The organism is uncultured Sphingobacterium sp., assembly GCF_964277905.1.
Lineage (GTDB): Bacteria > Bacteroidota > Bacteroidia > Sphingobacteriales > Sphingobacteriaceae > Sphingobacterium > Sphingobacterium siyangense.
Genome location: NZ_CAXYKD010000037.1, coordinates 1 through 57,671 on the forward strand (window position 1 = coordinate 1; position 57,671 = coordinate 57,671).

General features: G+C 38.2%; 58 protein-coding genes and 2 tRNA genes (1 of these 60 running past the window's edge). 26 read left to right on the top strand and 34 right to left on the bottom strand.

Annotated elements, in window-relative coordinates; translation table 11 throughout:
• Positions 1-26: 26 nt before the first annotated feature.
• Positions 27-608: a C40 family peptidase gene (locus tag ACHWSC_RS16530; protein ID WP_046671999.1), complete on the top strand. Its 582-nt coding sequence runs from the start codon at positions 27-29 to the stop codon at positions 606-608.
• Between the two features lie 105 nt (positions 609-713).
• A complete protein-coding gene (locus ACHWSC_RS16535; RefSeq protein ID WP_394677487.1) occupies positions 714-1,226 on the top strand; it encodes a phosphoribosyltransferase family protein in 513 nt (170 codons plus the stop codon).
• Positions 1,227-1,235: 9 nt separating this feature from the next.
• Here the strand turns inward: ACHWSC_RS16535 and ACHWSC_RS16540 are convergent, their stop codons facing one another.
• From ACHWSC_RS16540 to ACHWSC_RS16560, 5 genes are all read right to left on the bottom strand, one after another.
• Positions 1,236-2,702: a LysM peptidoglycan-binding domain-containing protein gene (locus ACHWSC_RS16540; RefSeq protein WP_394677488.1), complete on the bottom strand. Its 1,467-nt coding sequence runs from the start codon at positions 2,700-2,702 to the stop codon at positions 1,236-1,238.
• A gap of 184 nt (positions 2,703-2,886) precedes the next feature.
• Complete coding sequence (gene tatA / locus ACHWSC_RS16545) at positions 2,887-3,084, bottom strand: twin-arginine translocase TatA/TatE family subunit (RefSeq protein ID WP_088162917.1); 198 nt, start codon at positions 3,082-3,084, stop codon at positions 2,887-2,889.
• 93 nt (positions 3,085-3,177) lie between these two features.
• Positions 3,178-4,491 carry a murein hydrolase activator EnvC gene (locus ACHWSC_RS16550; protein ID WP_205400475.1) on the bottom strand — a complete coding sequence of 438 codons (1,314 nt, stop codon included), beginning with the start codon at positions 4,489-4,491 and terminating at the stop codon, positions 3,178-3,180.
• A 108-nt stretch (positions 4,492-4,599) separates the two neighbouring features.
• A complete protein-coding gene (locus ACHWSC_RS16555; protein ID WP_394677489.1) occupies positions 4,600-5,403 on the bottom strand; it encodes a DUF4292 domain-containing protein in 804 nt (267 codons plus the stop codon).
• Positions 5,393-7,114: a tetratricopeptide repeat protein gene (locus ACHWSC_RS16560; RefSeq protein WP_120333239.1), complete on the bottom strand. Its 1,722-nt coding sequence runs from the start codon at positions 7,112-7,114 to the stop codon at positions 5,393-5,395. Before ACHWSC_RS16560 ends, ACHWSC_RS16555 begins: the two co-directional genes overlap by 11 nt.
• A 235-nt stretch (positions 7,115-7,349) precedes the next feature.
• Here ACHWSC_RS16560 and rplM point away from each other — a divergent pair, with 235 nt between their 5' ends.
• The 6 genes from rplM to ACHWSC_RS16590 all read left to right on the top strand — a co-directional run bounded on the left by rplM (position 7,350) and on the right by ACHWSC_RS16590 (position 12,054).
• Positions 7,350-7,793: a 50S ribosomal protein L13 gene (gene rplM / locus ACHWSC_RS16565; protein WP_046671993.1), complete on the top strand. Its 444-nt coding sequence runs from the start codon at positions 7,350-7,352 to the stop codon at positions 7,791-7,793.
• An 11-nt stretch (positions 7,794-7,804) separates the two neighbouring features.
• Positions 7,805-8,191 carry a 30S ribosomal protein S9 gene (gene rpsI, locus ACHWSC_RS16570; RefSeq protein WP_070563091.1) on the top strand — a complete coding sequence of 129 codons (387 nt, stop codon included), beginning with the start codon at positions 7,805-7,807 and terminating at the stop codon, positions 8,189-8,191.
• Between the two features lie 18 nt (positions 8,192-8,209).
• Entirely contained in the window at positions 8,210-9,007 is a 798-nt protein-coding gene (gene rpsB / locus ACHWSC_RS16575) for a 30S ribosomal protein S2 (RefSeq protein ID WP_075994149.1), read from the top strand.
• Positions 9,008-9,202: 195 nt separating this feature from the next.
• Positions 9,203-10,039: a translation elongation factor Ts gene (tsf, locus tag ACHWSC_RS16580; protein WP_075994150.1), complete on the top strand. Its 837-nt coding sequence runs from the start codon at positions 9,203-9,205 to the stop codon at positions 10,037-10,039.
• A 186-nt stretch (positions 10,040-10,225) separates the two neighbouring features.
• A complete protein-coding gene (locus ACHWSC_RS16585; RefSeq protein ID WP_394677521.1) occupies positions 10,226-11,089 on the top strand; it encodes an SDR family oxidoreductase in 864 nt (287 codons plus the stop codon).
• Positions 11,090-11,232: 143 nt separating this feature from the next.
• A complete protein-coding gene (locus tag ACHWSC_RS16590; protein ID WP_394677490.1) occupies positions 11,233-12,054 on the top strand; it encodes a helix-turn-helix domain-containing protein in 822 nt (273 codons plus the stop codon).
• Here ACHWSC_RS16590 and ACHWSC_RS16595 read toward each other — a convergent pair.
• Positions 12,051-12,311, bottom strand: a complete 261-nt coding sequence (locus ACHWSC_RS16595; RefSeq protein ID WP_394677491.1) for a hypothetical protein — start codon at positions 12,309-12,311, stop codon at positions 12,051-12,053. The two genes, ACHWSC_RS16590 and ACHWSC_RS16595, sit on opposite strands and share 4 nt — an antisense overlap.
• A 181-nt stretch (positions 12,312-12,492) precedes the next feature.
• On the opposite strand from ACHWSC_RS16595, the gene ACHWSC_RS16600 reads away from it, so the two are divergent.
• The 3 genes from ACHWSC_RS16600 to ACHWSC_RS16610 all read left to right on the top strand — a co-directional run bounded on the left by ACHWSC_RS16600 (position 12,493) and on the right by ACHWSC_RS16610 (position 15,503).
• On the top strand, positions 12,493-12,888 hold the full coding sequence (locus ACHWSC_RS16600; RefSeq protein ID WP_394677492.1) for a hypothetical protein: 396 nt from the start codon (positions 12,493-12,495) through the stop codon (positions 12,886-12,888).
• Positions 12,889-13,045: 157 nt separating this feature from the next.
• Positions 13,046-13,822: an ABC transporter ATP-binding protein gene (locus ACHWSC_RS16605; protein ID WP_394677493.1), complete on the top strand. Its 777-nt coding sequence runs from the start codon at positions 13,046-13,048 to the stop codon at positions 13,820-13,822.
• Position 13,823: 1 nt separating this feature from the next.
• The gene (locus ACHWSC_RS16610) at positions 13,824-15,503 is read left to right on the top strand and encodes a hypothetical protein (RefSeq protein WP_394677494.1); all 1,680 of its coding nucleotides are present in this window, start codon (positions 13,824-13,826) and stop codon (positions 15,501-15,503) included.
• Positions 15,504-15,598: 95 nt separating this feature from the next.
• On the opposite strand, the gene ACHWSC_RS16615 is transcribed toward ACHWSC_RS16610, so the two are convergent.
• From ACHWSC_RS16615 to ACHWSC_RS16625, 3 genes are all read right to left on the bottom strand, one after another.
• Positions 15,599-17,515: a peptide-N-glycosidase F-related protein gene (locus tag ACHWSC_RS16615; protein ID WP_394677495.1), complete on the bottom strand. Its 1,917-nt coding sequence runs from the start codon at positions 17,513-17,515 to the stop codon at positions 15,599-15,601.
• A 131-nt stretch (positions 17,516-17,646) separates the two neighbouring features.
• Positions 17,647-17,723 (bottom strand) — tRNA-Met (locus tag ACHWSC_RS16620).
• A gap of 293 nt (positions 17,724-18,016) precedes the next feature.
• Positions 18,017-18,090 (bottom strand) — tRNA-Met (locus ACHWSC_RS16625).
• 65 nt (positions 18,091-18,155) lie between these two features.
• Here ACHWSC_RS16625 and ACHWSC_RS16630 point away from each other — a divergent pair.
• From ACHWSC_RS16630 to ACHWSC_RS16650, 5 genes are all read left to right on the top strand, one after another.
• Positions 18,156-18,533: an START-like domain-containing protein gene (locus tag ACHWSC_RS16630; protein ID WP_046671984.1), complete on the top strand. Its 378-nt coding sequence runs from the start codon at positions 18,156-18,158 to the stop codon at positions 18,531-18,533.
• 101 nt (positions 18,534-18,634) lie between these two features.
• Positions 18,635-20,119 carry an LptF/LptG family permease gene (locus ACHWSC_RS16635; RefSeq protein ID WP_120333235.1) on the top strand — a complete coding sequence of 495 codons (1,485 nt, stop codon included), beginning with the start codon at positions 18,635-18,637 and terminating at the stop codon, positions 20,117-20,119.
• 71 nt (positions 20,120-20,190) lie between these two features.
• Entirely contained in the window at positions 20,191-21,405 is a 1,215-nt protein-coding gene (locus tag ACHWSC_RS16640; protein WP_075994158.1) for a bifunctional 3,4-dihydroxy-2-butanone-4-phosphate synthase/GTP cyclohydrolase II, read from the top strand.
• Positions 21,406-21,547: 142 nt separating this feature from the next.
• Positions 21,548-21,943, top strand: a complete 396-nt coding sequence (locus ACHWSC_RS16645) for a thiol-disulfide oxidoreductase DCC family protein (RefSeq protein ID WP_394677496.1) — start codon at positions 21,548-21,550, stop codon at positions 21,941-21,943.
• 77 nt (positions 21,944-22,020) lie between these two features.
• Positions 22,021-23,454, top strand: coding sequence for an NAD-dependent succinate-semialdehyde dehydrogenase (locus ACHWSC_RS16650; RefSeq protein WP_394677497.1), 1,434 nt, complete (start codon positions 22,021-22,023; stop codon positions 23,452-23,454).
• 21 nt (positions 23,455-23,475) lie between these two features.
• Here ACHWSC_RS16650 and ACHWSC_RS16655 read toward each other — a convergent pair whose 3' ends face one another.
• The 6 genes from ACHWSC_RS16655 to ACHWSC_RS16680 form a co-directional block, all read right to left on the bottom strand.
• Positions 23,476-24,357, bottom strand: coding sequence for a DUF4476 domain-containing protein (locus ACHWSC_RS16655; RefSeq protein ID WP_394677498.1), 882 nt, complete (start codon positions 24,355-24,357; stop codon positions 23,476-23,478).
• A gap of 75 nt (positions 24,358-24,432) precedes the next feature.
• A complete protein-coding gene (locus tag ACHWSC_RS16660) occupies positions 24,433-25,002 on the bottom strand; it encodes a CopD family protein (RefSeq protein ID WP_312352403.1) in 570 nt (189 codons plus the stop codon).
• Positions 25,003-25,143: 141 nt separating this feature from the next.
• The gene (gene hemE, locus ACHWSC_RS16665; protein ID WP_394677499.1) at positions 25,144-26,181 is read right to left on the bottom strand and encodes a uroporphyrinogen decarboxylase; all 1,038 of its coding nucleotides are present in this window, start codon (positions 26,179-26,181) and stop codon (positions 25,144-25,146) included.
• A complete protein-coding gene (locus tag ACHWSC_RS16670) occupies positions 26,181-26,699 on the bottom strand; it encodes a hypothetical protein (RefSeq protein WP_394677500.1) in 519 nt (172 codons plus the stop codon). The genes hemE and ACHWSC_RS16670 overlap by 1 nt, the downstream gene beginning before the upstream one ends.
• 10 nt (positions 26,700-26,709) lie before the next feature.
• A complete protein-coding gene (locus tag ACHWSC_RS16675; RefSeq protein WP_070563139.1) occupies positions 26,710-27,417 on the bottom strand; it encodes a response regulator transcription factor in 708 nt (235 codons plus the stop codon).
• On the bottom strand, positions 27,407-28,282 hold the full coding sequence (locus tag ACHWSC_RS16680; RefSeq protein ID WP_088162930.1) for a sensor histidine kinase KdpD: 876 nt from the start codon (positions 28,280-28,282) through the stop codon (positions 27,407-27,409). Before ACHWSC_RS16680 ends, ACHWSC_RS16675 begins: the two co-directional genes overlap by 11 nt.
• Before the next feature lie 211 nt (positions 28,283-28,493).
• Here ACHWSC_RS16680 and ACHWSC_RS16685 point away from each other — a divergent pair, with 211 nt between their 5' ends.
• Positions 28,494-29,198 (top strand): YjjG family noncanonical pyrimidine nucleotidase, encoded by a 705-nt coding sequence (locus ACHWSC_RS16685; RefSeq protein WP_394677501.1) that lies wholly within the window; start codon positions 28,494-28,496, stop codon positions 29,196-29,198.
• A gap of 32 nt (positions 29,199-29,230) precedes the next feature.
• Here ACHWSC_RS16685 and ACHWSC_RS16690 read toward each other — a convergent pair whose 3' ends face one another.
• From ACHWSC_RS16690 to ACHWSC_RS16700, 3 genes are all read right to left on the bottom strand, one after another.
• On the bottom strand, positions 29,231-30,040 hold the full coding sequence (locus ACHWSC_RS16690; protein ID WP_083663849.1) for a DUF1080 domain-containing protein: 810 nt from the start codon (positions 30,038-30,040) through the stop codon (positions 29,231-29,233).
• A gap of 67 nt (positions 30,041-30,107) precedes the next feature.
• Positions 30,108-32,549 (bottom strand): TonB-dependent receptor domain-containing protein, encoded by a 2,442-nt coding sequence (locus ACHWSC_RS16695; RefSeq protein ID WP_394677502.1) that lies wholly within the window; start codon positions 32,547-32,549, stop codon positions 30,108-30,110.
• Between the two features lie 99 nt (positions 32,550-32,648).
• Positions 32,649-32,930, bottom strand: coding sequence for an ATP-dependent Clp protease adaptor ClpS (locus ACHWSC_RS16700; RefSeq protein ID WP_046671971.1), 282 nt, complete (start codon positions 32,928-32,930; stop codon positions 32,649-32,651).
• Between the two features lie 78 nt (positions 32,931-33,008).
• Between ACHWSC_RS16700 and ACHWSC_RS16705 the strand changes: the two genes are divergently transcribed.
• Positions 33,009-34,055 carry a 3-oxoacyl-ACP synthase III family protein gene (locus tag ACHWSC_RS16705; RefSeq protein WP_394677503.1) on the top strand — a complete coding sequence of 349 codons (1,047 nt, stop codon included), beginning with the start codon at positions 33,009-33,011 and terminating at the stop codon, positions 34,053-34,055.
• A gap of 5 nt (positions 34,056-34,060) precedes the next feature.
• Here the strand turns inward: ACHWSC_RS16705 and ACHWSC_RS16710 are convergent, their stop codons facing one another.
• The 11 genes from ACHWSC_RS16710 to ACHWSC_RS16760 form a co-directional block, all read right to left on the bottom strand.
• Positions 34,061-34,306: a hypothetical protein gene (locus ACHWSC_RS16710; RefSeq protein WP_394677504.1), complete on the bottom strand. Its 246-nt coding sequence runs from the start codon at positions 34,304-34,306 to the stop codon at positions 34,061-34,063.
• Between the two features lie 118 nt (positions 34,307-34,424).
• On the bottom strand, positions 34,425-35,102 hold the full coding sequence (locus ACHWSC_RS16715) for a DUF4919 domain-containing protein (protein ID WP_394677505.1): 678 nt from the start codon (positions 35,100-35,102) through the stop codon (positions 34,425-34,427).
• 226 nt (positions 35,103-35,328) lie between these two features.
• The gene (atpG, locus tag ACHWSC_RS16720) at positions 35,329-36,228 is read right to left on the bottom strand and encodes an ATP synthase F1 subunit gamma (protein ID WP_120333225.1); all 900 of its coding nucleotides are present in this window, start codon (positions 36,226-36,228) and stop codon (positions 35,329-35,331) included.
• A gap of 77 nt (positions 36,229-36,305) precedes the next feature.
• Complete coding sequence (gene atpA, locus ACHWSC_RS16725) at positions 36,306-37,880, bottom strand: F0F1 ATP synthase subunit alpha (RefSeq protein WP_075994168.1); 1,575 nt, start codon at positions 37,878-37,880, stop codon at positions 36,306-36,308.
• A 54-nt stretch (positions 37,881-37,934) separates the two neighbouring features.
• Positions 37,935-38,477, bottom strand: a complete 543-nt coding sequence (gene atpH / locus ACHWSC_RS16730; RefSeq protein ID WP_075994169.1) for an ATP synthase F1 subunit delta — start codon at positions 38,475-38,477, stop codon at positions 37,935-37,937.
• A 29-nt stretch (positions 38,478-38,506) separates the two neighbouring features.
• Entirely contained in the window at positions 38,507-39,007 is a 501-nt protein-coding gene (locus ACHWSC_RS16735; RefSeq protein ID WP_046671966.1) for a F0F1 ATP synthase subunit B, read from the bottom strand.
• A gap of 96 nt (positions 39,008-39,103) precedes the next feature.
• The gene (gene atpE / locus ACHWSC_RS16740; RefSeq protein ID WP_021188666.1) at positions 39,104-39,292 is read right to left on the bottom strand and encodes an ATP synthase F0 subunit C; all 189 of its coding nucleotides are present in this window, start codon (positions 39,290-39,292) and stop codon (positions 39,104-39,106) included.
• Between the two features lie 34 nt (positions 39,293-39,326).
• On the bottom strand, positions 39,327-40,523 hold the full coding sequence (gene atpB, locus ACHWSC_RS16745) for a F0F1 ATP synthase subunit A (protein WP_394677506.1): 1,197 nt from the start codon (positions 40,521-40,523) through the stop codon (positions 39,327-39,329).
• A gap of 105 nt (positions 40,524-40,628) precedes the next feature.
• Entirely contained in the window at positions 40,629-41,015 is a 387-nt protein-coding gene (locus tag ACHWSC_RS16750; RefSeq protein ID WP_075994171.1) for a hypothetical protein, read from the bottom strand.
• On the bottom strand, positions 41,012-41,227 hold the full coding sequence (locus tag ACHWSC_RS16755) for an AtpZ/AtpI family protein (protein WP_120333224.1): 216 nt from the start codon (positions 41,225-41,227) through the stop codon (positions 41,012-41,014). Before ACHWSC_RS16755 ends, ACHWSC_RS16750 begins: the two co-directional genes overlap by 4 nt.
• A gap of 83 nt (positions 41,228-41,310) precedes the next feature.
• Entirely contained in the window at positions 41,311-43,536 is a 2,226-nt protein-coding gene (locus tag ACHWSC_RS16760; RefSeq protein ID WP_120333223.1) for a helix-turn-helix domain-containing protein, read from the bottom strand.
• Between the two features lie 196 nt (positions 43,537-43,732).
• On the opposite strand from ACHWSC_RS16760, the gene ACHWSC_RS16765 reads away from it, so the two are divergent.
• The 4 genes from ACHWSC_RS16765 to ACHWSC_RS16780 all read left to right on the top strand — a co-directional run bounded on the left by ACHWSC_RS16765 (position 43,733) and on the right by ACHWSC_RS16780 (position 47,362).
• Positions 43,733-44,230, top strand: coding sequence for a cupin domain-containing protein (locus ACHWSC_RS16765; RefSeq protein ID WP_046671961.1), 498 nt, complete (start codon positions 43,733-43,735; stop codon positions 44,228-44,230).
• 235 nt (positions 44,231-44,465) lie between these two features.
• Positions 44,466-45,212 carry a hypothetical protein gene (locus tag ACHWSC_RS16770; RefSeq protein WP_120333222.1) on the top strand — a complete coding sequence of 249 codons (747 nt, stop codon included), beginning with the start codon at positions 44,466-44,468 and terminating at the stop codon, positions 45,210-45,212.
• 10 nt (positions 45,213-45,222) lie between these two features.
• The gene (locus tag ACHWSC_RS16775; RefSeq protein ID WP_088162938.1) at positions 45,223-46,332 is read left to right on the top strand and encodes a hypothetical protein; all 1,110 of its coding nucleotides are present in this window, start codon (positions 45,223-45,225) and stop codon (positions 46,330-46,332) included.
• 34 nt (positions 46,333-46,366) lie between these two features.
• Entirely contained in the window at positions 46,367-47,362 is a 996-nt protein-coding gene (locus ACHWSC_RS16780; protein WP_394677507.1) for a hypothetical protein, read from the top strand.
• 72 nt (positions 47,363-47,434) lie between these two features.
• Here the strand turns inward: ACHWSC_RS16780 and ACHWSC_RS16785 are convergent, their stop codons facing one another.
• Positions 47,435-48,544, bottom strand: a complete 1,110-nt coding sequence (locus ACHWSC_RS16785) for a hypothetical protein (RefSeq protein WP_394677508.1) — start codon at positions 48,542-48,544, stop codon at positions 47,435-47,437.
• Positions 48,545-48,567: 23 nt separating this feature from the next.
• Complete coding sequence (locus tag ACHWSC_RS16790; RefSeq protein ID WP_394677509.1) at positions 48,568-49,719, bottom strand: SPFH domain-containing protein; 1,152 nt, start codon at positions 49,717-49,719, stop codon at positions 48,568-48,570.
• 167 nt (positions 49,720-49,886) lie between these two features.
• Between ACHWSC_RS16790 and ACHWSC_RS16795 the strand changes: the two genes are divergently transcribed.
• The 3 genes from ACHWSC_RS16795 (at position 49,887) to ACHWSC_RS16805 (ending at position 54,482) form a co-directional block, all read left to right on the top strand.
• Complete coding sequence (locus ACHWSC_RS16795; protein WP_394677510.1) at positions 49,887-51,740, top strand: DNA topoisomerase IV subunit B; 1,854 nt, start codon at positions 49,887-49,889, stop codon at positions 51,738-51,740.
• A gap of 37 nt (positions 51,741-51,777) precedes the next feature.
• On the top strand, positions 51,778-52,620 hold the full coding sequence (purU, locus tag ACHWSC_RS16800; protein WP_120333217.1) for a formyltetrahydrofolate deformylase: 843 nt from the start codon (positions 51,778-51,780) through the stop codon (positions 52,618-52,620).
• 83 nt (positions 52,621-52,703) lie between these two features.
• Complete coding sequence (locus ACHWSC_RS16805; RefSeq protein WP_394677511.1) at positions 52,704-54,482, top strand: hypothetical protein; 1,779 nt, start codon at positions 52,704-52,706, stop codon at positions 54,480-54,482.
• Between the two features lie 78 nt (positions 54,483-54,560).
• Here ACHWSC_RS16805 and ACHWSC_RS16810 read toward each other — a convergent pair whose 3' ends face one another.
• The 3 genes from ACHWSC_RS16810 to ACHWSC_RS16820 all read right to left on the bottom strand — a co-directional run bounded on the left by ACHWSC_RS16810 (position 54,561) and on the right by ACHWSC_RS16820 (position 57,076).
• Positions 54,561-55,466, bottom strand: a complete 906-nt coding sequence (locus tag ACHWSC_RS16810; protein ID WP_394677512.1) for a class I SAM-dependent methyltransferase — start codon at positions 55,464-55,466, stop codon at positions 54,561-54,563.
• 107 nt (positions 55,467-55,573) lie between these two features.
• A complete protein-coding gene (locus tag ACHWSC_RS16815) occupies positions 55,574-56,332 on the bottom strand; it encodes an ABC transporter ATP-binding protein (RefSeq protein WP_088162946.1) in 759 nt (252 codons plus the stop codon).
• A 9-nt stretch (positions 56,333-56,341) separates the two neighbouring features.
• Positions 56,342-57,076, bottom strand: coding sequence for an ABC transporter permease (locus ACHWSC_RS16820; RefSeq protein WP_046671950.1), 735 nt, complete (start codon positions 57,074-57,076; stop codon positions 56,342-56,344).
• Positions 57,077-57,322: 246 nt separating this feature from the next.
• Here ACHWSC_RS16820 and ACHWSC_RS16825 point away from each other — a divergent pair, with 246 nt between their 5' ends.
• Positions 57,323-57,671: the start of a LiaI-LiaF-like domain-containing protein gene (locus tag ACHWSC_RS16825; RefSeq protein WP_394677513.1), read on the top strand. 599 nt of this gene lie beyond the right edge of the window; the window shows 349 of its 948 coding nt (coding positions 1-349); its start codon is at positions 57,323-57,325; the stop codon falls past the right edge of the window.

Genomic DNA, 57,671 nt, shown 5'->3' on the forward strand with positions numbered 1-57,671 from the left:
TAAATGTTGTACAAAAAAGCGATTTAATGAAAACAAAGAAATTTATAGCGTCAATGCTATTTATCGGCTTATGTCTAGTGTCGCAGGCACAAACCAACAGAAACTCCAAACCAGAATCAGATCCTGATAACCTAGCGAAAGAATACTTTTCACAAATTATGGGAGTTGCAGTCTCAGCAACAACAAATACCAAACTTTATCAATTTGTTTACGAATGGTTGGGTACTCCATACCGTCTAGGAGGAGATTCAAAAAGAGGCATTGATTGTTCTAAATTTTCTTATGAATTATACGACAAAGTATTTAATACTTCGTTAGGATATAATAGCAGAAATCAATATTCTCAAGTCAAAACTGTCGAAAAAAATGAGCTAAAAGCAGGTGATTTGGTATTCTTCAAAATTAGAAGTAAAAGTATCACCCATGTCGGTGTTTATATTGGCGACAATAAATTTGCACATGCCTCATCTAGCAAAGGAGTTATGATCAGCAATTTAGATGAACCATACTGGAGACGTTATTATTACAATGGCGGTCGCTTACCAGAAGATAATAGATCGCTTACTGCAGAAATATTAAAAGCAGAAAAAGATAATAAATTGAATTAATAAGATCAGTTCGATCTAGGAAAGTCCAAAGCGTTTAACTCGTTTTGGACTTTTTTTATACAATATAATATCCTATTTTTACCCTATAATCATTGGAATACTATTATGTCTTCAAAGAAAACGCTCATCTTAAATAAAGAACAAATAAAACAAAAATCTATTCGGATTGCCTATCAAATTTTGGAAGACAATTTTGAAGATGAAACACTTGTATTAGTAGGAATTGCCGACCGGGGTTATGTATTTGCGCAACGCCTTCAAGCAATTTTACAGGAGATTTCAACGAAAGAAATTCTGCTGATTAAAGTTACCATGAAGAAAACGAGTAGATCACTGAGTGCAAGCACAGACATACCTGTTAATATTGCAAAAGACAAAACCATCATCTTGGTTGATGATGTATTGAATAGTGGTAGAGCCTTAGCTTATGGACTGGGTGTATTTTTGAACGTTCCACTGAAGAAAATGAGAACGGCTGTATTAATTGATAGAAGCCACCATAAGTTCCCTATATTTAGTGACTACTATGGCACGAAGCTTTCAACGATATTAAGAGAACATGTTACCGTTACTCTTGAAGAATTTGATAAAGAAGAAGATGCAGCATGGTTAATTTAAACCATGCTGTTATTTCTTTGAGACTTTCAATTTCATCCCCGGTTTTATCCGGCTTCCGTTTAAATCATTTTCACTTTTAAGTCGACCGACTGATGTACCATTTTTATCTGCGATCTCAGATAAAGTATCGCCTTTCTTCACGACATAGTAAGCTGTACGTGTAGCGCTAGCGGCATGCTGTTGACTCTTCTTTGAAGATCTTTCTGTATTACGAGCTAATTTCGCGTTTACGAAATCATCCTCCTTTTTTATCAGTAAGTTTTGCCCAGGGACAATTTGATTTCCGCGCAGGTTATTCCACGATTTTATATCCTGTACTGTTACTTCAAACTTGTCAGCAATGGAAGCGAATGTCTCACCAACTTTCACTTTATATTTGCCATTTTGTAGAGATTCACTCAAATTTTCCGTCTGACTAAGAGTTGCAGAAGACATTGGCGTGTTGAGAGCTGCATACAATTCTTCTGAGGCAATCTTTTTATCCAAGACAGGTAACACCAATCGCAATGGAGACTCTTCAGTACCATTTAATACATTTCTTTTAAAACTAGGATTCAATGCACGTAATGTCTCTTTTGAGACATGTAAAGCATCCGCTATTTGGTTCAATGAAATCCGTTTATTGATATCTAATGCTTGAGTTCTTAATGAAAGTTCAGTATCCGCAGCATTGATATCATTTTCGTCCGCGTATTTCATCGCATATGTCATTGCGATGAACTTAGGGATATAGTTTTGGGTCTGTTGCGTTAGATATGGTGCGATATCCCAAAAAGTAGCATTCTCTTTTCCTGAACGTTGGATCGCACGGCTAACCGCTCCTTTACCGCCATTATAGGATGCTATTGCTAATAGCCAATCGCCATATTCATCGTAAGCTTCTTTTAAGATTTTTGCGATAGCATAACTTGAAGCAATCGGATCCATACGTTGGTCAGTATAACTGTCCACTGTAAGATGATAAGTTTTGGCTTCATAATACATCAATTGCCATAAGCCTGTTGCTCCGGCACTGGAGATATCGCGTGGATTTAATGATGATTCGACTACACTTAGATATTTGAGTTCCCGCGGCACTCCAACTTCATCCATGATTTTATCAAACAATGGGAAATAGTATTGCCCTAGTCCCATCATCCTACACATATAAGGGTTATAATTATCCGAGGTATATTTAGCAACCAGATCTTTCACTCGCGGTGAGTAGTCCAATGGAACCTCACGTTCTATTGCTTTCAGTTTCCGCACGAGCTGTATATCTTCATCTGTAATTTCAGCATCATGCTGCCTGTTATTTCCGGAAGATTTTATACTGTCAAGGTATTGGTAAATCTCTTGTTTTTCTTTTTCGATACTTTTTTGAAAGAAGGTTTGGGTGGCTTCTTTCATGCCTTCTACAGCGCTTTCTTGGGCCATGAGTGGTAGTACATAGCATACCCCTCCTAGTATTGAAATTAACGTCTGTTTTCCGATCATAAATTTACTGTTAAATCCGAGTTTGATTCATCTGCTGAAAAATCAACAATAATCTAAACGTTTAGAAATGGATTTTAGTATAAAAATGGTTTTCGCCCTATTTAGCTGTAGGTCGAGTATAAAACAAAATACGATTTTGTTCCTCACAAAATCGTATCCATGCTATATGGGATCAAAACCTCCCTTATTTGTTATCTTCTATTTCAGATTTTTTTTCAGGTGAAGACTCATCTTTTTGGCCTTCTTTAAATTCCTTAACTCCTTTACCCAATCCGCGCATCAATTCAGGAATCTTCTTGCCACCAAATAATAGTAACAATATTACTACAATGACAATTAACTCTTGCCCCCCGATTCCCATGATTAATAATGATGTTGACATAACTATAATTTCTTGTTTTTCAATTCTTTTAAACTAAAATTTTTCTCTCTCTTTACAAATGTAATGATAATTATTAAATATAGTAATTATTTCTTATCTCGCCAACCATGACATCGGATTCAGCGGTGTTGTTCCTTGTAGCACAGAAAATTCTACCATCGGAACTCCCGTATCCGAGTCCACATCAGCCGTTCCTATAGTTTGGCCCGTGCTTACTTTTTGCCCTTTTGAAACACTTACACCAGCCAAATTCATATACACAGTAAAGTATTCACCGTGTTTAATCATTACAATACGCTGCCCCATCATCGATACTATACTCAAAACTTCTCCATTAAATACTGCTTTCACAGCCGAACCGCTTGATGTTTGTATTTTAACAGTTTCGTGATCCCAATTGACATTTCTACCGACACTTTCCGAACCAAATTCTTGCATAATCTTCGCATTAGAAACAGGCCAAGGTAAACTACCGCGATTAGATCTGAAGTCATTTGAAAGTTTGACTGCTTCCGGTGTGCTACGTAAGACTTCAGAATCTGATTTTCGAGCAGTATTACTGCCTTTCGAACTTGTATTGTTCTTACCTTTTGTAGTTGATGTAGACTCATTCGCTTTGCGGTTACGCTCAGCCGCCGCTTCTGCCGCACGACGTGCCGCCTCAGCCCGTCGACGTTCAGCCTCAATTTCTCTTCTAATGATCTCCTTAATGGCCGCATTAATACGACGTTCTTCTTTTTGTTTTTGGGTAATATCTTTCTTCACACCGCGCTCTGTAACAATTAATTCACTCAATTGTCCAGAATAAACAGATCGCTGTTGAGATATGGTTCTTTTCTCATTTTCCTGCTCTTTCATCAAGACAACCTGTTTGTTTCGGTCCGCCTGCAATTGAGCAATTTTTTGTTCAATCTGTTTCTTGGTATTTTCGATATCAGCAGCTTTCAGCTTTCTAGAATCATTAAACTGTTGTAAGTACTTAACCCGTCGGAACCCCTGATTAAAATCCTTTGATGCAAAAATAAACATCAATTTATTATAGGCATTTCGGTTTCTGAACGCAAACATCACCATCTTTTCATAGTCACGTTTCATCTTCTCCAATTCAGCCTTCAACTTATTTACGGCAGCGGTATTGGCATTGATATGTTTGTTGATTACAGCGACTTCCGAAGTAATGGTATTTATCTTCTGCTCGCGCAAATTAATCTGCTTACTCAATGCTGTCACTTGTTGTTGGGTCAGTGACTTTTCCTTTGCAATCTCTTTGACCGTATTTTGTAATTCAGCAATTTCGCGGTTGAGTTTCTCACGCTGTTTTTCAAGTTCAGCCCTAGTCTGCGCCGATGAAATCCCAATCATGAATAGGAAAGCAGCTATACCAAGTATTGTCTTTTTAAAGTTCATTTACAGTACTATTTTTTTGTGTTTGCCATCTTTCTATCCTATCAATTCACCCTATACTTTAGCAAACTAATTGCGAAAGTAATAAATCTAAAGGAAATAGACAGCTTCTCATCGGATTACTTTATAACGTGACGATACTGAAAAAGGCATTTCGACTGGTTCATTGAAAGTCACTTTGTTAAAATTTATCTCTGTTTTTATCTCTTGACGACCATCAGAAATGATCATTTTTAAAAGCATCGGAAATTCCTGCCCAGAAGCCATGGCATATTCGCCGTAATTGGCTTCCAACAACTGTTTCTTTGAAAGTTGCGCTAATCTAAATTGATAAGGCCTATTGTTATTATTTAATTTATATAAAAAATCTAGTTCATTCAGTTTGCCATCTAACTGGACAGACATCGAATCCTGCTTAAAATTAACCTGATCAATATCGGACAATAGATTCACCGAAAGATTTGCAAGCAACAAATCTTGTAGGTTCCCGAAAGTTAAATCCGGGCTGGCAAAACGATATAGATAGTCAAATGGCTTAACCATATATTCGCTCTGAAATTTATTTAAGATTTGTACACTGTCTGGAGTTATCAATACCCTGGCAACCTCTATACCCAGTGTGGCAGAAATGGAAATCCAAATCCTTTTATCTTTCTCTATTCTAATAGTGGAAGTAACATCATAATTATCTTTCCCAAGATCGAGACGCATTTTTGCTTTTCCAGAAAAAGTAGAATAATTCAAATTAGTCAAAAAAAGATTACGTAAGCTATTTTTCTTTGCTTCCCTTGTATTGTCTTTTATGGTCAACTCATTTTCAGCCTTAAGGTCAGCACCATTTAGTATCTTCTTCTTAGAACCGCAAGAAGAAAGCAGCAACACAACAGCACTAACCCAAACAATTTTATTCCACATAGCTTTTAGTCTCAATCTTCTTTTTCAATTTCAGCTTGCTCTCCTCCGTATCAGCCCCCTTTTCTAAAGCCAAGTTCCACTGCTTAACAGCATCTGTTGTTTTCCCTAACTTACTAAGAATGTCGCCGTAATGTTCCAGCAATACAGAAGTTTGCGGATTTGTATTTTTTAACGCTTTTTGAATCCACACCAGCGCATCATCATATTTTCCATTTGCGAAAAGTACCCAAGCATAGGTATCTTCAAAAGTCCCATTATTGGGCTGCAATTTCGTCGCCATTGCGGCATACTTTGTAGCATCATCAAGTCGTTCTTTTCTTAACGACAAATAGTATGCTAAATTGTTCATGGCTGTCACATTTGTACTATCCAATCGAATAGCTTCGATGTAAGCCGCATCAGAGGCTTTATACATCTTAAGTGAATTATAAATATCACCTAATCCACCATAAATATTTGCTTGTAGAAAAGGCGATTCATCCTGCGCATTATTAAGTGCGGCTTCCATAAACTTCCGGCTATTTTCCATGTCTTTCTTCATCAAATAGGCCATGCTTGTAAAATAGAGTATGGTTGCATTATTGGCCACATAGTGTAGCGCTTCCCCACCATGTGCAATGGCTTGATCAAATTCGCCTTTGTCCATATCCAAACTCATCAACATCCGCCAAGCATCAATTTGATAAGGGTTCATACTCACTGCAACTGCTAGCGAACTTTGAGCAGCTGACTTATCGTCTCTCAACCATAACACTTGTCCCTTTGCCATATGGCTTTCGGCAATACGTGGATGAACTTCAACCAAGATATTGACCAATTCCAAAAGTTGGTCTTTTGAATAGGGGCCTTTCGGATTCAACAAGGTCATTATAATCCGATTCTTATCTGCAAAGTCAACTTTCTTAGATTGAAATCCTTGTTTAAGTGCATCGAAAGATAATTTCATCTTTTTATCAAATCGATAGAGATCAGCCAAATCGAAATAAAGAAAATCCTCTTTTGTTGTCTGAATTCCTTTATTAATATAGTCCAATGCAAGCTTCGAGTTTTTGGAAAGATTATAAGCTTGCGCTAATTGACCATATACTTGAGCCAGCGAAGTTCCTTTGTCTGCCCAGGGTTTCAAAAGATCAATGACCGCTTTATAATTACCGGCATCATTTAACAAGACACTACCAACCATGTCCAATGTATCAGAAGCGACTGCGATCTCTTTGGTTTTATAGAAATACTCCAAAGCCACATCCTTGTATCCGCCATTGAAAAGGAGCATGATACGCTCCCGTTTTAGTGATGCTGTATTATTGTCATCTTGATCTATCAACTTATCGAGATAGATTAAAGCACTATCCGCATCGTTTTTACTTTTAAACGCATCTACAGCAAAACTTAGATATTCAGGCTTAGACTGAATATTCAACGCTTCTTTTATGGCTTCGATTGCTCCATCTTGATTTCTCATCTGTGCAAGAAGGATTGCCTTTGTAAAATAGATATCATCAGCTTGTGGGTAATCCGCGAGTATGGCGTCCAAAGAATCCATCCCTGGACCAATTTTCCCTTGCTTCAATATTTCTTGTACGTTTTTGAATCGTGCATCGTAAGGTTTAGGCTTTTTATCCGAAGATTGTGCCTTTAATGAGCCCAGTGCTACTAGGAATAAACCAATAAAACTTAAAAAAAATCGTTTATCTAAAAAATTCAATCTCATCTACTTCCGCTATAATAATTTAAAAATTCTTCCTGCAATATACTAACTAATGTAACAATATTCATTCGAGGAAGTTGTAAAAATATTGAGATTAGTGGGGCTCGTTTGAAATTCAACTCGTTTTCAACAAAATAAGCAAAATAGATTTTAAAATATAGAATAATAGATGTACCTTTGCAGACCCTTGAGATAAGGGAAGGAAAAATATTTTAATAAATTATTTAAACAAAAGCAAGTGAATACGTTAAGTTACAAAACTGTCTCTGCCAACAAGAACACCGTTAACAAAGAGTGGATCGTTGTTGACGCTGAAGGAGAGATTTTGGGGCGCTTGGCGAGCAACATCGCGAAAGTAATTCGTGGTAAGCATAAGCCTACATTCACCCCTCACGTAGACTGCGGAGATAACGTGATCGTTATCAATGCGGACAAAATCAAATTGACAGGAAACAAATTAGGCGACAAAGTTTACGTTCGCTACACTGGATACCCAGGTGGTCAACGCTTTGTTTCTCCAAAAGAGTTAATGGCTAAATTCCCTGAACGCATCATTGAAAAAGCTGTTCGTGGTATGCTTCCTAAAAACCGTTTAGGTCGTCAATTGTTTAAAAACCTTTACGTTTATGCTGGTACTGAGCACAAGCATGAAGCACAAAATCCAAAACCAGTTAAATTTTAAGGAGAATCGTCATGTCAACAACTAACACTTCAGGAAGAAGAAAAACTGCTGTTGCCCGCATTTACTTAACTGCTGGTAGCGGAAACATTATCATAAACGGTAAAGACTACAAAGAGTATTTCCCAACATTACCTTTGCAATACATCGCTACACAGTCATTGAACGTAGCTGGTGAATTAGCAAACTTTGATGTAAAAGTAAACGTTAACGGAGGTGGTGTTAAAGGTCAAGCAGAAGCTGTTCGCTTAGCGATCGCAAAAGCTTTGGTTGAACTTAACCCAGAAGTTAAACCTGCATTACGCGCTAAAGGTTTAGTAACACGTGATGACCGTATGGTTGAACGTAAGAAACCAGGACGTCGTAAAGCTCGTAGAAGATTCCAATTCAGTAAACGTTAATCAAAGGAGGATCAAAAAATGGCAAGAACTACTTATCAAGATTTATTGGATGCAGGTGTGCACTTTGGTCACCTTACACGTAAATGGGATCCGAAAATGGCTAAGTACATTTTCATGGAACGTAACGGTATCCACATCATTGACTTGAACAAAACTCTTACGAAATTAGAAGAAGCTGCTTCAGCTATCAAACAAATCGTAAAATCAGGTCGCAAAGTTTTATTCGTTGCAACGAAAAAACAAGCAAAAGAGATCATCGCACAACAAGCAAAAGAGGTTAATATGCCTTTTGTAACTGAGCGTTGGTTAGGTGGTATGCTTACAAACTTCGCTACAGTTCGTAAGTCTATCAAAAAAATGTCTAACATTGACAAAATGCAAAAAGATGGTACATACGATGTATTGTCTAAAAAAGAGAAGTTGATGATTCAACGTGAGCGTATCAAATTGGAAAACCTTTTAGGAGGTATCGCTGATTTGAACCGTTTGCCAGCTGCTTTATTCATCATCGATGTGAAAAAAGAACACATCGCTGTTTCTGAAGCAATGAAATTGAACATCCCTACTTTTGCAATGGTAGATACAAACTCTGATCCTTCAAACATTGATTTCCCAATCCCAGCAAATGATGACGCTAGTAAATCTATTAGCTTAATCGCCGGTATCATTGGTCAAGCAATCCAAGAAGGTTTGGACGAGCGCAAACGCGACAAAGAAGAAGAAGCTGAAAAAGATGCTGCTGCTGCTAAAGCAAAAGCTGATAATGGTGAAGCTTCAGAAGCTAAACGTCCTCGCAAAGCGAAAGACGGAGAATAATATTTTTATTCCAAACCGGATGGCGTAGCGTTAGTTTCTGGAAAAGTTTACTTTTCTTGAGCTAGCCTCTCTGTCCGGTTTTTTGGTTTAACAACACTTGTTTATCAAGGAATGTTAAACTTCATATTAGCTTAACATGTTTTAAGTTAATATTGTACAAATTTCAGTCGTAAATAATAATAAAAAGAAATAAACATGTCAGTACAAATTTCTGCATCAGATGTAAACAAATTGCGTCAACAAACTGGCGCTGGTATGATGGATTGTAAAAAAGCTTTGGTTGAGTCTAATGGTGACTTTGAAGCTGCTGTAGATTACTTGCGTAAAAAAGGCGCTAAAGTAGCTGCTAGCCGTCAAGATCGCGACTCTAACGAAGGTGTTATCATCGCTAAAGCGACTGCTGATGGTAAATCAGGTATCGTAGTTGAAGTTAACTGTGAAACTGACTTCGTAGCTAAAAACGCAGACTTCGTAGCTTTCGCTGAAAAAATTGCAGATCTTGCATTAAACAATAAACCTGCTTCTTTGGAAGAATTAAAAGGTTTGGAACTTGATGGCAAAAACATCGCTGATTCTTTAATCGAGCAAACTGGTGTAATTGGTGAGAAAATTGACGTTTCTAAATACGAAACTATCACTGCTGAAAAAGTTATTGCTTATATCCACGGTAACTACCGTCTAGGTGTATTAGTAGGTCTTTCTGCTGATGCAGCTGGCGCTGAAGAAGCTGGTAAAGATGTAGCAATGCAAATTGCTGCAATGAACCCAATTGCAATTGACAAAGATGGTGTTGATCAAAACACAATCGAGCGTGAAATCGCTATTGCTAAAGAACAAATCATTGCTGAAGGAAAACCAGCTGAAATGGCTGAGAAAATTGCGCAAGGTAAATTGAACAAATTCTTCAAAGATACAACTTTGTTAAACCAAGAATTCGTAAAAGATTCTTCTAAAAACATTGCTCAATTCTTAGATTCTGTTTCTAAAGGATTGACTGTAACTGCTTTCAAACGCGTACAATTAGGCGCATAAGCATACCTCCATTCCATTCAGAATGGAAATTTAAAAGAAGGAGCTATTCATCGAATAGCTCCTTCTTTTGTTTATATCTCTACCTCCATTTATTCCTGAACTATTTTTATCCGCTCCACCGTCGCTTTTATTTTATCCCAAATTTGTGTAACTTAAGGATACATAAAAACTGGACAGCATATGGGCATGTTAAAGGAAAACGCGTTAAAAGGAAAACGAATTTTGATTACGGGTGGTGGTACAGGTCTAGGGAAAGCCATGACAGATTACTTTCTCGAGCTTGGCGCCACATGCCTGATCACAAGCCGAAAAGATGATGTTATACAACATACAGCAAACGAATTGTCGGAAAAACATCAGGCAAAATGTCTTGCAGTAGCTGGAGATGTGCGAAATTATGAAGATGTCGAACGCGTCGTTTCCTATGGGTATGAACATTTTGGGGGGATAGATATCCTCATAAACAATGCTGCTGGAAATTTTATCTCGCCTACCGAACGTTTAAGCCACCGAGCTTTCGAATCTGTTATTGGTATCGTGCTCCAAGGGAGTATAAACTATACCCTAGCGCTGGGCAAACGATGGATTGAGGCAAATGAACAGAATAAAGCTATACTCAGTATCGTAACAACCTATGCTTGGACGGGGTCGGGATATGTTGTTCCTTCTGCAACTGCTAAAGCCGGAGTTCTTGCGCTAACCAGATCTCTAGCTGTAGAATGGGGAAAAAAAGGAATAAGACTCAACGCTATAGCTCCTGGTCCATTCCAAACTTCAGGCGCCATGGAACGGTTACTCCCGGGCGAATTAGGAGAACTCCTCTCACCTACCAAACGTATCCCCTTAGGCCGCTTGGGCAAACTGGAGGAATTAGCTAACCTCGCGGCCTATCTGGTATCCGATTATGCGAGTTATATCAACGGAGATGTTGTCACGATAGATGGCGGCGAATGGCTTAAGGGGGCTGGAGAGTTCAATGGATTAGATATTATTCCTGAAGATCAATGGGATACTATTGAAAAGATGACCAGAAATGCAAAAAGCACTTGATAACCGTTTAAAACAACAAATGATTTATATTTTATTGTGAATACATAACTGTAATCCATGTAGATTTAAGAAAGGAAAAAATAAAGTCTTTAATCCATTTTTCTTAGGTTTGTAGCGATTATTTTCCAATAGGGTCTGTACATATGATGAATTTATCTTTCGAATCTCAAAAAATCAAACACAAACAAAAATTAGAACTAAACAAAACGGCTTTTGATTTTGCGTTAGTTTATATCTCCGAAGGCACACTCGTTTCGAAAGGAAATAACTTAAAATTTTCAAAAGAGAATTTACTTTTTTTGAATAAAGATTTCGAAACACTTGAGACAAAAAAGGATACAACCGCATTTGTACTCTATTTCTCAAACTCCTATTTTAAAGACCTGCACTTTATACAACAAAATTTCAGACTTTCTCACAATCCTATTGATATCTTCAACTCGAAGACTTTATTAAATAAAAGCCTATCGCTTAAAAAGGAAAATAAAAAACTAATCGAGCGGGTAATATCTCTGATTCAACAATATGAGTGTGAAGATACAGCAGAATCAATTTTTATATTCCACCAGATAATGTCCCTCTTCGCTTTAGTCGAAAATATATTGAAGGATCTGGAGCTACCTATTAACGAGTCATATGAAATGTCTCAAGAAATCGAGCAATACATACAGCAAAATATTTATTTCCCAGATAAATTACAAATCAGGTCAATCGCAGATCAGTTCCAAATTTCAGCAAATTATTTTGGGGCATTTTTTAAAAAAAGATATTCAAAAAGCTACAAAGTATATATAGATGATATTCGTATTAAACTAGTTGAAGATAGATTAGCATCCAACAGATACACAATGAAACAAATTGTAGAAGAATTAGGATTCAATGATGAAAGTCACCTGACCAATTTCTATAAGAAGAAAAGAAACATTACACCCAGCTCTTACAAAAGAGCTAAAAATAGTGCTTAATTGTCAAGCTGGATTATACCATTAAGATCATGATTTAAGGAGCGTTGAATGGCCTCATCCAAAATAAGAATCTTCTTTCCTTGAAAGGTAGCTGCATCATCACTTTCAAAATTTGAGGTACTGGAATTAAAATAATCCAATTTCATCGGGAAATAAATTGGGTTCTCGTCTTCAGCACGACCAATGGTCAATAAAATATTGTAGCCTTGTAGGCGTAAACTCTGTAAAGTCTGATAATTTAAACGCTTGAAGATCATAATTCCTATTTTAAGATAGAACAAACATATAATTACATTGTTTTAACGCTTTAACCATTTTTTGTGTTTTTATCTTCAAAAGGATATTCGACCCCATAATCTCTTAATACTTTTGGAATAATAGTTTTGCCGAATAAATTCAAAACTTTTTTTTTTGAGAACTGTTTTACAAATGAATAACATGAGTAGGATTATGTCAAAAAAAGAGCATAAAAATGGGAAAGTCGAAGAAGACTATTCCGATATGGATCAGGACCTTGCTTTCAATGAAGAGCTTGACAGTTATGAAATGGATGTCGATGACAATGACCCAGATTATGACCACCCCGCCGACTATGATACAGTAGCTGAGGGCTCAATTGATGATGATTCAACATACGATGATTCTAATCCATTTGTCGGAGATGAATATGCAACACAAGATGAGCTCGAAGAAGAAGATCTAGATGAAGCTAACATGCGAATTGAGATTTTTAAACATGAACGGCTATCCCCTTTGGACAAGAAATTAGCCGAGAACGAAGAAGATCTGAGAGATGATCTTGATGAAGAGGGATATCCCAAAAACGACAGGTAGTTTTTCCGAAAATAACATAGTTTTGAAGGGACCAAAAGGTCCCTTTTCTATTGATTAAAATAGAGACATTCTTCTCAAGAGTATTAAATATATACTTTTCAATTGGAAACTATAACTCCAATTTTTTATGTAAGTTTACTTTGAAGATTATAATCATATGGAAAGTATATTACCTCTCATCCGAATTGTTGACCTAAAAAAATCATATGGAGTAAAAGAAATATTGAAAGGAATCAACCTTGACATATTCCCAGGTCAAGTTATCGGGTATATTGGCCCAAATGGTGCCGGCAAATCCACTACCGTTAAAATATTAACAGGACTAATCGAAGATTTCACAGGCACTGTAGAAGTTAATGGCATCAATATTCAAGAAAATCCACTTGCAGTAAAAGCACTATTGGGATATGTTCCCGAAAACGCAGAATTATATGACGTCCTGACTCCCATGGAATACTTGGATTTTATAGGTAAACTCTATGGAATGGAAGATAATTTGATTTTAGAACGTTCCTTAAAACTGCTAGCAGCTTTTGGCCTTGAATCTAATGTAAATAATAGGATGGATACCTTCTCCAAAGGAATGCGTCAAAAAGTACTTTTAATTTCAGGAATTATTCATAACCCACAAATCATCGTACTGGATGAACCATTATCTGGACTCGATGCCAATGCTGTTATCTTTGTCAAAGAACTTATCTCATTACTTGCAAAAGAAGGGAAAACAATTTTCTATTGTTCACATATGATGGACGTTGTTGAAAAAGTATCTGATCGGATTTTACTGATAAATCAGGGCAGCATCATTGCGGATGGTACGATTGAGGAATTAAAAACAGATCCTAACGAATCATTGGAGCATATATTTGCTAAATTAACCAATACAGGCAACAGTGCATTAGACGCTTCCAATATCATTACAGCAATTCAATAACATGGAAAAATTTATCTTAAAATTTATCCTTCTTTTTCGTGGGGTTTGGAAAGGCTTGGGCATCAATTATGAACAGTTTAAGATCATCTTAGAAACCAAAGTAATCTTAGAGAACAGAAAGCCGATTAGCTTTAGGAAACGTAGCTCAGGGAAATCATCTTCTTCGTCATCGATTTTACAATTCTTATTGTATCTCATCTTTGGCCTAATATTCATGGTAATTATTTTTTCGATTCCAGATAGGTACTTAGCTGTTTCGATTATGCTACTCAGTTTCATTAGCATGTTAAGCATTACGTTGGTATCCGATTTTTCACCCATATTATTAGATACCCGGGATCAGTATATCATTATGCCTAGACCAGTTAATGACAAGACTTTAGCTATTTCCCGAATAACTTTTATTGCAATCAAGCTTTTTAATCAAGTAATTGCGTTGACCTTACCTGTGCTGATTTATGTATTATTCAATTGGGATATCGTCTCCGTCTTTCTTTTATGCCTGCAGCTTATACTAAGCACATTAATCGCGCTGATATTTGTTAATGGATTTTATCTGATTAGCATCAAATATCTCCCCATCCAAAAGTTTAAAGATGTAATTACTTATATACAGATCGGTCTCTCACTGGTTCTTTTTCTATCCTATTATGTTGGCCCAAATTTGATCCAATCTATTGTGGAATCTCATTTAACGATGGAACAACTCAGATTTCTTTGGATATTCCCAAGTACCTGGATTGCATCATTCCAACCATTACTCTTTGGTAACAATAATGTACATTTGGTCATCTTATCAACACTGGGAATACTAACTCCCTTTGCTGGTATCTACGCTTGTACTAAGCTGTTTTCACGTGGATTTAATGCAAAAATAGCTGCACTAGCAAGTGCAGATAACCTCCCTAGTGAAACTTCACAATTAACCCGAGATATCCCCTCCAAATTACCGCTATATAAAAGGATCTCTTCGAGCGTTTGCTCATCCCCTGTTGAAGAGGCTGGATTTGGCATTGTATGGCTGATAAGTTCTAAAACGAGAGAATTTAAGCAACAGCTATACCCTTCGTTGGCTTATCTACCTATTTATTTTGTCTTTTTATTTCTACGTACAGGAGATGATCTCCCAATAGCTGGCAAAATCGCGAAACTTCGGGATTCAGGCTTGTATATCATTATGTTTTATCTTTCGTTATTGACCATATTAACCGTTTTCCAACTTATTACGCAAAGTAATAAATATAAAGCGGCCTGGGTCTACCATGTGACTCCGATAAAAAAACCGGGACAACTGATGACTGGAGTTCTCAAAGCATGTCTTATTAAATATGTTTTACCGTTCAACATACTGTTTCTTTCTATCTGTGTACCGCTATTTGGTCTCAGTTCTATTAATGATCTGCTATTATCTTCCGCTATCGGCGGTATCGAAAGTATTCTGATTATGCTTTTTATCGTCAAAAACTATCCGTTTTCTAAGGCTAGTCAATCCAATTCAAAAGCAATAACTAATCTACTGATATTAGGTCTATTGGGTATTTTAGGATACTTACATAAAACAATTTTCCACTATGAAACTCTAATTTGGATCTTAGCCGGACTTGCATGGGTCGTATTCTTTTTTATGCTGAAGTACCTACAGAGAGAAGACTGGAAAGGCTTAGCTTACGACGACAATTGATGAATTAGATAAAAAAAGCTCCATTAAAGGAGCTTTTTTTATCTAATTCATCAAAATCTAAGCACAAAATATCTTCGTGCTTTTCTTTTATCCAGTTATCTTTTATTTATCCGTCCTTTAAATCGGCTCATACCATCCATCAGAACTTCAACGATTATTCTTCCTGGAGGTAGGTGGCTCAGATCATAACTCAGGATAGCTTGTTGAATGGATTTGTATTCATGTTTTTGCCACAAAACGCCATCAACCATAAAAAGCACTGTCATCTCACTCTGTTTATTGGACAATACGCTCAGCTGCGTCTTATCCACAACCGACCTTGGATAAAGTGAGAAGGCATATTGCGTTGAAATTGTGTTCATCTCAAATCCACGTTTGGCATTGAAACTAAACATTTCGCCATTTCCACAATCGCTTTCAAAAGCATGAATAAGGTTTCCTTTCAGATCGAAAATCCGTAAATGACCATCACCATTTTCAGGTTGTGCCCAAAACTGCAGTCCGTTACCTGCAGTATCAACCAAAGAGAGTGAGTGATTTCCCTCATTAAGATGTAAAGTATCTCTATACATCGTTGCCGCAGCCAGTTGAGAGCCTGTCTTGCAAAAGACCGTATCCTGCCTTGCATTAATTAGAAATATACGATTATCCGCTGGTTTATTATTGGTCGTAAACTCCAAAATAAAATCAGTGGGAAATTTCTGCAGAGCTGTAAAGACGCTTTCCGCCTTATTGTCTGTGGGCCATGCATCCGGCTTTCCATTAGGCTTAAGAAGTGACACCGTGAATACATTCTCCTGATCTTTTTCCTGTATTTCTCCGGGTAGTATAACTTCTGCAACTTGATTAAAAGAAAGATTACCTTTCCAATGGAAAGTTTTGACAGGAAATCCTTTCGTGCCATAAACAATTTCTAGGGATCGAATCGGGTCAGCACCTAAATTTCTGAAAGAGATCCTTGGGCCAGCACTCGCCGGATTTAATCTAGAGAAACGCTGTTCATCACTTGGAACCATTATTGACTCGACTGCAACATCTACCTTTTGTTTAGGGGCTGAATATTGAAACAAGTAAGCCGATATATTTTCGACAGCCTGTACATTGTCTGTCGCTGTATAGGGTTCCATCTGTAAGGCAACTTGATGAGTGCCAACTTTGGTAAATACATCAATAAAATCAGGCTGCTGTAAATCTCCAGGACACCAATATGCGCGGTCATGTACCCAGGTACCGCCTTGCGGATAAAGTGGATTACCTCCACATTTCTTCCACATATCACGTCTGTCTACAGTCTTTCCATCGAAGGTGAGTTCGCGCCATCGGCTACAGAATTCACTACAGCCACGTGGTTTATCCATACCATGTCCTGTATGCTGAATACGTATTCGGCTCAATGCTGCTCCCGGACTCGAGGTATATGTTATTGGTAGTAGATTTTCTGCTATCTTTTCGTTGACATCCCCATATTTATATGCTTTATTCCACAGCGCTGTTATTCCCAATGGGATAACGACTGGTGGACCTGATAAAATTTCAAAATCTACAGTAAGTGCCCACCCTACAGTCTTGTCCTCAAAACCAGAATGAGTATAGACAATTTCCACGCTATCCCTTAAGAAAGGAGCAAAATCAGTTACATCGACCTGCCATTTCCAACTCCATCCTTTATTGTAGATACTACCATATGGCGTAAGCATTCTTCCTAATTCATAATTTAGCACAGCTCCATTTTTTCCTCCTTTACGACGCAATACGATGTGATCCAAATAATCCCAATGCGCTGTGCGCAAACTATCTGGGCTCCCAAGGGTAACAAACATAGTAACCTTTCTTACAGGATAGTTTTCTTTCGGAAATACCCCCCAAGCTGGATAGGAATTCTCGCCTTTCTGTGCATCACATAGAATGGTTTTCCGTTGATGTGTAACGACATGGCTTATTGTGCCTTCTTGTGCAAAAACATGATAGCAGATAAAAAAGTAGAATAGGGTTAGTATAGGTCTTATATTCATTATTTAAATATTATCCATAAAACAATACAAAGATAGATGTACTCTTGTCGGCGGCGAAAAAAAGGTAATGCGATAAAAAGGAAATACATACAATCATAAAAAAAGCATCAATCTTAACAGACTGATGCTTTTGGTAGCGGGGAGCAGAATCGAACTGCCGACCTTTGGGTTATGAATCCAACGCTCTAACCATCTGAGCTACCCCGCCGTTTCGGTATGCAAATATACCACTTCGTATGTCAATTCAAAAGATTTTTTTATTTTTTTACCAATTCTGACCTATTTAAAACTCGCATTAAACGCAACAAACTCATTTTTAACGCAATAAATTTATCATTGAAAAATAGAAACAGTAGTTGAAAAAATTGATAGTCCTAAAAACAACATGTTTATCAAAAAACAGGGGCAACTTTTTACAAAAAAACTTGCAATAACAAAATAAATATGTATTATTACAAATAATAAGTTGATGCAGTAAAAAGCAATTTTGGAAGAGATTTGTAGCGGGGAGCAGAATCGAACTGCCGACCTTTGGGTTATGAATCCAACGCTCTAACCATCTGAGCTACCCCGCCATTTTGGGAATGCAAATATAGCTTATTTTTGATTTAAACAAACTAAAATTTAAAAAAACATTTTTATGGCAGATAAAATAAAATTCCAACTAGAATATATCATCAACTCTTCACCTAGAATTTTATTTCCGTATTTGCAAGAACCAAACGAATTGGCACAATGGTTTGCAGATGATGTAAACTATAAAGACACCGTTTATACTTTCATTTGGGATGATGAACCTCACCGAGCAAAAATTGTAGCATCGAGAGAAAATAAATCTGTACGCTTTAAATGGCTCGATGATGATCCCTATTATTTCGATCTGGAGATCGATCAAGACGAGCTAACAAATGATGTTGCTCTTAAAATAACAGATTACGCTAAAGAAGAAGACCTTGAAAATAGAAAGTTAATTTGGAAAAATTCAATAGTCTATCTTCAAAGTGTTATAGGTGCATAAAAAAGCCTATCTTTGCAATATATTTCCACCAAGAGCTCCAGCTGGAGCTCTTGGTGGGGAGATGCCTTAATGTAAAGGCATCAATTTGCTTTGCGTCACGGATGAAAAAGGTTCATTTACTTATTCTTCAAGCTTTCATAAAACCATTTATTGTCACATTCTTTATTGTGATGTTTGTCTTATTGATGCTTTTCCTATTCAAGTATATTGATGATTTGATTGGAAAAGGATTTGAATGGTATACGATCATGGAGCTAATTGGATATCAATGCGTTGTTCAAATCCAAATGGCAATGCCTTTATCCATGCTCCTTTCCTCCATTATGACTTTCGGAAATCTGGGCGAAAGCTATGAATTAGTTGCGATCAAAGCTGCGGGCGTATCTTTACGTAAAGCGATGACCCCACTATTTATACTCGTTGCAATTTTCGCAACAAGTTCTTTTCTGTTCTCCGATTATATTCTCCCCGTAGTGAATCTAAAAATGGGTACGCTACTTACTGATGTACGTAATAAAAAGGCAGATTTCCTCATCAAACCGGGAATCTTTAACAACACCATCCCAGGTTACTCGATCCGCGCTAAAGGAAAAAATAAAGCAGGAACAATTCTCTATGACTTGATGATTTATGATCATCGTGGCGGGAATACAGCCAATAATGTACTTATGGCGAAAGAAGGGTATATCTATAACTCTCCTGACAACAATTATATGATCCTAAAACTTAAGGATGGTATCCGCTATGAGGAAGCACGGACTAAAAACTCCAAAACCTACGATCCACGTCAGCAATTTACGCGATTTAAGTTCAAGGAAACAGAGCAAAAGTTTGATATGGGAAGTTTTCAACAAGGTAAAACGGATGAAAATCTCTTCAAGAGCCACCATGCCATGTTAAACCTGAAACAGTTAGACATGTACATCGATTCCAACCATATTAAGATAGACAGTATGGGAAAAGCGATCGTCCGTACATTAGACACCCGATATAATATCTATTCGAAATATTTTAGTGCAAATCAACCTGGACAGCCAAAGGTCAAAGAAGCTAAGATCAAACCTTTTAAAAATTTGCTTACCGATCTGGTTCCCCAAGAACAACGGGCACAGATCACCATGAATGCGTTAAACCAATTGAATTATTTAAAGGAAGATCTGAATGGACGTACACTTGAGTTTAAAGATTACAAATCGAAAGATATACGCTATCGGATTGAATGGCATCGCAAGTTTACCCTAGCTGTCTCCTGTCTTTTACTATTTGCAATCGGAGCTCCACTAGGAGCCATTATCAGAAAAGGTGGACTTGGTCTTCCGGTCGTGATGGCCATCATTTTCTTTCTGATCTATCACATTATCTCTACAGTAGCAGAAAAAACAGCGAAAGATGGTGCTATATCATCAGCCGTAGGCATGTGGATGGCCATTATTGTCTTAACACCATTAGCCGCTTTTCTAACGTACAAGTCGACGACTGATTCTGCCTTATTTGATATTGATCAATATAAATTAAAAGTAGAAGCCGCTTGGAAGTGGATTAAGGAAAAGCTTGCAAAAAAGAATAAATTAAAAGAATCACATTAGATTGTGACAACGCTATTATAAATAAATTTAGATTCTACACTAACTTTGTATCAATTACAATATATCAATAAATGGATTTCAAATTAAACACGATCGAAGAAGCGATCGCTGATATACAAGCAGGAAAAGTAGTAATCGTCGTGGATGACGAAGATCGCGAAAATGAAGGAGACTTTGTCACTGCTGCCCGCAATGCAACTCCCGAAATCATCAACTTTATGGCGACTCACGGTCGTGGACTGGTATGTGCCCCAATTACAAAAGAAAGAGCAGACGCATTACACCTTGACTTAATGGTGGGACAGAATACAGCGGTATATGAAACGAACTTTACAGTTTCCATTGACTTACAGGGATATGGTTGTACAACCGGTATTTCTGCATCGGACCGTTCGAAAACAATTAAAGCAATGATCGATCCTAATATCCATTATGAAGAATTAGGTAGACCAGGACATATTTTCCCGCTCATAGCGAAAGATGGTGGTGTATTACGTCGTACAGGACACACTGAAGCTACAGTTGACCTCGCTCGATTAGCAGGATTTGAACCAGCAGGTGTATTGGTTGAGATTCTAAAAGAAGATGGTGAAATGGCCAGACTTCCGGAACTAATGGAAGTTGCTAAAAAATTTGATTTAAAGATCGTTAGTATTGAAGATCTAATTGAATACCGTCTTAAGCACGACTCTTTAATCAATGAAGAAGTCACTGTTAATATGCCAACGCAATATGGTGATTTTAAAATGAAAGCCTTTACACAAAAGGACACTGGCGAACAACATTTAGCGCTTTACAAAGGCGAGTGGAATGAAGATGAACCTATTTTAGTACGGGTGCACAGCTCTTGTGTTACGGGTGATATTTTTGGTTCTTGCCGTTGTGACTGCGGCCCTCAATTGCACAAAGCAATGGAAATGATCCAGCAAGAGGGTAAAGGTGTTATTGTCTATATGAATCAAGAAGGTCGCGGTATTGGACTGATCAATAAGCTACATGCTTACAAATTACAAGAAAATGGTTTGGATACGGTAGACGCCAATGTGCAGTTAGGGTTCAAGGCAGATTTAAGAGACTATGGTGTAGGAGCCCAGATTCTTAGAAACCTTGGTGTCACAAAAATGCGTCTTATGTCAAATAATCCGACAAAACGTGCTGGCCTAGTAGGTTATGGTCTTGAAATCATAGAAAATGTACCTATTGAAATAACGGCAAATCCCTTTAATGAAGAGTACTTAAAAACTAAAAGGGATCGTATGGGACATACAATCATGAAAAATCTATAAAAAGGAAGTAAAAAAGGCGGTGTTTCTATTGGAAACACCGCCTTTTTTAACATAGAGAATTACCCCCCAATGATGATAAAATCGCTTCCGTTTATGATCTTGTTATGGCAGTACTTTCAATAAATAGAAGTAACTTTATAATATGGAACAACAAGGGAGATATATCATCTTTTTCGATGGTGATTGCTTGATCTGTAATCACTTTGTTCAACTATTATTAAGGATTGATCGCAGAAAGAAATTCTTATTTAGTTCCTTGCAGTCTGAATTTGCTCGGACCGCGCTAACAAATATTCCCAAAAATACCGATTCCATCGTTTTCCTATCTCCAGCTGGTACCTATCTCAAAAGTGAAGCTATTTTAAAGATTTGTAAGCAATTGGGCTTCCCTTATATTACATGTTATTTACTAAAGATTTTACCACTTTCGTGGAGAGATGCGCTTTATGATTATTTTGCTAAAAACCGCTATCGATGGTTTGGAAAAAATGAATTTTGTACGATACCTTCAAAATCTGAGCGAAAAAGATTCATTTGAACAAACGGTAATCTTATTGAAGTGAAGTTTAGTTCAGAAATCTTCTAATTATACTTGTGACAATTAAATTTACATCGATGAAAAATACACTTTTAATTGACAGTGCCTATATCAATGGGAAATTTATCAAGTCAAAACACACATTTGATGTGGTAAATCCTGCAACAGGAAAAGTTATTGCTTCGTTGCCAGATTTAAAAGTAGTTGACTGTACTAAAGCCATAATTGATGCTGACAAGGCATGGAAAAGCTGGAAAAACACAACTGTACTGGAACGTTGCAACATCGTCCGCAAGTGGTACGATCTTATTCAACACTATAAAGACGATCTTGCGGAAATCATGACCTTAGAAAGCGGCAAACCGCTAAGCGAATCGAGGGTAGAGGTTGACTACGGTAGTTCTTTCGTAGAATGGTTTTCAGAGGAAGGAAAAAGAGCCTATGGTGAAACCATACCCGCTCATAAAAAAGGAAGTAGGATGATAACGATTAGGCAAGGTGTAGGTGTCGTAGCCGCAATTACACCCTGGAATTTTCCTTTAGCGATGATCACCCGAAAGGTTGCTCCAGCATTGGTGGCTGGTTGTACCGTTGTGCTAAAACCGGCCTCCCAAACCCCATTTTCTGCTATAGCATTGGCTAAACTGGCTGAAGATGCAGGGATTCCGAAGGGTGTTTTTAACGTAATTACAGGAAAAGATAGTGTTGGTATCGGCAAAGAACTAGCTACAAACGACCTGATAAGAAAACTATCCTTCACAGGCTCTACCGAAGTCGGAAAAACACTCATAGAACAATCAGCCTCTAACATTAAAAAAGTATCTATGGAGCTCGGTGGTAATGCTCCCTTTTTGGTTTTTAACGATGCGGATATTGATGCTGCTGTCGAAGGAGCGCTTGCCGGAAAATTTAGAAACTCAGGGCAAACTTGCGTTTCCATCAATAGGTTTCTAATACAAGAAGATGTCTATGATGAGTTTTCATTGAAACTTAGCCATGCTGTCAGCAAATTGAAAGTTGGTAATGGACTTGACAAAGGCGTCCAGGTAGGCCCCTTAATCAATGCAAAAGGGCTAGAAAAAGTACAGCATCATGTACAAGACGCATTAAATCATGGTGCCGAATTGGCTACTGGAGGAAAGGTCATCAAAGATCTATTTTTCCAGCCAACTGTGCTGACCAACGTTCCGAAAGAAGCGCTTATATTCCGCGAGGAGACTTTTGGTCCGATTTGCGCCCTTTTCAGTTTCAAGACAGAAGAAGAAGGAATAGCAATGGCCAATACGACTGAATTTGGGCTAGCCTCCTATTTTTATAGTACAAATATAAATCGCTGTTTTCGTGTTGCTGAACAGCTAGAAGCTGGCATGGTAGGTGTCAATACAGGCCTTATTTCAAATGCAGCAGCTCCTTTTGGTGGAGTAAAACAATCTGGTGTAGGTCGTGAAGGATCTAAATACGGTTTGGATGAATATATGGAATTAAAATATATCTGCTTTGGCGGTGAATAAAAAAGGAGCAAAATGCTCCTTTTATTTTTTCAAAAAATCCACTAGCTTTTCCCTTGTTGAACTGAACGATAAGGCGTCCCCTACTTTCTCATAACTCTGTTTATCCACACAGGTTGGATAAGCATATTTGGCAAAGGCCAGTTTATTATCATCTCGTATAAAAAGTTCCATTAAATCAACAATTTCACTAACACTTAGGCGCATACTTTTTAATTCCTGAGCAGCTACAGCAAGTCTATCCTGATCGTTTTCCTTCTGATTTAATAGATCGTTCAATCGATTGGAATTCGTCTTATTCATTACTCCGACATCAGACAGATCATTATCTTCATTTTCAGCATATCCTCCTTGATTCGCTACACCGTTACGATAAACCTTAGCGTCTTCTGACTGCCTATATTTATCATTATTATATCCCCCACGATTATTGTTTGGCAAATCATCACGATCTTCTGATTGTCTGTATCGCTCATTACCTTGTTCATTACTATATCCATCCCGGTTATTATACGGTAAATCCTCACGATAATTACCGTTGTTATACCGATCAACAGGATTCATGGATTCCAAAATAATCCCCCTATTTCCGCCTCTGCTACTGACAGAAAATACCACATTCATATATTGTCCATTTCTATTGACAAGTTGCACGCCACTGCCATTCAATGTGCGTTGCTGTCTGTCAGCAAATACAATACGCAAATCATAACGACGACTCGTCAAATTGGATACCCTAATATCCGTGGAAGCCCTATTATTATACAAAACGTTGTTGATATAAAGAAAAAATGGAACATCTGTAGAATAGATATTTAATGCCCCTCCAAAAGGTCTGTATCGCTGCGCAAACCCAGCCGTTGCGACAATAAGCAACGAGACCATAACCAAAATTTTCCTGTACATAATCCGATTCAATTTATAATTCTTCGACTGCACAGAATAAAAAAGGATTAAGAAACCAAAGAATTTAACATTTTGTTATGCTTTCTTGTTCCGGTACTTCTTATAAAGTTTTACGGCCATCATTAAAGCAATGGATAAAATTAAGAGCCCCAAAACGCCAAATATCCAGTTCAGTGCCGATTTTAAGACAACAGTAAAAACAATCGCGAATAATAAAACTGTTGCGACTTCATTAAACAAACGGAGATTTGTTGACGTTAATTTGGATTCTTGACGACTCAATTTGAACATAATCTTCTGGCAGGTAAAATGATAGATAATCATTCCCAGAACGAATGTCAGTTTTACATGCATCCAACCCATGGATAATAAACCAGGGGAATAGCATAACATAACTAGTGCAGAAAAGACAGTGATGTACATTGCAGGAGTAGTAATAACCCACCACAGTAATTTTTCCATCTTACTGAATTCTTTATGCAAAACATCAAACGCTTCTTGACTCTTGTCCTTAGCTTCTGTATGATATATAAAGAGTCGAGGCATATAAAACAGACCTGACATCCAACAAATCACAAAGATAATATGAACTGCTTTTGCATATAAATAGACCATAGTTACAAAAATAAGAAAAGTTAATAGCATTCAATACGTCCAAACATCAATTGCGCAAATCTTACATCCAATATACAAAAGTGCTGTATCAACCGAAATAGAATAGATCTTGTTAAAACAAAAACGACCTGCGAAAGGCAAGTCGTTTTTGTTTTTGAAGTAGATAGCAAACTAATAGCTAAATTCCTTTACAACCTCAATGGCATATTTTACATTATCAAAAGGAATATCTGGCATAATACCATGTCCCAAGTTAAAGATAAAACCATTTTCACCTCTCATGCGCTCAAATAATTCGATAATCTTCTTTTTGATAACAGGTTTATCTGCATACAAAACAAATGGATCCAAATTTCCTTGAACAGCAATACCCTGTGGCAGAGATTGTTTAATATTTTTTAAATCTGCATTCCAATCGATAGAAACAACATCAGGTTGCGCTTCGACCATCATTGGTGCAAAAACAGAAGATCCTTTACAAAAGGAAATGACAGGAATATCCTTACGGTTCAACTTAGCGATAATCTGCTTATTATAATAATGCGAAAAATCACGGTAATCATTCCATGATAAAGCCAAAGCCCAGCTATCAAATAATTGAATTGCATTTACTCCAGCTGCGATCTGCATGTTAAGATATTCAACCGTTACATCTGCGATCTTTTGAAGGATCATATGTGCCAACTCAGGCTGATTATTCAACATCAACTTCGTTAACTTAAAATCCTTTGAAGATCCACCTTCAACCAAATAACTTAAAATTGTAAATGGTGCTCCCGCAAAACCAATCAAAGGGATACGGCTGTCAAGACGTTGTTGAATGACCTTGATTGCATCAGCAACATACTGTAATTTATCCAAACAGTTGGTAGACAAAGTTTCAGCATCCTTTACAGAACGAACAGGATTAGAAAAACGAGGCCCTACACCTTGTTCAAAGGACAGATCCCCTCCCATGGCTTCAGCTGTAACTAAAATATCAGAAAATAAAATAGCTGCATCAATGCCTAACAAATCTACCGGAAGCATAGTGACATCCGCAGCAATTTCTGGTGTTTTGCACATCTCCAAAAAGGAATATTTATTCTTGATATCCCAATATTCCTTCATAAAGCGTCCAGCTTGACGCATCATCCACACAGGAGGCCTTTCCGTTTGCTGCGAAAATGCAGCTTTAATCAATAAGTCGTTTTGTAAAGTAGTACTCACTATAAATGTTTTGAAATTTCGTTTTCTATTTTTGTAATAATGCTGTTCTGTCTAGCCGTCAGATGTAACTTATTGGCAACATTTGTATAAGCTCTCGCTCTTTCATAATCCAACTTTCGCAGCGCTATATTTGCCAGATTAATCATCACCATACCCTTTTCATTATCTTTTTTCCAAGGCAGACGTGAAGCTAGCTGAAAATGATATTCGGCCTCATCGACACGTTCCTCTTTAAGCGCAATATTTCCCATCATAAATTCATAGAAATTGCGTCTGCCTTTACGAAGTGCGTCTGGATTCTTTATCTCAGCTAGCAAGTTTTTTGTCTTTTCATAATCTTGCCTATGAAAAGCCTGCGTTGCCAAAAAAACGGACCCTTCTCTAAAATGACTCCAAATCAAGTAGCCTATTCCACCTGCTATCAGCACAGCAGTTTGATAATGCCCTTGGTATAAGCCATAGCCCAAAAATAATGCAGCAATAAAAATAACGGCTATTCTAGCCCTGATTGTCATCATCTCGTTCTACCTATGCGTTATTGTCGGTAAACTTATAACCAACACCTCTGATAGAATGGAAATAAATCGGATGCTTTTGATCTGGTTCGAAATATTTTCGGAAGGTTAAGATAAAATTGTCGATGGTACGTGTAGATGGGTAAACATCGTAATTCCATACGGTCTCCAATATTTGTTCCCGGGATACGGCCTCATTACGTCGTTCAATCAACAGTTTCAACAGCATGGTTTCCTTCTTTGTCAACGAAGTGATCGTGCCATCTGCATGATGTAGCTCATACGAATTAAAATAGATCGTTTTATCTCCGATTTGATAAGAATTTAGTTCTTTTAAATCGTCTGGTTTCATGCCACGACGCACCAAATTTCCAACACGAAGAATCAATTCTTCTAAGTTGAAAGGTTTTACCAGATAATCATCCGCCCCTTTCTTAAGACCCGTAATTCGATCCTCACTGCTATTTTTCGCAGTTAAAAACATGATGGGAACCTCAGTGTTTTGCAGTCGAATAGTTTCAGCTACTTGGAATCCATCAATTTCGGGAATCATCACATCCAAAACCACCAAGTTGAAACGTTCCTCCTTGAAGACTTTTAGTGCTTTTTTTCCATCGGTAGCCGTAGTAACACGGTAGCCTTCCATTTCGAGATTCAACTTGATAGCTTCTAACAAGTGTTCTTCATCTTCGACAAGTAATATTCTTTGTTTACTTTGCATTTCTTTCAAATGTTACTTCAAAAATACTCCCTTTAGGAGTGTTATCTTTAACTTTTATGGTCGCGTCGTGCTTCTGCAATACGGTTTTCACGATATATAACCCCAAACCTGTGCCTTTGGTTTTTCGTGTTGCCTCACTTCCCACGCGATAAAACTTATTAAAGATAAGTTTTTTCTCTTCATCACTGATACCGATACCATGGTCAGCAACAGAAAAAATTATTTTATTATTCTCCGTATATAATTTCACATCCACCATAGCACATGCCGGCGAATACTTAATTGCATTTTCTATCAGATTAGTAACCACATTACTAATCGCAAACTTATCTGCATGAATAATGATATCCGCTTCCAAATAAGGTTTCAAAACTTGTGAACTACAGGAATTCTTCTGAAGCCTATCTACAACCTGTTCTACCAAAGCAGTAAAATTAAAATCCTCCTTCGGCATACTGTAATTTCGGCTGTCCAACTTGGTTGTCATCAATACATTTTCCACCAGATCATCCAAACGCTCGATATCCTTTAGCGAGTTTCTCAAGAACGTTTGTTGTTGCTCTTTGTCAAGATCACGCCTCAAAATAGTTTGAATATACAATTTGACGGAAGCCAATGGCGATTTAAGTTCATGCGTAATAGCCAAAAGAAAGTTCTGCTGTTGTTGAAGCAGTTTCTGCTCCCTTTCAACCAGCCGCTTCAACCGCCATGCACCCCACAAGAAAATAATCAAGAAGAATATTCCCTCTCCTATGATCATGTTCTTTTTACTCGGATCAAAACGGATAAACATCACCCCCCACCATATCAGTTGCATAACTGCATAGAACAATAGAAAATAAAAGAGTAACAGCGCTTTCTTCATGGGACAAAAATAGGTATTCACCCATGTATTCGGAAATATCCGAAGGATTATGACACAAAGAAGAAAATTAACCGATTCGCAATAAGACGAAAATCACCAAACAGTCATATAAACCATCGGAGACCCGATATCGATAAAAGTGACCTTTAATTTCATCACTAGATAACCTAACTGACTTGGAATTTCAGGTTAATTTGTTTTAATTTTGCATATGTTTAATCACGAGAAAAAAGACATTTTCTTCGACCTAGATCATACAATATGGGATTTTGATAAAAATGCCGAAGAAAGTCTGCACGAGCTATATTTTAAATACAAGTTTGATCACTTGTTTAATCAAGCGTCATCCACTCGTTTTATAGAAACTTATACGGTTAACAATCACCGACTTTGGGGACTCTATCATCACGGAAAGATTTCTAAACCAGAACTCAGGAAAGCTCGCTTTGCAGATACCTTTACCGAGCTCGGTGTGGATCCAGAGTTGTTTCCTGAAGAATTCGAACTGGAGTATCTCGCTATCTGTCCAAAAAAAACAAACTTGTTTCCCCATGCACATGAAACCTTGGCTTATTTGGGTGACAGATACAATCTTCACCTAATATCTAATGGTTTTAAAGAGGCCTGTGAGACCAAACTGGAAAAGAGCAACCTAAACAAATACTTCAAACATATTTTTATTTCAGAAGTCATCGGTGTGAATAAACCGGATCCCCGAATATTTGAGTTTGCTATGACGACTGCTCAAGCGCAAGCCCCGCAATCACTGATGATCGGAGATAACCTTGACGCCGACATCCGTGGAGCCGTAAATGTAGGCATGGACGCCATTTTCTTTAACCCAAATGTTATTGAAAAACCAGACGATGTATCACATATGATTATCGACTTGAAAGAATTACAATCGATACTATAGAAAATAGAAAAAGCAGCTTAAAGCTGCTTTTTCTATTTTAGAACCTTAACGGTAATATTCTTAAACCATACATCATTTCCATGATCCTGAAGACCGATAAGCCCTGATTTGCTATCGCCTCCAACATGGCTCAACAATTCAAAAGCCAAAGGCCATTTTTCCTCACTGAATTTACTTTTTTGCAATAAATCAATCCAGGACTTATCCCATAATGTATATTCAACAACCTTTACACCATTTTGAAAGTGCTCTACCTTGCCATTGTTTACTCTGATTTTAACTTTATTCCACTCGCCATACGGTTTACCATTCTGAGGCTTAGCAGGGATCATATCGTACAATGATGTCGATTTACGGTTTCCATCTACACCCATTTTAGCATCAGGATGGTTCTCATTGTCCAAAACCTGACATTCTGGAGACGAGATATAAATCGGTTGTCCTTCCACTTCCTTCGCTAAAAAGAAGATACCTGAATTTGCTCCTTTAGCAACTTTCCATTCCATCTCCAATTCGAAATTCTTGAAATCATGAGCAAAGACCAAGTCACCACCTTCTTCTTTACCAACATTGGCTTGACTATCAAATTTGATCGCTCCCTCATTAATTACCCATCTTTTTGGGACTACTGTCTTATCATATCCTCTCCAGCCTTCCATGGAAGTACCATCAAAAATAACATAGGCCCCAGCTTTATTCTTTTTAAATTTCTTGATATCTACACGGGGTAAATCTAAGATTTTGTAAGCAGGAACCTCTTTTTTTGCTTGCGCTACGGCAGTATTAAGATGTGCTGAAAAAGCAATCACCGATACCGCAAGAACTGTTTTTAATAACTTCATTCTTTTTAGTTTTAGGTTTGTTTTAAAATTAAATTTAAGCATTTGAGTGTATAAAGAGGAATATTTTTTAATATTCCTCTCCGCCTCCCATTTCATTTGTATTCGACTCTTTTTTCTTCGATTTGTTTAAATCTTGGCTACCAAACCGATAGGAAAGTGATAAGGTTACCATCCTCTTCATCCAACGGTGCTCAAAATTTGATATAAGTTGAGCGGTCTCTGTCACACCATTCATTTTTCGCGAATTAAATACATCTCTCACATTCAGCATAATTGAAGCTTTCTTCTTGAACACATCTTTTTTTAAGGCTAGATCCATACCTTTCATGGCATTCATCTGCCCCTGAGCCATTACACGCGAAGAATTATACTCGCCTCTCATTTGAGCAGAAAACGTTGGTGTAAAACGATAATTAGCGGTCAGATTAGCATTATAAGCGAAATCCTTTCGTTCTTTAATATCATAGTCCGGGTTTGCATTATACTGAATGTGGATCAAATTGAGATTAAATGTAAAGTCAAAATCCTTCGTTGCGTTGACCTTTGAAATAAACTCAAAACCCGAAAGATTGCGGCTGGTCATATTCTCCCATCTACTGTATGTTCTTCCATCCTCTATCTTGTAAACAAATGGCTGAATAACCTCACTTGCGTGATTGAAATAGGCAGAAGATATGAGGTTTACTTTACCAAAGGTTTTGGCAAAGCTCATTTCCAAACTGTGTACATCTTCCGGTTTCAGATTCGGATTTCCCTGACGATAATTCAAATCATCGGATACGTTTAAAAATGGGTTAACTTGCCAACCACGAGCCCGTTGAACACGGCGCGAGTAGCTAAATTGAACTTTATCCCCATTTTCGCCAACATCGTAGGTTAAAAACAGTGTTGGATATAACCTGAAAAATTTCTGTTTAGCATTGGATTCCGTTTCCACTGCAGCTGGATCCTTGGAGAAATAGGTGGACTTGAGTTCAAATTGCTCTCCCCGGAGTCCGATTTGATAGCCAATTTTATCTGTTAATTTATTTTGATAATTCGCATAAATCGCATGGACAGTACTCGTGAAATCAAAATCGTTGCTGATTCTATAATCCGGCACATAATTACCTAAAGAATCGAGTGATTTGGAAAATTGGGTATCAAATGACTTTCTGATTTGAGACCTGTAGCCTGCCTCGAATTTGCTTATCTCGGAGAAAGGTAAAACATAATCCAATTGAAGATTGATATTCTTACCATCCTCAGACGTAACATTCTTCCGTGAGGTGGCCTTCCGTCCATCGGTATAATTTTGAGAAAAATCATTTGTACCATCTTCCTTATCTCTCCCATAACTTGCATTCCCCGTCAACTCCACTCCTTCTCGCTTAAATTGATGTCTAAAATCGGCGTTTAATTCATAACCAAGATCGTCTTCAAATTGTGTTGAATTTCGAACACTCGTCCCTGTCATCTGCGATTGCTTAAAGAACTCGTAATTCAAGTCTTCTATTCGCTTGTTATCACGTATACTTAAATTACCCGAAAAACTCAATGAAGTACGGTCTGACATATTATAATCAAACCCCGCTTTTACCGTATGGCTATTGCCCTTTCTTGACGATTCGGATTCGCTATAATTACGCGTGCTATCACCAAAAAACGTGTTGTCCGTTTTCCCACTTCCCAACATGTTTCGTTTATTGAAGTTATAGGATCCGAAGTAATTGAATTTCCGATCACGATAATTCAATGTTATACCAGCCATATAGTTATCATAAGAACCAGCGGATGTATTTATCGATCCGTTCAGCCCTGTTCGAATATTTTTCTTTAAAACAATATTGATAATCCCAGTTTGGCCCTCTGCATCATATTTAGAGGATGGATTTGTGATGACTTCAACTTTTTCAATTGAATTGGCAGGTAGACTCTGAAGCAAAGAAGTTACATCATTTCCTGCTAAGGCAGACTCCCGGCCGTCGATTAAAATCTTCACACTACTTGATCCACGCAAACTGACCGATCCATCCTGATCAACTTGCAAAGTGGGAACATTCGCAAGCACATCGGTCGCTGTTCCACCCGCGCTGACCAAACTCTCACCTACATTGAAGGTTTTACGGTCTATACCAATTTGCATGGCTGGAGCTCTTCCTTCAATAACAACTTCGTTCAACATATTACCTGTAGACTTCAAAGCAATTCGACCTAAGTCCTTGCTTTTATTCCCTAATATCTCTATACTATCAATAGTTTGTGTCTCGTAGCCAACATAAGTGATACGGACATTATATTTGCCAGGTTTAATATCAGACAACAAAAGGAATCCTTGGGATACAGACTGTCCCCCCTTAACAAGGACGTTACTATGGGCGTCCAAGAGCGCGACACTAGCCGATGAAATAGGTTTAGAGGTTTCGCTATCAACTAAAATAGCTTTGATTTGACCTGTTTGAGCAAAAAGGACAACAGGTAAAAAGAATACAAATAAGAAAGATTTAAACGATTTAGCGTAAAAAAACATGCTTCAGCTTAGTTTATAAGTTATAGTGCAAAGAAAACTAAAACTTATAGACAAAATTGAAGCGTAACCACATTATTACGGTAACAAAAGAATAGTAAATTACTCCACAGAAACAGTCAATCCCTCGGCTTTCAGAATTTTACGATAGATTTCCATCTCCGTATAAGTACCCTCCAATACGGCACATTTCCCTTCAGTATGTACTTTCCAGGCAATCTTCTCAGCTTGCTTCTCGGTATATTGTAAATGATAGATGAGACAATGAATCACATGTTCAAACGTATTGGTTTCATCATTCCACAAAATGAGTCGATTAGACTCTTTCACAGAGGCTAATATCTCTTCTAACGTAAAGGTTTCTTCAGCAGTTTGGGTACCCATGCTGCAAAAATAGAATATTTTTTTCTAAATTAACGATAATATAAAAGGGAAGAATACAATCAATTAGAGGAATTTATTATGTTTCAGTCAAAAATTGCAGGAATTGGCTATTACGTCCCAAAAAACGTATATACCAATAATGACCTAACACGCTTTATGGATACCAGTGACGAATGGATTCAAGAACGAACTGGCATTAAAGAACGTAGATATGCAGACCGAATAGGCGAAACCACCACCACTATGGGGGTCGAAGCAGCTAAAATTGCCATCGAACGAGCCCATATTACACCTGAAGATGTCGACTTCATCATCTTTGCCACCTTATCACCAGATTATTATTTTCCGGGCTGCGCCGTTCTACTGCAACGGGAAATGAAGATGAAGGAGGTCGGGGCACTGGATATTAGAAACCAATGTTCTGGTTTTATATATGCGCTTTCTATTGCCGATCAATTTGTCAAAACAGGGATGTACAAAAATGTACTAGTGGTTGGTTCGGAGAAACATTCTTTTGCACTTGACTTTTCTACGAGAGGACGAGCCGTTTCAGTGATTTTCGGCGATGGTGCTGGAGCAGTAGTTGTGCAGCCTACAACCGAAAATGGCAAAGGAATCCTGAGCACGCACTTACATTCAGATGGAGCCGAAGCCGAAAAGCTAGCGATGTATTACCCCGGAGCTTCCAGTGGAATTTGGCTAGATAAAATGCCCAATTGGCCGGATCAGGAATTGGGCGGATTATTAATGACCAAAGAGATGCTCGAAGATGGAACTGCGTTTCCAAATATGGATGGCCAGGCCGTCTTCAAAAAAGCTGTTGTCAAATTTCCTGAGGTCATTCATGAAGCGCTGGCAAAAAATAATTTAAAAACCAGTGATATCGATTTATTGATTCCACATCAGGCCAATCTTCGCATTTCGCAATTTGTACAGAAAACTCTTGGATTAAGGGAAGATCAGGTTTTCAACAATATTCAGAAATATGGGAATACCACTGCAGCCTCTGTACCGATAGCACTATGCGAGGCTTGGGAAGAAGGAAAGATTAAAGACGGTGATCTCGTATGCTTGGCAGCTTTTGGAGCAGGGTTTACCTGGGGCTCGGCCTTAATTCGATGGTAGCTAATTTATTTTGGGGAGACGATAAACACTTCCTCTCCCTTATCTTTAAAATGCTTTTTTAATTTTTTCATATAATCTTGACGACAGGGTTCAAGCGATTTTGTGATTTCCTTCCTTTCTTTACTATTGGGATTCCAATTAGATTTAGCGATCTCCAAAACTGTATAGTTTTTCAACAGTTTTTCTGTAGAACGACGACAGTACGCGGTAACAATAGAATCCGGAGTAGACATTGGGATACTTTGATACATATTCTTTTTACAAGATTCTACAAGGTCCAATTTTGTTAATTTACTATTCACGCTATAAGTACAAGAAAATAACGTGAGAACAGAAAAAAAGCCTATAAACCACAAAATCAAGCTCCTCTTACGGATTATCTTTCTTTCCAAATAACTTCGCATATCCTTCAAAAATCTTTTCTATATTAAAATAAATGCCTTTCTCAAAAACATGAGTATTTTCAGTAGTTAAAAAATCACAGTTCTTAACTGTGCGTTGACCTGTCACTGAAACATTCAATATATCACAGACAACATATTCATCAGAAACATTCAATACGTGTAAGGCCGTTTCAAGTGATTTGCCATTCCCAGTTGAGAAAATCGATTTTAGTATGCCTATTAACTGTCTATCCAATTTAGTAGCAAATTCGTTATCAGCAAACCTATGTGCTAAAACACTCCCCATTGAGAGTGCTCTCAAATCGAACGGATATAAATGTTTGGTCGCAATCAATGAATCTTTAAATGTAAGATAGCTTTTCTCATCAACAGACCTTCCCATTTTTTTAATCAAATTATTTCCGCTATTGGATGGTTTATAGCTATCTTGAAAATATTGACCATAATACAATACAAAATAATGTTCATCGCTGAGTGTTGTGTCAAGATCGTTGAATCTCCTTAGTAATTTATCATAATTATTATCGGAGTTTTCCGCAGTAATTACTTTCTTGATCTCATCGTATTGCGGTACCTGCCAATGTGCTTGGGCAAAAGTTAAAGAAGTGATAACAAAGCTTATTAGCAAAAGTAATATTTTCATATAATTAGGTGTGGCGTATTTCACCACGAAGTCATTGATTAAAGCTACAAAAATTTAACGAAATCGTTTTATTTTCTTCCAATCTTAGCAAGCATCAAAAATAGGTTATTTTTTATATCATCCTATTCCGCCCCCATGTTGACCAACATGATAGCATAAAAGCAAAACAAAAAAGGTGATAATCTTTCGATTATCACCTTTTTCTATGTGTTTCCGAATAAAAAAATTATCCGTTTGATAATGCTGCTGCACCAGATACGATCTCCGTCAATTCTGTTGTAATTGCAGCTTGACGTGCCTGGTTGTAAGATAGCTTAAGTGATTTGATTAAGTCACCAGCATTCTCTGTAGCTTTATCCATTGCCGTCATACGTGCTCCATGCTCAGAGGCATTCGAATCTAAAACAGCTTTGTATAATTGAATCTTGATTGCTTTAGGAATCAACTCTTCGATAATCTTCTCTTTGGAAGGCTCGATGATATAATCCACCTCAGCTTCTATTTTTGCTTTATGCGTATGTTGCTTGTTTTCCTCCGCAGGTAATAATGGTAAAATCTGCTCTGCAGTCAACTCTTGAACTGCTGCATTTTTGAACTGATTATAGACCACTTCAACACGATCAAAATTACCTTCTTTGAATTGTTCCATGATAAATTCAGTCACCACAGATACAGAACCAAAATTTAAATCAGAAAACAAATCAGAGTGATTAGCTACCATATTGAAGTTACGTTTCGAGTAGAAGTCATAACCCTTTTTACCAATACCAATGATACTCAAATTACCCTTTGCATGTTGCTCGGCATATTTGTTAAAGATCAAGTTATTAGTCGCTTTGATAACATTTGCGTTGAATGCTCCAGCCAAACCTCTGTTAGAAGAAACAACAACGATCAACACTTTATTTGGCTCGCGGTCTACTGTAAAAGGAGAGTTACTTCCCTCAACACTCGCAGAAACATCCGCCAAAATATCTCTTAGTTTATTCGCATATGGGCGCAATTGTAAGATAGCGTTAGTAGCGCGCTTCAATTTAGCAGCCGAAACCATTTTCATAGCTTTCGTGATCTGCTGTGTTGATGATACCGAGGTAATCCGGTTTCTTACTTCTTTTAAATTTGCCATATTTGTTTTAAGTATTAAGTACCTAGTATTGAGTATCGAGCCTTTTCGATAGACTCAATACCAAATACTCATTACTATTAATATTTTGATGCTAAATCCTTAGCTACTGTTTCTAATACTGCAGTTAATTCATCGGAGAACTTATTCGCTTTAAAAGCTGACAATACTTCTGGATGACGTTGTTCCAATTGAGTCAAGAATTCTTCTTCAAATTCTCTCACTTTATTTACAGGAACATTACGCAATAAACCTTTAGTTCCGATATAAATGATCGCCACTTGCTTCTCAACAGAAACCGGAGAGTATTGACCTTGTTTCAAGATCTCAACGTTACGAACACCTTTATCCAAGACAGATTTAGTAGCAGCATCTAGATCAGAACCGAATTTCGCAAAAGCTTCCAATTCACGGTACTGAGCTTGATCCAACTTTAATGTACCGGATACCTTTTTCATCGGTTTGATCTGCGCATTACCACCTACACGAGATACAGAGATACCTACGTTGATCGCTGGACGGATACCTGCGTTAAACAAGTTAGACTCCAAGAAGATCTGACCATCTGTAATTGAAATTACGTTGGTTGGGATATACGCTGAAACGTCACCAGCTTGGGTTTCAATGATCGGAAGCGCAGTTAATGAACCACCACCTTTCACCAAGTGTTTGATCGATTCAGGTAGATCATTCATATTGCGTGCGATATCATCTGAAGAGTTGATTTTCGCTGCACGCTCCAACAAACGGCTGTGTAGATAAAATACGTCACCTGGGTATGCTTCGCGGCCCGGTGGACGACGTAACAATAATGAAACCTCACGGTAAGCTACCGCTTGTTTAGACAAATCATCATAAACGATCAATGCTGGACGGCCTGTATCACGGAAAAACTCTCCGATAGCAGCACCTGCCATTGGCGCATAGAACTGAAGTGGAGCAGGGTCAGCAGCAGATGCAGCAACAACTACTGTATAAGCCATAGCACCTCTTTCTTCCAATGTACGCACGATATTCGCAACTGTAGAATTCTTTTGGCCTACGGCAACGTAGATACAAAATACAGGTTCTCCTGCATCATAGAATTCTTTTTGGTTCAAGATTGTATCGATACAAACAGCTGTTTTACCTGTTTGACGGTCACCAATAACCAACTCACGTTGACCACGACCAACTGGAATCATCGCATCGATCGCTTTGATACCTGTTTGTAATGGCTCAGTTACCGGTTGACGGTAGATAACACCTGGAGCTTTACGCTCGATAGGCATTTCATACAAATCACCTTGAATAGGTCCTTTACCATCGATTGGTTGACCTAAAGTATTTACAACACGTCCCAACAAGCCTTCACCAACTTTGATGGATGCAATACGGTTGGTACGTTTAATAGTATCTCCTTCTTTGATCTCATCAGAAGGACCTAAAAGTACAACACCAACGTTGTCTTCTTCTAAGTTTAATACAATACCTTGTAATCCGTTATCAAATTCAACCAACTCACCGGACTGAACTTTAGTTAAGCCGTAAATACGAGCAATACCGTCACCCACAGCAAGTACGGTACCCACTTCCTCTAGTTCGGCTTCTGATTTAAAGCCCGACAATTGCTCTCTTAGAATTGCCGAAACTTCATCTGGTCTTACCTCTATCATTTTAATTATTATAAGGGGTTTTTTGATTTATTTTACTTCAAGTATCAGAACAAATTAATTATTCTGATTCAAATATCTTTCCAATTTATTCAACTTACCAGCAATACTTGCATCAATTTGGCGATCGCCGATATTGACTACAAATCCACCGATCAAACTATGATCAACTTTATTGATCAATATCACTTGAGCGTTGGTTTCTTTCGCAAGTACATCTTTCATCGCTGCCAAATTAGCTTCAGAAAGCGGCGCTGCAGATGTAACTGTAGCTTTCACAATTCCTTTTACCTCGTTATACTCACGAATAAATTCTTGAGCAGTGGCATATACAATCTCGCCACGACCTTTGTTGATCATGATCTTAAAGAATGCCAAGATATTTGGATTGATCTTATCTTTAAATAGCGCATCCAATATGTTTTTCTTCTTGTCCAAAGGAACAATAGGATTGGCAAAAACAGCTTGCAATTCTGTACTGGATTTTAAGACAGCAATGAATGAATCCATATCCGCCTTGATTGTCTCCAGTGAGCCTTGCTCGCTAGCCAAGTCGATTAATGACTTAGCGTATCTTGATGCTACTTTAAATACTGACATAATTCTATTTCGTAATTTGAGTGACCGGATTAGTTCAATTTAACGTCATTAAGCAAATCTGCTACTAAAGCTTCTTGCTTTCCTTGGTCCTCAAATTCTTTGTTTAACACTTTACGAGCAATATCCAAAGACAAAGAAGAAACCTGAGACTTAACCTCAGCCAAAGCTTTGTTCTTTTGTTCGTTGATCTCGATTTTTGCTTGTGCAATCAATTTTGCACCTTCAGCCTGTGCCTGAGTTTTTGCCTCGGCTACAATCTTATCTTTAAGTTCTTTTGCTTCCTTAAGGATAACATCGCGTTCTGCGCGAGCTTCTTTTAGTAATTGTTCGTTCTCATTTGTTAAACGAGCCATTTCTAATTTAGCTTTTTCAGCAGCCTCCAAAGCACTTGCAATACCTTTTTCACGTTCGTCTAGGGCATCAACAATTGGTTTCCATGCGAATTTACCTAATAAAAAGATAATAACCACAAGGACGATGACCATCCAAAAAAACAAACCGTACGAAAACGAATGTATTAATTTATCCATTGTTATACTATATAATGATAATTCTTATTTTTTAAGATTCAGGAATAATATAACCTGCAACCAACCGTTACAGGTTATACCATAAAACCGTTGTGACTATTTACCTAATAATAAAGCACCGAATGCTAAACCTTCAAGTAAGGCACCAATGATAATCATTGCAGTTTGGATTTTAGATGCTGCTTCTGGTTGACGAGCGATAGCTTCCATTGCAGAACCACCAATTTTACCTAAACCTAAACCTGCACCGATAACGATTAAACCGGCTCCAATTAAATTGTACATAATGTATGATTTGAATAATTAAAAAATTTACTAATTAATGATCGTGATGTTCTTCAACAGCCATACCAATAAATAAGGATGACAACATCGTAAAAATAAATGCTTGTAAGAATGCTACCAATAATTCGATAACCATCAAGAAGATTGTCAAGAACATGGAAACACCGATACTACCCACTACTGTCAATTGGTGTTGCAACAAATAAACAATTGCAATCAGTCCCATTACGACCGTGTGACCAGCTGTAATATTTGCAAACAAACGTACCATCAAAGAGAATGGTTTTGTAAACAATCCCAATACTTCAATTGGCGCTAAAACAAATTTAAATGGAACCGGAACTCCTGGCATCCAAAAAATATGCTTCCAGTAATTTGCGTTTGCTTTGATATTCACAATTAAGAATGTAAAAAGAGCCAAACATAAAGTTACTGTAATGTTTCCTGTAACGTTAAACCCTAGTGGTGTTAAACCAACCAAGTTTAAAATCCAAATCAAAAAGAATACAGACAATAAATAAGGCATGAATTCCTTGTAACGATGACCAATGTTTGGAATAGCCATCTCATCACGTACATAGATAACCAAAGGCTCCAATACACGTCCAACACCTTTAGGTAAATTGTTAGCACCTTTTTTATATGTTTTAGCCAAACTAATAAATGCCCAAAACATTAAAAATGCAGCCAAAAACAAACCAACAACACTTTTAGTGATCGAAAAATCTAAAGGCATCGCTACAGAAGGATGAAAATCGACAGCATCATGAATTTCATGAGAACCAATCACATAGGAAGTTTCAAATTCCTTTTTCTCTTCTTTTCCATCTTCATTTATAGCCATAACATAGCTACCATCAGCATTTTTACGATACTCATGACCAGTCAAATTACCAGTAGCATCAGTCTTATAAATTTTTCCGTGATACAATGCATAATATTGACCATCAACCTCAGCAACTTTATTACCGTGATCGAATGCCGAAGCCATAAAAACTTTCAAGCCATTATCGATCAAAATTACCGGCAATGAAAAACCATAATGTTTACCTGTCTCTTCATCCGAAAAGAAGCTAAAATAATAATCATCTTGTAAGTGATGCTCAATATGGCTATTGATTTCCTCAGCCTGCGATTTTTCTCCGTGTGCATCCTCATTCGCCTTTGTTAAAAATGGCGCAACTGCAAACAGAATAACTGCTAAAAATTGAAGTGTTCTTTTAAGACTCACGATACTACTATTATGTTATTTAAAATTTTTTGCGAAAATACTACATATAAAGCACAAAAGCTACTTTAATATTACATTTTTTTGAAAAAACTATCGTTTTCTCCCTTAGGATTTGTTTAAAGCCTTGTAAGCAAATATAACATCGTAAAAAAGGAATAAAACGACAACGATCAAATAGTTATATTTTAAAATATCAGCCTGCGGTTTTGCCAACCCATTATGGATATATACATAATTTAGGACAAACTTTAAAGTCAATAGTCCCAAGAAAACAAAACCAACATATTGCGGAAATTTCTGCGAACAGTAACTTATCCCCACCATGATGATCACGGATAATATCAGTTGAAAAATATAAATTTCATACAATGGAAAATGTAGATCTTCCAGGGAATGTATACCATCAAAAGACTTTAACAAAAAGAAATGAACGGCAAAAATTAATACCGCAACAAAAAATAAAATAAGGGCCTGCTTTATATATACTATCATCTATCGTTTAATCGATTCACTTGTCTAATGACTTGATATAGAGAAATTCCAATCCCTCCAAGGGTACAGATCTTCATCCATAATTGGTTCTCAGCATGAAACTTACCGTCCAGCCAATCCCCTAATAAATAAAATGCGTAAATGGTAAAAACCATCTGGGTTGAAATAGTCGTCAGCACAAGCCACTTGTTAGGATCTTTCTTGTCTTCCATAAGCAATCTTAAGGTTATCAATGGGCTTTCAACAAACTATATCACACAATTTGTTACAAATATACGCTATAAATTTTTATTGCCTACAATCCCAAAACTTTTTGTCCAATTTTAATATCCGGATAATCAATATCTGCCCCCAAAAGCATTTTAAGTTCCGAGGAAGACTTATCCGGATTTGCACGAATAACACCAAGAATACGATCCAATTTATCCTGCTCGATCAACTCTGTTGCTTCCACTTCCGTACCAACAAAATTAATTAAATGTCCATATATCGTACCAGCGACCATCCCGCGCTTAACAGCGATATCAGCAATGCTCATCCCATCCTTAAACATTTCTAAGGAAATCTCCTTTGTATCCAACTTCTTAGATCCTTCTTCATCTGCACTTTGTGCAGCCAATTCGTCTTTTTCTTTGGTCTTCACACTGGCAGCAACATCGAGCATCGCTGTTTGAAAATCTTCCCGTTTTGAAAGCGTATCAGCAATAAGCAGACAATGCTGCAACTGCTCGCGTTTTCGCTTGTAATCAAGCAATAGTGCTTTTAACTCGTCAATATATTTCTTCGTACGTTTTCGTATCTGATACTCTTCGATATGTTTGGTTAAGGCATCAATCAGATCTACATCCATTTTCGGTAAAAACCAATTGACCGCAGCAGTAGAACGTTCACAAATTACATCATAGTCGATCGCGTTTTTATCCCGCAACAAATCATACAATACAACAATAAACTTATGTGCAACTTTCTCCTGGGTCTGAAGGTGCTTGACCAATTGTTGAAAAAATAGTACTGCTTGTTCCTTTCCATCAATATTACGCTCTTCAAGTGATTTCAGCAGCTCCGAAGTCTCGGCCAATAGACCGTCCCAACGGAAACCATGCATTAAAATCTGGCCAAGATAATTCCGTTGGCATTGTTCTAGAATCTCATTGACATCAGCCTGTCCCTGCGTACGCTGCGCAAATTCGACAACTTGGTAATCGGTACGGATGGCATAAGAAGGGATGATCGATTTTAATACAAGCCCGTCTAAACTCGTTAAACGGCTCAATGCGACGTACACCTGCCCCGCGGCAAAAGAGGTCCCCGCGTCGATGATTGCTTTTTGAAAAGTTAAGCCCTGGCTTTTATGAATGGTGATAGCCCAAGCCAGTCGAAGTGGAAATTGCGAAAATGTCCCCAATATCTCCTCCTTAATCTGATCTTGCCCCTTATCATAATTATACCGAATATTCTCCCAGGTCTCCCTTTTTACCGTTACAGATTCCGACCCATCAGGAAATGTAACCGTTACTGTACCCTGCACCGTATCAATGTCCTTTACCGTACCAATCTTTCCATTGTAATATTTACGTTCATCTCCCGAATCGTTTCGAATAAACATCACCTGTGCCCCTATTTTTAAAGATAACGTTTCTTCAGCAGGGTAGGAACCCTGTGCAAAATCATCTTTGACAACAGCCTTAAGATTTAACATTTTACCTGATAATGATGCCAACTTGGCCCCGTTTATTTCATCAGCATTTCGATTATGGGAGGTCAATGTAATATACTGTTCCGCCTCATTTGGAACAAAGTCCTGCTGATAGTAACCATTTAAGGTCGTGAGCATATCACTGGTACACTGATTGTTCCGTATGGCATTCAATATGGAAATAAAACCCTCATCTTGCTGACGATAGATTTTATTAAGCTCTAACATCACCAACGGATTATCCCTTAAAATTTTAGCGTTAAAGAAGAAAACAGAAGAATAATGATCCCGTAAAACATTCCATTCGGCATCTTTCACTACTGGTGGCAACTGATATAAATCTCCGATAAACAATACTTGTAAACCACCAAAAGGTCGCATATCGCGACGAACAGATTGCAGAATCACATTAATCGCATCCAATGTATCTGCACGGACCATTGAAACCTCATCAATCACCAAAAGCTCAAGTTCCTGCAAGATAGCCCTGCGCTGCTTGGTCAGTTTAATCGTACTGAATAAACGTGATTTATTGTAAATATGACTATCCTGCTCGTCCCAACGTAACTCATAATCTTCAATAAAGGTCCCAAAAGGAAGCCAAAATAAAGAATGTAAAGTGGTTCCGCCCGCATTCATCGCAGCAACGCCCGTGGGTGCCGTAATAGCCATCTTCTTGTAGCTATGCTCACGGATATACTTCAAGAACGTCGTTTTTCCTGTACCAGCCTTTCCTGTTATAAATATGTTTTGGTTCGTTTGGTTAACAAAAGCAACAGCCTGCATAAATGCAGTATTTTCCCGATCGACTTGAAAGTTTGACATATCCTGAAATTAGATTGATCACAAAATTAGCAATTTCATTTTTAACTTCACGCGACATATTATAGCTAGGGATATCCAAAACAGCTCCATTATAACGGATTTAGATAAAGCTAAAACGGTTAACTTAAAATATTAATGAATTTTTTTTATATTTAGCAACTGAATTAACGAATAACAAATTTTTAGAATTTTTAATATGGCTATAGATAAAATCGCATTGTTTGAAAAAGTACAGGAAATGCTGACATCCAAAGGTTTTCGTATTGATAAATCAGATGCTGCACGCCCTTGGGGAGGATTTTTCGTTATCGACGAATCCCAAGCACAAGAATTTGCCGATGAGTACTTCGGCGGAATGGATGTACAAGAATTAAGAATCTCAGGGAAATTAAGTCCAAAAATTTTAATTGTTGCACCAGAGAAAAGACTTTCATGGCAATATCACCACCGTCGTGCCGAAATCTGGCGTGTTATCCAAGGTAACGTAGGCGTTATGGTTTCTGACACAGATGAAGAATCGGTTGTTTCAACATTGAAAGAAGGCGAAACGATTAGATTGCGTCAAGGGCAACGTCACCGTTTAATTGGATTGGATGGCTTCGGTATTTTAGCCGAGATCTGGCAGCACACAGATGCCAACAACCCTTCTGATGAAGACGATATTGTTCGCGTACAAGATGATTTTGGCAGATAATAGTCCCACAGGACCGTTAACGCCAAAACAAAGATTCCCAATCAACAATTGGGAATTTTTGTTTTTACCCCAAACATAAAGTGCCATAGCTGCCGATTCACTCTCCCTCCTTTGCATTTCATCCCTTTTATCCAAGCTCCCCCATCCCACGTCCATTTCAGGTGTTCCATAACGCAATTCATTAGAAGAGAATATTAATTTTTATTATTTTAGTAGAGATATAATCAACTATGACATGATGAGCAACGACGATACTAAAAGAGGATCCAGTATATTAAACAGTCTAAAGAAATTAATTTTTGAGGACGATCAGCCGCAGCAAACTCCGCCGGTACAAGCCCCACCGGCTCCGACCACTAATGCCGCTCCTGAAAGACCGCAGGTACCTCCGGCATATTCATCGCCGACGGCCCAGGCTCCAACTGGAAAAACACCGCCCCCAATCCCTATAACAGCCAATGATGGAACAACCGATCTCAAAGAAATGAAATTAAAGGTCTATGCCATTCTTGAAAAACTCAACGAACAGGGTGTAGATTTTTTCGAAGTATGGAACGCTGCTGCTGCAATGGGAAAAGTAGAGGAAAACACATTAAAAGCCGCCTATACTTCACTGAAATTTGTAGACAGTTCGTTGACCAAAGATAAACTGGTTGTAACTGGCACAAATTATGCTAATAAATTGAAAGAAACCATTGCCAAAGAATCGGAACAAAAACAGGCTGACAAGAAAAAGACTGAACAGGACCGAACCATGGAGATTGCAAATCTGAACACCGAAATCAAAACAATAACGGAGAATATCGCCAAATTGCAAGATGATCTACAGAAAAAACAGCTCGCTTTGGGACAAATTAATGAAAAGTACGAACCAAGAATTAAGGATATCGAACAAAAAATAAAAATCGGCAACGCGGCCGTTGATGAGGTGGTCACCGAAATCAACACTGCATTGCGGATGATTAATCAATCAATAACATAAAAATAAATCAATGGAAAGAAAAGATCAGTATGTTAATATTCCCGCTGAGATAAAGACGCAACTTCCGATATTTCAAGTACTAGGCGATCATCTGCCTGCACAATTAAAATCACCAGAAGCGAAGAAGACAGCTTCGTCGATCTTCTTTTGGGCACTTTTACTTGGTGGAGCCTTTGCTTTTTTCAAGTACTTACCGATTATGCTGGAATACGCCGGAAAAAGTATTCTTTTTGTGATATTCAGTATAATCCTGATTACCTTATTATTGCTAGCCCCAAAGATCATTGCGCTATTGCACCGACTGGGTACCGTCCTACTTTTTAAAGGTGAAAAATCCATCATTAGAAATAACCCCATAGAAACCTTACAACTGTTATCAAGAGATGCGAAAGACACCTTGAAACGTGTAAAGGAAAAAATCAGCAATGTAGACGGTGTCCGCATCGACATGATTCAAAGCGGTGAAACTGCTCAAAAAACAGCAGAAGAAAAATACACTTATGCGAAACGTTTCACCGCTGAAGCGGCCAATCTCGACGAGAAATCAAAGGAGGAAACGAGCAAAAATAATGCAGAGAAGGCAAATGCTTATGCAAGAGATGCCAAAGAAACCCGTACCAAAGCATTTCTATTGGGAAAAGAAGGTGAATCTGAAGAACAAAATGCGCGCAGTTATGTCCAATATGCCAATCAATTTGCAAAAGTATTGGAAGTCCTAAAAGATAATGAAAGCGCAGCACGTATCTATGTCAGCACTTTAGATAGCAGCATTTCCATTATTTCCAAGAAGCTAGAAGCAACTCAAAAGATGAAAAATGCCACCGATGGCCTAGCCGATGTGTTCAATATTAAAGATGGCTGGGCATTTCAAGAGGCCATGAATGCAGCAACAGGTGCCATCAGTCAAAATATTGCCTCTATCCGATCGAATCTTGATTTCTTGGATCAAAACAACAACATCACCGTGGGTGGCACGCCTACTCAAGGTGAACTGGAAGAGTTTATCCGCAAAGTTGACGAACGTAATCTAAATGTATTAAACGTAACGCAAATGGCCGATGCCAGCTATGAACTCAAACCCGAAGAAAAAGTAGATAAAGGATTTACATTACTCGATTAATATTAACTAAAATCAAACTTATTATACGAACATTATGGAAGAAAAATCAACATGGGCAAGATTAAGATGGCCAATCAAAGCAATTATCATCGCCTTACCTATTCTCGCAATCGGTTATTGGGCCATTCAATCGGGCAAATTTGATGCTAATTCGACAGTCCAAACAACAGATTCAACAAGCAATAATGGTCATGCGGCCGCACCTTCATCAGGCTCAGAAACGACTCGTTCATTCAACTATCAACCCGAAAAACCAGTCGACGGCGAATACAAGGGTGTCGTTGAAGTGGGCGCTTCGGGTTTCAATTCCTTTGTCGTCAATATGGACAAAGAAAATCGCTGGGAGATCATTTCCAAAGACTTTGGAAAGTCATTTGCCTACGAAGGATTGGCAAATACGGAAGACATCCGTAAAGGATTAAAAGATTATATAGGCATGATGCTCGATAAAGGCGTCAAATCCAAAAACATACATTTCGTTATTAGCTCCGGAGCCCAGAAAGAACCTAAAACTTCAGTTATCAGTGCTGAACTTAGAAAAATGGGCTTTGTGGTCAACTTGGTTACAGCAGAGCAGGAAGGAAAATTAGCGTTAAAATCGGTTCTTCCGAAAGCTTACGAAGAGAATTCATTTGTTGTTGATATTGGCTCCGGTAACACCAAAATCTCCTGGATCGACGGTGACACAAAATCGGTAGAAGCACCTGGTGCGAAATATTATGAAAAAGACCTCAAAGATGATGCGGTCTATACAGAAGTAAAAAAATTAGGCGAGAAAATTCCTTCAAATAAAAGAGAAGTTTGTTTTATTATAGGCGGGGTTCCTTTTGAATTAGCATCGCAGACACGCCAAGGTGAAGAGCGTTTTACGGTTTTGAACGATCCAGCATCTTACAAAACGGATAAAGTAAAAACAAAGAGCGGTGTCAACATCTATAAAGCAATTAAAGATGCAACCAATTGCGACACCTTCGTATTTGATTGGGATGCCAATTTCACGATCGGATTCCTACTTTCACTAAACAAATAGTCAAGACGATTAGCATAAAAAAAGCGCTGTTCTCTTTTATTGAGAACAGCGCTTTTTTTATAACCTTTTTTGTTATCCCATAAAACTCAAGAGATATAAAACAATAATGATCGCCAATACCAAAAAAGCGATTTTCCAAAAGCTATAAGGTCGTTGTCCATAAACTTTTCCGTTAAATGCATTGACCATGATCTGATAACTCTTTCCTTTGTACTGATAAGCTGATAACCACACAGGTAAAAGAATATACTTCAATTTAATGGATTTAAAATCGCTATCAATAGAATCAATATCCTGTGTATCACCACCGATGTCATTCTCAACCTGACGTTCGATTTCCCGATCCATTATAGTCCGGGCAGTCTCCGCCGCTTTTACATGATCCACACTAAAAGTTTCAGCGATAAAGCCACTTAAATATTGCTCATTGAAAGGTTTTAGGTAGCCCAAATTCCAAGGTCCGATTTTATCAGAGAACTTTTCGGGAAGAGATGTTGATCCCGAAATGACAATATCCTTAAATTGACTATAGATACTACCTGAAGCTGGATACCAATTTGTTCGTCTTTCTTCGTATTCTTCCGTCTCACCATCCGAATTGCGTCTTGTACGCGTCACATAATAATACTCTCCACGTGACCCGACGTAATCAGAATGTACATCTGCATCATAGGACCAAAATGGTATATACACTCCTTTTAAACGATCATTTCTTGAATTAAAAATTCGCTTAAAGTCATTCGGAGCGAACCATATCTTACCGGCCCATTGTGTCAATAGCCCAAAAGCATTTTTGTAATCAACGGAAAAGGGAACAAGACCATGTGGCTTTACAATACGCTTTTGCTGATGGTCAATTACCAAAGGTGAAGCACAAAAAGCACATAAATCTGCCGTAACATGAGGATTCAAACGCGAGTTTGCGCCACAGTTACTACAATGTACAACTTCAGCCAAATAGCTATAGCGCTCATCGGCGACTCCTTCCATTGCTTGTCCAAAAACTTTATAATCTGTAGATTCAATATGCCCATCTTCCGATAGCTGATCCGCTATTTCATTCCTAGTTCCACAATAGGAACACTCTAAATAGGAAGTACCAGGCTGATAAGTCAAGATAGCACCACAGCCCTGGCATTTTAACCCCTGCTCTATTTCGGAGGTTTTTTCTTCAAAACTCATAAAACTCGGTCGTGCGTTTTATCCTAAACTCCTGGTATCGGTGGCGGGTTCTGCGAAAACAGATCCTTTAATTCGCCTACCTTTTCAGCCTCAATCCAGTTTTCAAGTCCCTCTTTCCAAACCAAGGTGGCAAGTGTCATCGTCCCATCTTTTATCAGACCGCGCAGCTGTTCCGGATCAAATGGTCCTTCCTGTTTACCTTTAATGGCCAGGTAATAAGCTACCGTTTTGGGCAATGGAGGCGGTCCTACAGGCCCTGCAGATCCAGCAGCAGCAGATCCCGTACCAGTAGGATTATTCCCATCAAAACTGTTTTGCTGAAATACATTACCCATTTGACCAACCATTCCTGCTCCCAGCCCAGCACCAAATCCAGCACCTACGATCCCCCCACTATTGGGATTCTCAGCAGCTTTCTCCATGGAATTAGCGGCTTGAAATTGGGCATATGCCCCTAGATTACCAACGACTCCCATACTGCTTCGCTTATCAAGGGCTTTTTCCACCTCTTCTGGGAATGAAATATTTTCGATTAAGAATTTCGTTAAGCTCAAACCCAACTCATCAAAATCAACCCCAATTTTTTGTTGTATCAAAGCCGAAACTTCATCATAGTTGGATGCGAGGTCTAGGGCTGGTATCTTCGACTCAGCAATAGCATCCATCCCACGCGATACCGCAATATTTCGAAGCTGCTCTGTGATATCTTCAACAGTAAAAACAGGCGTCGTCGCAACCAGCTGTTTCATAAAAACAGTAACGTCCTTCACCTGAAAAGAGAAATTACCGAAAGCCCGAAGTCGAATTGGTCCAAATTCAGGATCCCGCAGCATAATCGGATTTTTGGTTCCCCATTTCTGATTGACAAATTGTCGAAGGTTGACAAAATAGACATCGGCTTTGAATGGGCTATTGAACCCATATTTCCAGCCTCTGATGGTTGTCATGATCGGCATATTCTGTGTTGTCAATTCATAGCGACCAGGCTGAAAGACATCCGCAACCACGCCTTCATTCAAAAATACCGCAGCCTGTCCTTCCCGCACAGTCAACTGCGCACCCATTTTTATTTCATTCTGATACCGTGGAAACTTCCACACAATCGTATCTGTGCTATTATCGACCCATTCGATAATATCGACAAACTCATTCCTGATTTTATCAAATAATCCCATAAATTATTCTCGTTACAATTACTTACACTAAATGTAAACATTTCCCATCAAACCAGCAATTTTCTCCGGCGGCACGCAAACTATCGATATCTAAAAAATTTAGCCTTTTAAACTACTTATCGTAGTTTATTTTTTTTACTTTTGTTAGCTAAGTTCTACATTAATTTATGAGTACATATAACGAAGACAGCATTAGGTCCCTGGATTGGAAAGAGCATATTCGCCTTCGTCCGGGAATGTACATTGGAAAATTGGGGGACGGTTCGGCCTATGATGATGGTATCTATGTTTTATTGAAAGAGGTCGTTGACAACTCGATTGATGAGTTTGTTATGGGCGCTGGTAAAATTATTGATATCACGGTAAACGAAAATAAAGTTTCCGTACGCGATTATGGACGTGGTATTCCAATTGGTTCTGTGGTTGATGTTGTTTCTAAAATCAATACAGGTGGTAAATATGATAGTAAGGCTTTCCAAAAGTCAGTTGGTTTAAATGGTGTCGGTACAAAAGCCGTAAATGCTTTGTCCAGTCAGTTTACCGTACAGTCATATCGTCAAAATATAACGCGCATCGCCCAATTCTCCAACGGAGAATTAATCAACGATGAACAAAAAGATACCACGCAACGAAATGGGACAGCAGTAACATTTTATCCGGACGATTCGATTTTTCGAAATTATAAATATAGACTTGAATTTGTAGAAAACATGATCTGGAATTATGTCTTCTTAAATTCTGGTCTTACCATTAATTTCAATAATCGGAAATTTATTTCCGAGCATGGTCTAAAAGACCTATTGGAACGGAATATCGATGCCGAGTCCATGCGCTACCCGATCATTCACCTCCGTGGTGAAGATATTGAAATTGCCATGACACATGGTCAGCAGTACGGAGAAGAATACTATTCGTTTGTAAACGGTCAGCATACCACACAAGGTGGAACACATCAGGCAGCCTTCCGTGAAGCACTTGTCAAAACAATCCGCGAGTTCTACAAAAAAGAATTTGACGCATCGGATATTCGTTCCTCGATCATTGGTGCTATCGCTATCAAAGTACAGGAACCTGTTTTTGAATCTCAAACCAAGACTAAATTAGGCTCGCAGAGTGTCGGTCCGGAAGGTCCCACAGTAAGAGGGTTCATTAGTGACTTTATCAAAAAAGCATTGGATGATTACCTGCATAAAAATCCGGCTACGGCAGATGCTCTTCAAAAACGTATTCTACAGTCTGAACGTGAACGTAAAGATATCGCCGGGATCAAAAAACTCGCCAACGAAAGAGCGAAGAAAGCCTCTTTGCACAATCGTAAACTACGTGACTGTAAAGTGCATTTCAGCGATAAAAATGAACGTAACCAAGAAACAACTTTGTTTATCACTGAAGGGGATTCGGCATCTGGCTCCATTACCAAATCGCGCGATGTGCAGACTCAAGCAGTTTTCAGTTTAAAAGGAAAACCGTTAAATTCCTACGGTATGTCCAAAAAGATCGTTTATGAAAACGAAGAATTTAACCTCTTACAACATGCGCTTAATATTGAAGACGGTCTCGATGGATTACGCTACAACAATATCGTAATCGCTACCGATGCCGACGTCGATGGAATGCACATCCGTCTGTTGTTATTGACATTTTTCTTGCAGTTTTTTCCAGACCTTGTCAAAGCTGGCCACGTTTCCATCTTACAGACACCACTTTTCCGTGTCCGCAACAAAAAGGAAACGATCTATTGCTATTCCGATGAAGAACGACAAAAAGCAATCACAAAATTAGGCGCTAAACCTGAAATTACCCGATTCAAAGGTTTAGGTGAGATATCACCTTCCGAATTTGGATTATTTATCGGAAAAGATATCCGACTTGACCCGGTTATCTTGTCCAAAGACAATAAAATTCAACAGTTATTAGAATATTACATGGGCAAAAATACACCAGACCGACAAAAGCATATTGTCGAAAATCTACGTGTTGAAGTTGACCTTGAAGAAGAACTAACAAAAAAAGCGGGTTAAAATAACCCGCTTTTTTAGCAACCTACAACCACCTTTCATGCACAACCAAACCTTAATTCTGATCCAATGTCAAGATGCCGTTGGATTGGTCGCCAACATCTCAAATACGCTAGCAAAATATCAACTCAATATTGTCACCATGCGTGAATATGTGGATGAAGAAGCCAACAAATTCTTCGTGCGTGTCGTGTGTAACGGTCTCGTGCCTGAGCAGAAACAGCTTTCCGATTCCCTTGCCGAAGTACTTCCCCCATCCGCTCAGATACAGATAAACCCCAATAACCGCAAAAAAATCGTCGTCCTCGTGACCAAAGAGCATCACTGCCTTGCCGATATCCTCGTACGACAACACTTCGAAACATGGGGAGCGGAGGTGCAGGCAGTAATTGGTAACTATGAATCACTACGCTCCTTTACGGAAAAGTTCGATATCCCATTTCATTGTATCTCGCATGAAAACCTGACAAAGGAAACATTCGAAAAACAACTGATCGCACAAATCCAAAACTATAATTTCGATTATATTATTTTAGCGAAGTTCATGCGGATCTTGTCTCCTCAGTTTGTCAGTACCTTTGAGAATAAATTGGTCAACATACACCATTCATTTCTCCCCGCTTTTATTGGTGCCAACCCGTACAAGCAGGCTCATGCAAGAGGAGTTAAGATCATCGGCGCCACAGCGCACTTCGTTACCGACCAACTCGATGAAGGCCCCATCATCGTACAGGATATACGACATGTCAACCACACCTATACTGTAAAAGATATGGTAACTGCCGGAAAAGAAATAGAAAAGGCTGTTTTGAGCCGAGCAATTCGTCTCCTTAGCGAAGATCGTGTGATGCGCAACGACTACAAGACAATTGTATTTGAATAGTGATTACAATCATTTCCCGATAAAACAATCGTTACTTTTTTTCAGCGTTATTCTCCATTATTTCGTAAAAGAAATATTTAAGAATGACGCATACTTTTCATATCCCCGTATTAGGCTTAGCTTTCTCCATCGACTCCGCACTTAAGGTCGCACAATACGGCATCTCCTCCGTAATGTCTATTGTTGACGATGAACTCATCGAGCGCATGCGCCGCTATTACTGCGGACAATATCAAATCTCCTATCATCCAATCGCTAAAACAGAAGAAGATTACCGAGCAAAAAGAATTACGGCCTATCTCAATCTTGTACAGTTTGTGGTCAATAGGCAAATCGAGGCCTTAAAGCGTCAACCTTTTACCGAAAATTCCGAACTTACCAAATATTTTCAGCTTCTACCCGATTCACACCCTTCAAAACCAATTTATCATGCGATGGAAATTGAAAGCAATCGCGCGATTAAAACCGAGCTACAAGATCTATTGATCAATTACCTCAAAGCGGGAGACATCGATGTTAATATTATGTCCAAAGTCGATAAAATGAATTACCAGGATGGTAACCTATTGGATCAACGTTATTCTGATGCTTCAGCAGCTTTACGTGGTTTTGCAAATTCCACACTGCATTCCTCTCTTATTCTTTCCGCAGGGATGAATCCACACCTATACGCTTACCTCGCTGAATTACCGGCTTTCTTCCCAAATAGTGAAGGTCTATTTGACAAAAAAGTCGTTTTGAAAGTAAGTGACTTTCGATCGGCGCTCATCCAGGCAAAATATCTCGCTAAACGTGGTGTATGGGTATCTGAATTCAGAATAGAATCCGGTTTGAACTGCGGTGGTCATGCCTTCGCAACCGATGGTTTTCTTCTAGGGCCAATCCTTCAAGAGTTTAAAGAGAAAAAAGAAAGTTTGAAAACCGAACTTTTCGAGATATACCACGAATATTGGACTTCCCAAGAACGGTCATTAACAACTCCCCCCATCATCAAATATACAGTTCAAGGAGGTGTGGGAACTGCTTCAGAACATCAGTTCTTGTTAAACTATTATGGATTCGATGCCGTAGGATGGGGATCCCCATTTCTGATGGTTCCCGAAGCAACCACGGTAGATCAAGAAACCTTAAAAGCATTGGAAACGGCCAAGCAAGAAGACTTCTACTGTAGTGGGGCATCTCCCTTGGGAATTCCCTTTAACAATTTCAGACAAAGTGGCGCGGAGTACCTACGATTGGAACGTATAAAAAAAGGACGTCCCGGTAGCCCTTGTAAAAAAGAATACCTTATTTCGAACACAGAGTTTAGTGATAAACCGATCTGCACCGCATCACGCGTATATCAACATCAAAAGATTCAGGAACTACAAAAACAGAACCTGTCCGTTGCAGAATACGATAAAGCCTTCGACGCCATTACAGAGAAAACCTGTCTTTGTGAAGGGCTCGCAGCACCCGCCTATCTCAAGTACAATATCCAGAAGAGCAAAGAACAGACCGCTGTATCCATCTGCCCAGGCCCAAATCTTGTCTGGTTCAAAAAACAATATTCTTTGCGAGAAATGATCGACCACATCTATGGCCGTATTTCGGTTTTTGAAAATGACAACAGACCTTTTATTTTAATTAACGAACTCAACCTTTATATCGATCATATTCAAAAATATGTCACAGACAATAAAAATATCATGAACGATAAAAAGATAAAATATGTAGCCAAATTCAAAGCACAACTGCAAGCTGGAATAGCCTATTACAACGAACTTACCCAACACCTGTCGCTTATTCCAAACAACATCAGCACTGCGATACCCAGACAGCTTGAACTGGCATCATTACGTTTAAAAGACATCCATATGTAACCCCTAATATAACTTTAAACAAACACGGGGCGCTTTAACAAGCGCCCCGTGTTATTGTCCGGAATCTTTTGACAAGTCTTAATTCGCTATTTTGCGGAATTTACCAAATACGCCAAGTGGAAGTTTTGGTCCTGCAGTTGCTTGTAAAAACAACTCGCCTATTTCTAAGTTTTCCACTTTTGGAAAAGCCGTCTTAATTAAATTTTCAACAATAACAGAAGAAAAGCCTAATGAATACGTATTTAAAATCAAGAAATGTTCTTTAGGATCCAATAGTTGAACGACCTCAGTCATCATTTCCATAATGTGATCTTCCAATTTCCATTTCTCTCCCTTCGGCCCATGTCCGTATGCCGGTGGGTCCAAAATAATCCCATTATACGTATTACCTCTTTTCAGCTCACGCTTTACAAACTTCAAAGCATCTTCAACCACCCAACGAATGTTATCCAAATTGGATATTTCCATATTTTCATTAGCCCAGGTAACAACCTGTTTAATCGAATCTACGTGCGTTGTATCCGCGCCGGCAGCCTTTGCTATTAAAGATGCTCCACCAGTGTATGCAAAAAGATTTAGAACCTTCGGTTTCTCCGTCTTAAATGAACGAACAGATTCCGAAATATAATCCCAATTTACAGCCTGCTCCGGAAATATCCCGACGTGTTTAAAAGATGTCAAGCCCAATCTAAATTTGATGGCCACGTCGTTATTTTTATATTCGATGTGCCAACGGTCCTGGACCTTCGGATTTTTCTTCAACCATTCTCCAGAAGTAGCCGAACGACCTTTGAATTTGATATGGTAACGCTTGTTCCACTCCGCATCACTTAATGCCTTAGGCCATACAGCCTGAGGTTCTGGTCTGATTAAAATTAAATCACCAAAACGTTCCAGTTTCTCAAAATCACCACAGTCAATGAGTTCATAGTCCTTCCAATGCTGCGGGGTCAATAGTTGTATATTTGTTGCTGCCAAAATCAAAATTTTCCGACAAAACTAAGCTAAATTTCAATATAAAAGAAATCTGCACGATGCTAACGCAGATCAAACACCTAAAATTAAGCGCAATAAAGCCCTCTTCTCACATGTTATTGCCCCATTGAAGCCTTAGCACTTTTCATTAATGGACTTGCAAAAACAAAGTTGTTCAATTCTTCCACATCCGATCGCATCATATCCTTATTGGAACCTTCCCAGAATTTTTGTCCCTTATAGAGAAACAAAATATACTCACCGATTCCCATCACAGAATTCATATCATGTGTAACAACGACTGTCGTACATTTCAATTCTTGCGTAATTTTTAGCACCAATTCGTCAATAACAATCGAAGTCTCCGGATCTAATCCCGAATTGGGTTCATCACAAAAAAGGTATTTGGGGTTCATACTGATTGCGCGTGCAATTCCAACCCGCTTTTTCATCCCCCCCGATAGTTCCGCAGGAAACAATTTATTTCTTCCCTCTAGATTAACCTGTTCCAGACAATGATTTGCCCGATCTAATTTCTCCGCTTTAGACATATCCGTAAACATGTCCAGCGAAAACATGATATTTTGTTCTACCGTCATCGAATCAAACAGCGCTGAATTTTGAAAAAGCATGCCTATTTCTTTTCGAATAGGAACGCGCTCTTCAAAATTCATCCGAGTAAAATCCTTGCCATCAAAAATCACCTTTCCTTTTTCCGGTTGATGCAGGCCCACAATACATTTCAATAAAGTACTCTTTCCGGAACCCGACCCCCCGATAATCAAACTCACTCTTCCAGGTTCGAAATTTGCACTGATACCCTTCAGAACGTGATTGTCTCCAAATGACTTGTTAATATCTTCGATTTGAATCATAAAATCTTTTTAAAGCATTAATGCGGTTATCACATAATCCGCAGCAAGAATAGTTATACAGCCAACTACAACTGCTTCTGTGCTAGCTTGCCCAACTTCCAAGGCTCCTCCCTTTACATTATACCCTTTATAAGCAGATATCGAGGTAATAATAAAACCAAATACAACAGCTTTAACAAGGGCAACTGTCACCGTGAAACCGTTGAAGCCATCCTGAATTCCTAAAATATAATCCGCCTGTGTCACAGCCCCCGAAAGTGACCCGCCCAACAGACCGCCCACTAAGGCGCATACGATGGAAATAATAACCAACATCGGAATCATGGTAATACCCGCCAATATTTTGGGTAATATCAAATAACCAGGGGCATTGATCCCCATAATTTCCAAAGCATCAATTTGCTCTGTAACGCGCATGGATCCGATCTGTGAAGATATAGACGACCCAATTTTTCCCATTAGGACTAACCCCGAGATCGTTGGTCCCAATTCCAAAATATTTGAATCCCGGTTGATCGAACCTATAATAGAATTTGGGATCAAATCGGAAACCATCTGAAAGGCAATTTGCATGGTCATAACAGCTCCAATGAAGGTAGAAATAATGACGATAAGCCCCAAAGATCCTATACCAATATCGGTCATTGCCAATACGGTTTCCTTCCAATAAATCCGACCTTTCTCCGGTCTTTTAAAAACTGATTTCAGGAGTATGAGATATGCGCCAATGTGATGAAAGATCATATTATCTATTTAATTTCAATGTATTACGCCAATTTTACGGCTATACTAAACCAAGCAATCCATTAAAGGTAATTAATTCCAGCAAATATATAAACAAGCAAAAACCCAAAAAGTATATGAAAAACGAAATTACTTACCGATCAATTAGTCACATTTACCGATTTTTTATGTATAATAGCCTAAACATTCATACGGTATCTCTCAAAGCGACTTACTTTTGAGACATATTAACAAACGGAATTAGTTATGAATACACGAAGAATAACAACTGGTATCACCATTCTCTTTATAGGAGTTGTCTTATTATTATCACAGCTCAACACGATTTCTTTCAACTGGGTAGGTATTTTTAGATACTGGCCGCTGTTTATTGTCCTTGCTGGAATTCGTATGCTGGTACCCAAAGACCAACAGATTGGACAGTTTGTCGCCATTGGTTCTACCGTAGTGATTTTAGGTTTCTTGACTTACATAGGGCTGTCGACACCAAAAGAGCCGATTTTAACACAATTATTGAAAAATAAAGGTGTCAACATCAATATCGACGACCCTAACGACAAAACAAATTATACAACAGAAAAACTCAATGTACCGT

What these genes read in the sequence shown, in the direction of transcription:
- ACHWSC_RS16530 (WP_046671999.1), top strand. Translation starts at nt 27, where the DNA reads ATGAAAACAAAGAAATTTATAGCGTCAATGCTATTTATCGGCTTATGT.
- ACHWSC_RS16535 (WP_394677487.1), top strand. Translation starts at nt 714, where the DNA reads ATGTCTTCAAAGAAAACGCTCATCTTAAATAAAGAACAAATAAAACAA.
- ACHWSC_RS16540 (WP_394677488.1), bottom strand. Translation starts at nt 2,702, where the DNA reads ATGATCGGAAAACAGACGTTAATTTCAATACTAGGAGGGGTATGCTAT.
- tatA (WP_088162917.1), bottom strand. Translation starts at nt 3,084, where the DNA reads ATGTCAACATCATTATTAATCATGGGAATCGGGGGGCAAGAGTTAATT.
- ACHWSC_RS16550 (WP_205400475.1), bottom strand. Translation starts at nt 4,491, where the DNA reads ATGAACTTTAAAAAGACAATACTTGGTATAGCTGCTTTCCTATTCATG.
- ACHWSC_RS16555 (WP_394677489.1), bottom strand. Translation starts at nt 5,403, where the DNA reads ATGTGGAATAAAATTGTTTGGGTTAGTGCTGTTGTGTTGCTGCTTTCT.
- ACHWSC_RS16560 (WP_120333239.1), bottom strand. Translation starts at nt 7,114, where the DNA reads ATGAGATTGAATTTTTTAGATAAACGATTTTTTTTAAGTTTTATTGGT.
- rpsI (WP_070563091.1), top strand. Translation starts at nt 7,805, where the DNA reads ATGTCAACAACTAACACTTCAGGAAGAAGAAAAACTGCTGTTGCCCGC.
- rpsB (WP_075994149.1), top strand. Translation starts at nt 8,210, where the DNA reads ATGGCAAGAACTACTTATCAAGATTTATTGGATGCAGGTGTGCACTTT.
- tsf (WP_075994150.1), top strand. Translation starts at nt 9,203, where the DNA reads ATGTCAGTACAAATTTCTGCATCAGATGTAAACAAATTGCGTCAACAA.
- ACHWSC_RS16585 (WP_394677521.1), top strand. Translation starts at nt 10,226, where the DNA reads ATGTTAAAGGAAAACGCGTTAAAAGGAAAACGAATTTTGATTACGGGT.
- ACHWSC_RS16590 (WP_394677490.1), top strand. Translation starts at nt 11,233, where the DNA reads ATGATGAATTTATCTTTCGAATCTCAAAAAATCAAACACAAACAAAAA.
- ACHWSC_RS16595 (WP_394677491.1), bottom strand. Translation starts at nt 12,311, where the DNA reads ATGATCTTCAAGCGTTTAAATTATCAGACTTTACAGAGTTTACGCCTA.
- ACHWSC_RS16600 (WP_394677492.1), top strand. Translation starts at nt 12,493, where the DNA reads ATGAGTAGGATTATGTCAAAAAAAGAGCATAAAAATGGGAAAGTCGAA.
- ACHWSC_RS16605 (WP_394677493.1), top strand. Translation starts at nt 13,046, where the DNA reads ATGGAAAGTATATTACCTCTCATCCGAATTGTTGACCTAAAAAAATCA.
- ACHWSC_RS16610 (WP_394677494.1), top strand. Translation starts at nt 13,824, where the DNA reads ATGGAAAAATTTATCTTAAAATTTATCCTTCTTTTTCGTGGGGTTTGG.
- ACHWSC_RS16615 (WP_394677495.1), bottom strand. Translation starts at nt 17,515, where the DNA reads ATGAATATAAGACCTATACTAACCCTATTCTACTTTTTTATCTGCTAT.
- ACHWSC_RS16630 (WP_046671984.1), top strand. Translation starts at nt 18,156, where the DNA reads ATGGCAGATAAAATAAAATTCCAACTAGAATATATCATCAACTCTTCA.
- ACHWSC_RS16635 (WP_120333235.1), top strand. Translation starts at nt 18,635, where the DNA reads ATGAAAAAGGTTCATTTACTTATTCTTCAAGCTTTCATAAAACCATTT.
- ACHWSC_RS16640 (WP_075994158.1), top strand. Translation starts at nt 20,191, where the DNA reads ATGGATTTCAAATTAAACACGATCGAAGAAGCGATCGCTGATATACAA.
- ACHWSC_RS16645 (WP_394677496.1), top strand. Translation starts at nt 21,548, where the DNA reads ATGGAACAACAAGGGAGATATATCATCTTTTTCGATGGTGATTGCTTG.
- ACHWSC_RS16650 (WP_394677497.1), top strand. Translation starts at nt 22,021, where the DNA reads ATGAAAAATACACTTTTAATTGACAGTGCCTATATCAATGGGAAATTT.
- ACHWSC_RS16655 (WP_394677498.1), bottom strand. Translation starts at nt 24,357, where the DNA reads ATGTACAGGAAAATTTTGGTTATGGTCTCGTTGCTTATTGTCGCAACG.
- ACHWSC_RS16660 (WP_312352403.1), bottom strand. Translation starts at nt 25,002, where the DNA reads ATGCTATTAACTTTTCTTATTTTTGTAACTATGGTCTATTTATATGCA.
- ACHWSC_RS16670 (WP_394677500.1), bottom strand. Translation starts at nt 26,699, where the DNA reads ATGATGACAATCAGGGCTAGAATAGCCGTTATTTTTATTGCTGCATTA.
- ACHWSC_RS16675 (WP_070563139.1), bottom strand. Translation starts at nt 27,417, where the DNA reads ATGCAAAGTAAACAAAGAATATTACTTGTCGAAGATGAAGAACACTTG.
- ACHWSC_RS16680 (WP_088162930.1), bottom strand. Translation starts at nt 28,282, where the DNA reads ATGAAGAAAGCGCTGTTACTCTTTTATTTTCTATTGTTCTATGCAGTT.
- ACHWSC_RS16685 (WP_394677501.1), top strand. Translation starts at nt 28,494, where the DNA reads ATGTTTAATCACGAGAAAAAAGACATTTTCTTCGACCTAGATCATACA.
- ACHWSC_RS16690 (WP_083663849.1), bottom strand. Translation starts at nt 30,040, where the DNA reads ATGAAGTTATTAAAAACAGTTCTTGCGGTATCGGTGATTGCTTTTTCA.
- ACHWSC_RS16695 (WP_394677502.1), bottom strand. Translation starts at nt 32,549, where the DNA reads ATGTTTTTTTACGCTAAATCGTTTAAATCTTTCTTATTTGTATTCTTT.
- ACHWSC_RS16700 (WP_046671971.1), bottom strand. Translation starts at nt 32,930, where the DNA reads ATGGGTACCCAAACTGCTGAAGAAACCTTTACGTTAGAAGAGATATTA.
- ACHWSC_RS16705 (WP_394677503.1), top strand. Translation starts at nt 33,009, where the DNA reads ATGTTTCAGTCAAAAATTGCAGGAATTGGCTATTACGTCCCAAAAAAC.
- ACHWSC_RS16710 (WP_394677504.1), bottom strand. Translation starts at nt 34,306, where the DNA reads ATGTATCAAAGTATCCCAATGTCTACTCCGGATTCTATTGTTACCGCG.
- ACHWSC_RS16715 (WP_394677505.1), bottom strand. Translation starts at nt 35,102, where the DNA reads ATGAAAATATTACTTTTGCTAATAAGCTTTGTTATCACTTCTTTAACT.
- atpG (WP_120333225.1), bottom strand. Translation starts at nt 36,228, where the DNA reads ATGGCAAATTTAAAAGAAGTAAGAAACCGGATTACCTCGGTATCATCA.
- atpA (WP_075994168.1), bottom strand. Translation starts at nt 37,880, where the DNA reads ATGATAGAGGTAAGACCAGATGAAGTTTCGGCAATTCTAAGAGAGCAA.
- atpH (WP_075994169.1), bottom strand. Translation starts at nt 38,477, where the DNA reads ATGTCAGTATTTAAAGTAGCATCAAGATACGCTAAGTCATTAATCGAC.
- ACHWSC_RS16735 (WP_046671966.1), bottom strand. Translation starts at nt 39,007, where the DNA reads ATGGATAAATTAATACATTCGTTTTCGTACGGTTTGTTTTTTTGGATG.
- atpE (WP_021188666.1), bottom strand. Translation starts at nt 39,292, where the DNA reads ATGTACAATTTAATTGGAGCCGGTTTAATCGTTATCGGTGCAGGTTTA.
- ACHWSC_RS16750 (WP_075994171.1), bottom strand. Translation starts at nt 41,015, where the DNA reads ATGATAGTATATATAAAGCAGGCCCTTATTTTATTTTTTGTTGCGGTA.
- ACHWSC_RS16755 (WP_120333224.1), bottom strand. Translation starts at nt 41,227, where the DNA reads ATGGAAGACAAGAAAGATCCTAACAAGTGGCTTGTGCTGACGACTATT.
- ACHWSC_RS16760 (WP_120333223.1), bottom strand. Translation starts at nt 43,536, where the DNA reads ATGTCAAACTTTCAAGTCGATCGGGAAAATACTGCATTTATGCAGGCT.
- ACHWSC_RS16765 (WP_046671961.1), top strand. Translation starts at nt 43,733, where the DNA reads ATGGCTATAGATAAAATCGCATTGTTTGAAAAAGTACAGGAAATGCTG.
- ACHWSC_RS16770 (WP_120333222.1), top strand. Translation starts at nt 44,466, where the DNA reads ATGATGAGCAACGACGATACTAAAAGAGGATCCAGTATATTAAACAGT.
- ACHWSC_RS16775 (WP_088162938.1), top strand. Translation starts at nt 45,223, where the DNA reads ATGGAAAGAAAAGATCAGTATGTTAATATTCCCGCTGAGATAAAGACG.
- ACHWSC_RS16780 (WP_394677507.1), top strand. Translation starts at nt 46,367, where the DNA reads ATGGAAGAAAAATCAACATGGGCAAGATTAAGATGGCCAATCAAAGCA.
- ACHWSC_RS16785 (WP_394677508.1), bottom strand. Translation starts at nt 48,544, where the DNA reads ATGAGTTTTGAAGAAAAAACCTCCGAAATAGAGCAGGGGTTAAAATGC.
- ACHWSC_RS16790 (WP_394677509.1), bottom strand. Translation starts at nt 49,719, where the DNA reads ATGGGATTATTTGATAAAATCAGGAATGAGTTTGTCGATATTATCGAA.
- ACHWSC_RS16795 (WP_394677510.1), top strand. Translation starts at nt 49,887, where the DNA reads ATGAGTACATATAACGAAGACAGCATTAGGTCCCTGGATTGGAAAGAG.
- purU (WP_120333217.1), top strand. Translation starts at nt 51,778, where the DNA reads ATGCACAACCAAACCTTAATTCTGATCCAATGTCAAGATGCCGTTGGA.
- ACHWSC_RS16805 (WP_394677511.1), top strand. Translation starts at nt 52,704, where the DNA reads ATGACGCATACTTTTCATATCCCCGTATTAGGCTTAGCTTTCTCCATC.
- ACHWSC_RS16815 (WP_088162946.1), bottom strand. Translation starts at nt 56,332, where the DNA reads ATGATTCAAATCGAAGATATTAACAAGTCATTTGGAGACAATCACGTT.
- ACHWSC_RS16820 (WP_046671950.1), bottom strand. Translation starts at nt 57,076, where the DNA reads ATGATCTTTCATCACATTGGCGCATATCTCATACTCCTGAAATCAGTT.